The sequence below is a fragment of the Bacillus sp. MN7755 genome (assembly GCF_054771475.1).
Genome location: NZ_BTRL01000025.1, coordinates 173,014 through 219,422, shown reverse-complemented (window position 1 = coordinate 219,422; position 46,409 = coordinate 173,014). Strand labels below are relative to the sequence as shown.

General features: G+C 34.8%; 47 protein-coding genes, 2 pseudogenes, 1 riboswitch and 1 other annotated feature (1 of these 51 running past the window's edge). Of the genes and pseudogenes, 33 read left to right on the top strand and 16 right to left on the bottom strand.

The features are described from left to right. Nucleotides 1-894 (top strand): RNA-guided endonuclease InsQ/TnpB family protein (locus ACYVEC_RS25350; RefSeq protein ID WP_460508923.1); only part of this gene is annotated, 894 nt, incomplete at its 5' end. A gap of 255 nt (nt 895-1,149) precedes the next feature. Next, nucleotides 1,150-1,697: pseudogene (locus ACYVEC_RS25345) on the top strand (tetratricopeptide repeat protein). 40 nt (nt 1,698-1,737) lie between these two features. Here the strand turns inward: ACYVEC_RS25345 and ACYVEC_RS25340 are convergent. Continuing rightward, nucleotides 1,738-2,931, bottom strand: coding sequence for an MDR family MFS transporter (locus tag ACYVEC_RS25340; RefSeq protein WP_063220896.1), 1,194 nt, complete (start codon nt 2,929-2,931; stop codon nt 1,738-1,740). A 112-nt stretch (nt 2,932-3,043) separates the two neighbouring features. Between ACYVEC_RS25340 and ACYVEC_RS25335 the strand changes: the two genes are divergently transcribed. Beyond that, nucleotides 3,044-3,586 (top strand): CGNR zinc finger domain-containing protein, encoded by a 543-nt coding sequence (locus tag ACYVEC_RS25335; RefSeq protein ID WP_063220990.1) that lies wholly within the window; start codon nt 3,044-3,046, stop codon nt 3,584-3,586. Nucleotides 3,587-3,627: 41 nt separating this feature from the next. Next, nucleotides 3,628-4,382: pseudogene (locus tag ACYVEC_RS25330) on the top strand (class I SAM-dependent methyltransferase). Between the two features lie 55 nt (nt 4,383-4,437). Here the strand turns inward: ACYVEC_RS25330 and ACYVEC_RS25325 are convergent. Next, on the bottom strand, nt 4,438-4,581 hold the full coding sequence (locus ACYVEC_RS25325; RefSeq protein ID WP_000945244.1) for a hypothetical protein: 144 nt from the start codon (nt 4,579-4,581) through the stop codon (nt 4,438-4,440). Between the two features lie 97 nt (nt 4,582-4,678). Next, a riboswitch (cyclic di-AMP (ydaO/yuaA leader) is annotated at nt 4,679-4,820 on the bottom strand. 43 nt (nt 4,821-4,863) lie between these two features. Further along, a complete protein-coding gene (locus ACYVEC_RS25320; protein ID WP_063220898.1) occupies nt 4,864-5,319 on the bottom strand; it encodes a GNAT family N-acetyltransferase in 456 nt (151 codons plus the stop codon). 231 nt (nt 5,320-5,550) lie between these two features. On the opposite strand from ACYVEC_RS25320, the gene ACYVEC_RS25315 reads away from it, so the two are divergent. Then, nucleotides 5,551-5,799, top strand: a complete 249-nt coding sequence (locus ACYVEC_RS25315; RefSeq protein WP_063220899.1) for a GlsB/YeaQ/YmgE family stress response membrane protein — start codon at nt 5,551-5,553, stop codon at nt 5,797-5,799. A 61-nt stretch (nt 5,800-5,860) separates the two neighbouring features. After that, on the top strand, nt 5,861-6,982 hold the full coding sequence (locus ACYVEC_RS25310) for an AI-2E family transporter (protein ID WP_063220900.1): 1,122 nt from the start codon (nt 5,861-5,863) through the stop codon (nt 6,980-6,982). Nucleotides 6,983-7,010: 28 nt separating this feature from the next. Here the strand turns inward: ACYVEC_RS25310 and ACYVEC_RS25305 are convergent, their stop codons facing one another. Then, nucleotides 7,011-8,168, bottom strand: a complete 1,158-nt coding sequence (locus ACYVEC_RS25305; RefSeq protein WP_063220901.1) for a 1-deoxy-D-xylulose-5-phosphate reductoisomerase — start codon at nt 8,166-8,168, stop codon at nt 7,011-7,013. A 137-nt stretch (nt 8,169-8,305) separates the two neighbouring features. Beyond that, nucleotides 8,306-8,513 (top strand) — a binding site (T-box leader). A 5-nt stretch (nt 8,514-8,518) separates the two neighbouring features. Between ACYVEC_RS25305 and ACYVEC_RS25300 the strand changes: the two genes are divergently transcribed. From ACYVEC_RS25300 to ACYVEC_RS25275, 6 genes are all read left to right on the top strand, one after another. Next, nucleotides 8,519-9,556 (top strand): tryptophan--tRNA ligase, encoded by a 1,038-nt coding sequence (locus ACYVEC_RS25300; RefSeq protein ID WP_142332741.1) that lies wholly within the window; start codon nt 8,519-8,521, stop codon nt 9,554-9,556. Nucleotides 9,557-9,778: 222 nt separating this feature from the next. Next, the gene (locus ACYVEC_RS25295; protein ID WP_063220903.1) at nt 9,779-10,342 is read left to right on the top strand and encodes a maltose O-acetyltransferase; all 564 of its coding nucleotides are present in this window, start codon (nt 9,779-9,781) and stop codon (nt 10,340-10,342) included. A gap of 69 nt (nt 10,343-10,411) precedes the next feature. Next, the gene (locus ACYVEC_RS25290) at nt 10,412-11,605 is read left to right on the top strand and encodes an MFS transporter (RefSeq protein WP_063220904.1); all 1,194 of its coding nucleotides are present in this window, start codon (nt 10,412-10,414) and stop codon (nt 11,603-11,605) included. Between the two features lie 122 nt (nt 11,606-11,727). Further along, a complete protein-coding gene (locus tag ACYVEC_RS25285) occupies nt 11,728-12,768 on the top strand; it encodes an ROK family transcriptional regulator (RefSeq protein WP_063220905.1) in 1,041 nt (346 codons plus the stop codon). Nucleotides 12,769-12,829: 61 nt separating this feature from the next. Next, the gene (locus ACYVEC_RS25280) at nt 12,830-13,210 is read left to right on the top strand and encodes a VOC family protein (RefSeq protein WP_063220906.1); all 381 of its coding nucleotides are present in this window, start codon (nt 12,830-12,832) and stop codon (nt 13,208-13,210) included. Between the two features lie 98 nt (nt 13,211-13,308). Further along, complete coding sequence (locus tag ACYVEC_RS25275) at nt 13,309-13,563, top strand: YbeF family protein (RefSeq protein ID WP_063220907.1); 255 nt, start codon at nt 13,309-13,311, stop codon at nt 13,561-13,563. Nucleotides 13,564-13,672: 109 nt separating this feature from the next. Here ACYVEC_RS25275 and ACYVEC_RS25270 read toward each other — a convergent pair whose 3' ends face one another. Then, nucleotides 13,673-14,122, bottom strand: a complete 450-nt coding sequence (locus ACYVEC_RS25270) for an NUDIX hydrolase (RefSeq protein WP_199677925.1) — start codon at nt 14,120-14,122, stop codon at nt 13,673-13,675. 16 nt (nt 14,123-14,138) lie between these two features. Continuing rightward, entirely contained in the window at nt 14,139-14,978 is an 840-nt protein-coding gene (locus ACYVEC_RS25265) for a DUF2785 domain-containing protein (protein ID WP_063220908.1), read from the bottom strand. 123 nt (nt 14,979-15,101) lie between these two features. Between ACYVEC_RS25265 and ACYVEC_RS25260 the strand changes: the two genes are divergently transcribed. Then, a complete protein-coding gene (locus ACYVEC_RS25260) occupies nt 15,102-15,824 on the top strand; it encodes a GNAT family N-acetyltransferase (RefSeq protein WP_063220909.1) in 723 nt (240 codons plus the stop codon). Between the two features lie 179 nt (nt 15,825-16,003). Further along, on the top strand, nt 16,004-17,026 hold the full coding sequence (locus tag ACYVEC_RS25255; protein ID WP_199677924.1) for a tyrosine-protein phosphatase: 1,023 nt from the start codon (nt 16,004-16,006) through the stop codon (nt 17,024-17,026). A 95-nt stretch (nt 17,027-17,121) separates the two neighbouring features. On the opposite strand, the gene ACYVEC_RS25250 is transcribed toward ACYVEC_RS25255, so the two are convergent. Beyond that, the gene (locus tag ACYVEC_RS25250; RefSeq protein WP_063220991.1) at nt 17,122-17,547 is read right to left on the bottom strand and encodes a DUF1648 domain-containing protein; all 426 of its coding nucleotides are present in this window, start codon (nt 17,545-17,547) and stop codon (nt 17,122-17,124) included. A gap of 328 nt (nt 17,548-17,875) precedes the next feature. Between ACYVEC_RS25250 and ACYVEC_RS25245 the strand changes: the two genes are divergently transcribed. Then, nucleotides 17,876-18,583, top strand: coding sequence for a YjjG family noncanonical pyrimidine nucleotidase (locus ACYVEC_RS25245; protein ID WP_063220911.1), 708 nt, complete (start codon nt 17,876-17,878; stop codon nt 18,581-18,583). A gap of 176 nt (nt 18,584-18,759) precedes the next feature. Beyond that, complete coding sequence (locus ACYVEC_RS25240) at nt 18,760-19,722, top strand: tubby C-terminal domain-like protein (RefSeq protein WP_460508907.1); 963 nt, start codon at nt 18,760-18,762, stop codon at nt 19,720-19,722. A gap of 78 nt (nt 19,723-19,800) precedes the next feature. On the opposite strand, the gene ACYVEC_RS25235 is transcribed toward ACYVEC_RS25240, so the two are convergent. After that, on the bottom strand, nt 19,801-20,001 hold the full coding sequence (locus ACYVEC_RS25235) for a helix-turn-helix transcriptional regulator (RefSeq protein ID WP_000896323.1): 201 nt from the start codon (nt 19,999-20,001) through the stop codon (nt 19,801-19,803). Then, nucleotides 19,989-20,348, bottom strand: coding sequence for a DUF3796 domain-containing protein (locus ACYVEC_RS25230; RefSeq protein ID WP_063220913.1), 360 nt, complete (start codon nt 20,346-20,348; stop codon nt 19,989-19,991). Before ACYVEC_RS25230 ends, ACYVEC_RS25235 begins: the two co-directional genes overlap by 13 nt. Nucleotides 20,349-20,527: 179 nt before the next feature. Here ACYVEC_RS25230 and ACYVEC_RS25225 point away from each other — a divergent pair, with 179 nt between their 5' ends. The 6 genes from ACYVEC_RS25225 to ACYVEC_RS25200 all read left to right on the top strand — a co-directional run bounded on the left by ACYVEC_RS25225 (nt 20,528) and on the right by ACYVEC_RS25200 (nt 26,200). Next, the gene (locus ACYVEC_RS25225) at nt 20,528-20,722 is read left to right on the top strand and encodes a hypothetical protein (RefSeq protein ID WP_063220914.1); all 195 of its coding nucleotides are present in this window, start codon (nt 20,528-20,530) and stop codon (nt 20,720-20,722) included. Nucleotides 20,723-20,809: 87 nt separating this feature from the next. Beyond that, the gene (locus ACYVEC_RS25220) at nt 20,810-21,535 is read left to right on the top strand and encodes an ABC transporter ATP-binding protein (RefSeq protein WP_063220915.1); all 726 of its coding nucleotides are present in this window, start codon (nt 20,810-20,812) and stop codon (nt 21,533-21,535) included. Next, the gene (locus tag ACYVEC_RS25215) at nt 21,528-23,186 is read left to right on the top strand and encodes a putative ABC transporter permease subunit (RefSeq protein ID WP_460508901.1); all 1,659 of its coding nucleotides are present in this window, start codon (nt 21,528-21,530) and stop codon (nt 23,184-23,186) included. The genes ACYVEC_RS25220 and ACYVEC_RS25215 overlap by 8 nt, the downstream gene beginning before the upstream one ends. 56 nt (nt 23,187-23,242) lie before the next feature. Next, nucleotides 23,243-24,001, top strand: a complete 759-nt coding sequence (locus ACYVEC_RS25210) for an SDR family oxidoreductase (protein ID WP_063220917.1) — start codon at nt 23,243-23,245, stop codon at nt 23,999-24,001. A gap of 337 nt (nt 24,002-24,338) precedes the next feature. Then, nucleotides 24,339-25,049: a hypothetical protein gene (locus tag ACYVEC_RS25205; RefSeq protein WP_063220918.1), complete on the top strand. Its 711-nt coding sequence runs from the start codon at nt 24,339-24,341 to the stop codon at nt 25,047-25,049. Nucleotides 25,050-25,129: 80 nt separating this feature from the next. Further along, nucleotides 25,130-26,200: a pyruvate kinase gene (locus ACYVEC_RS25200; protein ID WP_080468242.1), complete on the top strand. Its 1,071-nt coding sequence runs from the start codon at nt 25,130-25,132 to the stop codon at nt 26,198-26,200. 50 nt (nt 26,201-26,250) lie between these two features. Here the strand turns inward: ACYVEC_RS25200 and ACYVEC_RS25195 are convergent, their stop codons facing one another. Together ACYVEC_RS25195 and ACYVEC_RS25190 are read right to left on the bottom strand one after the other, a co-directional pair. Then, a complete protein-coding gene (locus tag ACYVEC_RS25195; protein WP_110093246.1) occupies nt 26,251-26,532 on the bottom strand; it encodes a DUF1292 domain-containing protein in 282 nt (93 codons plus the stop codon). Between the two features lie 147 nt (nt 26,533-26,679). Beyond that, a complete protein-coding gene (locus ACYVEC_RS25190) occupies nt 26,680-27,363 on the bottom strand; it encodes an NAD(P)H-dependent oxidoreductase (RefSeq protein ID WP_063220920.1) in 684 nt (227 codons plus the stop codon). 128 nt (nt 27,364-27,491) lie between these two features. Between ACYVEC_RS25190 and ACYVEC_RS25185 the strand changes: the two genes are divergently transcribed. Then, nucleotides 27,492-27,872, top strand: coding sequence for a winged helix-turn-helix transcriptional regulator (locus ACYVEC_RS25185; RefSeq protein WP_063220921.1), 381 nt, complete (start codon nt 27,492-27,494; stop codon nt 27,870-27,872). 59 nt (nt 27,873-27,931) lie between these two features. On the opposite strand, the gene ACYVEC_RS25180 is transcribed toward ACYVEC_RS25185, so the two are convergent. The 4 genes from ACYVEC_RS25180 to ACYVEC_RS25165 form a co-directional block, all read right to left on the bottom strand. Beyond that, entirely contained in the window at nt 27,932-28,531 is a 600-nt protein-coding gene (locus tag ACYVEC_RS25180) for a hypothetical protein (RefSeq protein ID WP_063220922.1), read from the bottom strand. A 255-nt stretch (nt 28,532-28,786) separates the two neighbouring features. Further along, a complete protein-coding gene (locus ACYVEC_RS25175) occupies nt 28,787-29,098 on the bottom strand; it encodes a hypothetical protein (RefSeq protein ID WP_063220923.1) in 312 nt (103 codons plus the stop codon). A gap of 162 nt (nt 29,099-29,260) precedes the next feature. Beyond that, nucleotides 29,261-30,538, bottom strand: a complete 1,278-nt coding sequence (locus ACYVEC_RS25170; protein ID WP_063220924.1) for a histidine--tRNA ligase — start codon at nt 30,536-30,538, stop codon at nt 29,261-29,263. Between the two features lie 281 nt (nt 30,539-30,819). Continuing rightward, the gene (locus ACYVEC_RS25165) at nt 30,820-32,613 is read right to left on the bottom strand and encodes a hybrid sensor histidine kinase/response regulator transcription factor (protein ID WP_063220925.1); all 1,794 of its coding nucleotides are present in this window, start codon (nt 32,611-32,613) and stop codon (nt 30,820-30,822) included. Between the two features lie 268 nt (nt 32,614-32,881). Between ACYVEC_RS25165 and ACYVEC_RS25160 the strand changes: the two genes are divergently transcribed. From ACYVEC_RS25160 to ACYVEC_RS25135, 6 genes are all read left to right on the top strand, one after another. Next, nucleotides 32,882-35,044, top strand: a complete 2,163-nt coding sequence (locus tag ACYVEC_RS25160) for a serine hydrolase domain-containing protein (protein ID WP_063220926.1) — start codon at nt 32,882-32,884, stop codon at nt 35,042-35,044. Nucleotides 35,045-35,247: 203 nt separating this feature from the next. Continuing rightward, nucleotides 35,248-35,724: a Cys-tRNA(Pro) deacylase gene (gene ybaK, locus ACYVEC_RS25155; protein WP_063220927.1), complete on the top strand. Its 477-nt coding sequence runs from the start codon at nt 35,248-35,250 to the stop codon at nt 35,722-35,724. Between the two features lie 939 nt (nt 35,725-36,663). Continuing rightward, on the top strand, nt 36,664-36,906 hold the full coding sequence (locus ACYVEC_RS25150; RefSeq protein WP_460508892.1) for a hypothetical protein: 243 nt from the start codon (nt 36,664-36,666) through the stop codon (nt 36,904-36,906). A gap of 383 nt (nt 36,907-37,289) precedes the next feature. Beyond that, a complete protein-coding gene (locus ACYVEC_RS25145) occupies nt 37,290-38,414 on the top strand; it encodes a helix-turn-helix domain-containing protein (protein ID WP_460508889.1) in 1,125 nt (374 codons plus the stop codon). A 288-nt stretch (nt 38,415-38,702) separates the two neighbouring features. Beyond that, entirely contained in the window at nt 38,703-39,059 is a 357-nt protein-coding gene (locus ACYVEC_RS25140) for a hypothetical protein (RefSeq protein WP_063220930.1), read from the top strand. A 483-nt stretch (nt 39,060-39,542) separates the two neighbouring features. Next, complete coding sequence (locus ACYVEC_RS25135; protein ID WP_460508886.1) at nt 39,543-40,370, top strand: endonuclease I family protein; 828 nt, start codon at nt 39,543-39,545, stop codon at nt 40,368-40,370. Nucleotides 40,371-40,521: 151 nt separating this feature from the next. Here the strand turns inward: ACYVEC_RS25135 and ACYVEC_RS25130 are convergent, their stop codons facing one another. Continuing rightward, nucleotides 40,522-41,952 carry a YfcC family protein gene (locus ACYVEC_RS25130; protein WP_460508883.1) on the bottom strand — a complete coding sequence of 477 codons (1,431 nt, stop codon included), beginning with the start codon at nt 41,950-41,952 and terminating at the stop codon, nt 40,522-40,524. A 201-nt stretch (nt 41,953-42,153) separates the two neighbouring features. Between ACYVEC_RS25130 and rraA the strand changes: the two genes are divergently transcribed. The 4 genes from rraA to ACYVEC_RS25110 all read left to right on the top strand — a co-directional run. Then, the gene (gene rraA, locus ACYVEC_RS25125; protein WP_098557288.1) at nt 42,154-42,633 is read left to right on the top strand and encodes a ribonuclease E activity regulator RraA; all 480 of its coding nucleotides are present in this window, start codon (nt 42,154-42,156) and stop codon (nt 42,631-42,633) included. Nucleotides 42,634-42,971: 338 nt separating this feature from the next. Continuing rightward, nucleotides 42,972-44,798: a DUF4430 domain-containing protein gene (locus ACYVEC_RS25120; RefSeq protein ID WP_460508878.1), complete on the top strand. Its 1,827-nt coding sequence runs from the start codon at nt 42,972-42,974 to the stop codon at nt 44,796-44,798. A 56-nt stretch (nt 44,799-44,854) separates the two neighbouring features. Continuing rightward, a complete protein-coding gene (locus ACYVEC_RS25115; RefSeq protein ID WP_063220935.1) occupies nt 44,855-45,682 on the top strand; it encodes a DUF4430 domain-containing protein in 828 nt (275 codons plus the stop codon). Between the two features lie 27 nt (nt 45,683-45,709). Beyond that, a protein-coding gene (locus ACYVEC_RS25110; protein WP_063220936.1) for an energy-coupling factor transporter transmembrane component T crosses the window boundary here: on the top strand, nt 45,710-46,409 show its 5' portion. Its footprint extends 179 nt past the window's final position; 700 of the gene's 879 nt are visible here — the first part of the coding sequence; its start codon is at nt 45,710-45,712; its stop codon lies off the right edge, out of view.

The following is a 46,409-nucleotide window of genomic DNA, read 5'->3' as shown; positions in this document are numbered from 1 at the left end:
ATTCCGATGAATGTGGCATTCAGGAAAAAATTCGGTTCCATTCAAATACGTATGCCTAAAAACTTGAGAAATAAAAAAATCTCCTACATTGAGATTGTACCGAAGCAAAAAGGTCGGTTCTTTGAGGTGCATTATACATATGAAATGCACGTTTCTCAAATGAAGAAACAATTCACGACTACTAGTAACGCTTTGAGTTGCGATTTAGGTGTAGACAGATTAGTAAGTTGCGCAACCAATACAGGTGATGCATTTTTAATTGATGGGAAAAAACTAAAATCCATTAACCAATACTTCAACAAAATGATACGTAATCTACAACAGAAAAATATAGAAAATGGACTTTCAAAACGCGTTGTAACGAATAAAATGGCTGCACTTTGGCATAAACGAGAACAACAAATAAACGGTTACATTTCACAAACAGTAGGCCTGTTGTTTAAAAAAGTGAAAGAATTCGATATAGATACTATTGTTGTAGGGTATAACACAGGTTGGAAACAAAAATCTGATATGGGAAAAAAGAATAATCAAAAGTTTGTTCAAATCCCATTTCATAAACTGATTGCAGCAATTGAGAATAAATGTGTAAAAGAAGGCATCCGATTTTTAAAACAAGAAGAAAGCTATACTTCAAAAGCTAGTTTTCTTGATAAAGATCCGGTTCCAGTTTGGTCTAAGGATGGTAAAACTCATTATTGCTTTAGTGGAAAACGACTCACGCGTGGTCTGTACCAAAGTAAAGCAGGAACATGTATCCATGCTGATATTAATGGTGCATTGAATACATTGCAAAAATCAAGAGTTGTAGAATTGGATGACAATCTCACAGTGAAAACGCCAATTCTATTAGAAGTGCAAAAACGTAAGGCTGTTGCTTCGTGCATAGCTTAGTGGGTGTGTCAACCATCCATGTGTACTCGACTTGTCGGGGCTTGTAGCACACGCCGGATTCATCTGAGGGGTGGCTTCTTCTACAAGGAAGAATTGCTCTTTTTCGAAAGGGTGGTGCAAGTGGGAAAACGATAGTTCGTTGCCAGTACCAACCAAAAACATACTTGGGGTGTTACCATAAGGTGGCATGAATGCTAGAGCGTCAACCTGTCTAGCGATAGACGAAAAGACCTAGCGTTCAAACTCAAGCCCCCACTGAAATGTTTCATCTCAGTGGGGGTAGTTGACGGGGAAGAGAATGATGATAAAGCTCTTGAATTAATAAGAGAAGTTGTTAAGTTGAATCCTTCTTCATACTTTCCTTATAACATCTTAGGGGAAATTTACATGAAACAAAAAAAGTGGGAAGAAGCGAAAGAAGCATTAAAAAAATCTATTTCGATTCAACCATCCAATGAAGCATATCACAATGTTGCTGTATTGCTGTAGCTCATTATAATCTTGGAGAGCTGGAAGAAGCTTCGGAATTTTTCTTGCGTATAAATGAAGTTATACGGGAATCTATCGAAGCGAAAACATCAGAAATAGAAGATGTTCAGAATGAAGAAGTAGAAGAGAACTGGACAGAAAACGATAAGAAAGAGTTAATTGAGGAATATACAGAAGAGAATAATTGTTATAAAACAATGATAGAACGTATCAAATCTGGATATGTTCCAGGGTTAGAATTTGAAACTGATTATATAGGGGCTTGCTATTTATTTGGTTGTAAAAGACATAAGCATCTTGAATATGAAAAATAAAAAGATTCGACTGTCAAATATGATGGTCGAATCTTTTTCGTTATAGGTCGCTTGTATTACATAGGTATATATCCTCTTTAGAGGACCCTTTTTTAATATTTAAAATATGTAGTGAAATAAAACCAATAAGTCCTATTCCACCGAAAATAAGCCATGGTGTATACATTCCGTTTAGGTTGGATGTAAAAGATGTACCGGTATAATTACCGATGATAAAACCAAATGCGAGTGATAGTTGATAAAATCCGAAGTAAGTAGCTGTATATGATTCGTTACTGTAATTTGCAATAGCGATATCAGCGTTAGGCAATACGAGTGTTTCACCGATTGTAAATAAAATTACACAAATAAATAGCCAATATGGGTGTTGAAATAAAGGAATGAGTAAAAAGGAAATACTCATTAATAAAACGCCGTATTTAATAATGGAAAGTGTGTTGTATTTGTGAAATAGTTTTCGGAATAATACCATAAATACGACGCCTGTTATTGCATTTATCGTAATAACTAGTGTAGCAAGCTGATTGCTATTACTAATGTTTTTCATATGAAGTGGAAGTGCGACAGTAAGCTGAGTAAACATAATATAGAAGAAGATCATGATAAATGAAAACAGAATGAAAGACTTGTTTTGTAAGATAGCCTGTATTCCTAATGTAATAGACGTGTGTTCAGTAGTGACCTGGAAGTGATTTTTAAGTAAGTAAAAGATAAAAGCGAATAACAGCATAAGAGATCCTGTTAGAGAGAAAGCATAGATTGGATCAAGTAAAAGTAAGAACCCTCCTGCAATTGGTCCAATTATTGCACCGCAATTAAAACTAAGGTTTAAATATGTAAATAAATTTTTTCTCATATGAGCTGGTTGTGAGCCGAATATGGCGCGAGCAGCAGGTTCGTAAAATGCAGTTCCGAAGCCAATAAGTGCAGAGGAAATAGAAATTGTATAGAAATCAGAACATATTCCTAAAGCGATAAATCCGATTCCTCTTAAAAATAATCCGGCTATCATCATAATGATATAGCCTATTTTGTCAGCAATTAATCCTGAGAATAAAGGGATAACTCGTGATGTGATTGTCATAACCGTCAACACTGTTCCTACTTGAATAGCTGAAAAATGGAGAAAGGTTAATAGATAAATAGCTAAAAATGCGTATACTGCAAAATACCCAAAAGACATAAAAAATGAAGAAATAAGCATGAAACGTATCGGTATTGAGAAACTTTTCATAGAACTCCTCCTAATTTTGTAACCGGTAAAATTAATTGATGGTTAACGATTTTATATTATAATTATACATAAAGTCAGAAAAAAGTAAATTTTAAGAAGAAGGTGAATGGAATTGAATCAGAACGCACCACATGAATTAGAATATATTCGGGAATTTTTAAATACATGGAAAATACCAAACGATACGAGAGAGCCAATTGATTTGATACAAACAGAAGGGGATATAAAGAAATTTATGAAAAAATATTTTCATGAAGAGTTCCCTTTTCATACGATAGAGGAATTAAAAAGTTTTCGAGAAGATATTCGGATGACGATTGAAGGTGAAGGATCGTTGCAAAAATGGTTAGAGAAATACCCATTTCATGTACATATAAAGGAACATATGAAAGGTATTACATATGAACCAGTATACGAAGAGAATGTGTATACAAAAATATTAAGCATTGTGTTTATCTCGATTCAAGAAAATTGGTGGGGAAGGTTAAAAGCATGTCCAGATTGTCGCTGGGTATTTTATGATCATTCGCGTAATGGAAGTAAAAGATGGTGCGGTATGTATGCTGGAGAAGAAGGAGGAAGAGCGTGCGGTACAATTGCAAAAGTAAAAAACTACCGAGCGAAGAGAAAAGGGAGATCGGGTTATGATGTGTAATTAATATTAGGGGAAGAAAATAGGATGGGGGAATGAAGGGTATGGAAAGTACACAAATGTTAGCTTTAAATAAAAAGTGTTGGGATACAGTTGCACCTTATTTTTTCAAGTGGATTGTTTACCGAAATATGGTCCGTATACAGCGTCTGAAGATGAGATTCATTTGTTCGATTCAATCAGAAATAAAAAGGTTCTTGATATAGGGTGTGGAAGTGGTCATTCGTTGCAATATATGGCAGAACATGGGGCAGAGGAAGTATGGGGTCTTGATCTTTCAAGTGAACAAATTAAAACAGCGAATGAAACGTTAAAGTGTTGGAATCCAAAGTTAGTATGCGGAGCAATGGAAGAGGAAGGAGATATTCCGAAAGGGTATTTTGATATTGTATATTCCATTTATGCATTAGGTTGGACTTCGGATTTAAGAAAAACGTTGGAATTGATTTATTCGTATGTAAAGCCAGGAGGAAGTTTTATTTTTAGCTGGGAGCATCCCGTATATTCAAACTTACAGTATGGTACAGAAGAAGTTACTATAAAGTCTTCTTATCATGAGGAAACGCCTATTACGTTTGAAACATTTAAAGGGGAAAATGTACAAGCAACGTTATATAAAAGAAAAATGAGTACATACATAAATGAGTTACATAGAGTTGGTTTTACAATTGAGAGGATTGAAGAGCCTGAACCAGCTAGCTCATTTGCTGAAGAATTAGCGGAGCCTTCTACGAAGTATTATTCTTTATATAAAGCTAGAATGGTGCCGACTACTTTTATTGTGAAGGCAAGGAAATGAAAAATACAGCGTACGCTTTTTTCGGCGTACGCTGTATTTTGTTAAAGGTTAGTACTTATCTTTTCGGCTGAAAAATATGTTGAAAGAAGTATTTATGATGTAAGTTATCTACAATTTTATTTGCTTGATATGTGCGGTGTTGCTCGAGTCGAAGTCTTTGCTCCATCATTTTGATTGCGTGATCAGATAAACGTAACATAATACATATCTCCTTTTCTATAAATATAGGTGACTATTTGGTATCGTTCCCATATTTATAACTAAGGAGGCAAAATGTGTAGCATAGGCAAAAAGCACCTTCCTCTCCCATTACGCTTACGAGGTTAGCTGTCGGACTCGGGAAGTGAGAGTTCCCTACTTAAAAAAGATTCGCCCCAAGTAGCATAGCTACAAAAGTGGTTCCCCCGCTCCAAAATTTGGACTCAGCAAAAGGTATTATAAAGTAAAAGATAACATAAATAAATCAATGAGTCAAACTATTTCATGTTTTCTGTCTTTTTAATTGTGTAAGAATCATACGATCGGTAATTTTTATATCGGTTACTTCAAGGAAGCCGTGTTTTTTATATAATGCAATAGCAGGGGTATTTGCTTTACCTGTTTGTACAATATATGTCGTGGAAGAAGGAAACATGTTAAAAATATAAATTAGGAGTTTCGTTGCGATTCCTTTTTGAAAAAAATCGGGCGATACAACTAATCTGTGGATATCAATGAGCTGTTCTTCTTGCATAAAAGAAATAAAGCCGACAAGTTTGTTTTCAGAAAAATATCCATAGAATGTTTCACCGCAATTTTGAATATCGTTTACAGTATCATATAAACGGGGGATTGCAGTACTGTTTAAATAGTTTGCTTCAATTTTATAAGCCGGAATTTGAACTTGTAAAATAGATGCTGCTACTTCACAAGAAGTGGCATTTAACTTAAGAATCATAGATAATGAAGCCTCCTTTGAATATGGTATATTAATATAATTGATTTTTGGGTAAGTTTGACAATGATTTTCTTTTTTGCATATAATATATGTATCTCCTTACATATATTACTCTTCCGTTTCTTTCTATAGTAGAATATGGTTAGTGTAAATGAATTTGTAATCTTAAATAAGAGTTTTGCTACTCTTGTATTTGAGCATACAGACTATAATAGAAATGGAGGACTAAAGATGGGATGGATTATCACATTAATAGTTGGTGCTATTATAGGTGCAATTGCTAGTTCTATAACGGGTAAAAATTTTCCGGGTGGTATATTTGGAAATATTATCGCAGGTTTATTAGGTGCTTCGTTAGGCAGTAGATTATTTGGATCTTTTGGGCCATCATTTGGTGGGATTCATGTTGTGCCAGCATTATTAGGAGCAATCGTGTTAATTTTTATTGTATCATTTGTAGTGAAAGCTGCAAGGAAATAAATATAGATTATGATGAAAAGCCCTGAATAAGGGCTTTTCATCATTCGAAGAGGTGGTTTAGTTGGAGAAAATAAATATAAGAAAAAGGGACAAGCTGAAACAGTTTTTTAGAGAACACAATTATTTAGCAGTGCTACTTGGATTTGCATTATTGTTCATTAATATTTTATTGCTAACAAAAATTTCTTTTGTGTTTACTCCGTTTATCGTCTTTTTAAAAACAATTTTCTTCCCGGTATTATTAGCGGGCGTACTATTTTATATTTTGCATCCATTCGTTTCACTCCTTGAAAAGAAAGGTGTTTCAAGAATCGTATCGATAGCCTCGATATACTTAATCGTAATTGGATTATTTGTGTTCTTAGTTTTAACGGTTATTCCTATTATTAAAGATCAAATTGATGCATTAATAGATAACTTACCGTATTTCGGTCATGAAATCGAACGAGCAGCACGTAGATTTGGAGAAAGTAATTTACTGAGCAAAATTCAGGAGAATTTAAATATTGATGTAGCGAGTATGGTAAAAGACTACACAGTTGATTTTACGAAGTCATTATCATCAGTAACAGGAAATGTAACTGGATTTTTAAGCACTGTTACAGAAGTGGTTTTAACGTTTGTAATGGTTCCGTTTATATTGTTCTATCTTTTAAAAGATGGTGAGCAATTGCCGAATCATTTCTTAAAGTTCATTTCAGAGCAAAGACAACCGGCAGCAATGAGAATACTAGATGATATGCATTATGCGATTAGTTCGTATATTAGAGGACAAATTATCGTTAGTTTGTTTATCGGTATTATGTTATTAATTGGTTACCTTATTATCGGTATTAAATATGCAGTACTGCTTGCTATTTTAGCGATGATTGTAAATATCGTTCCGTATGTAGGACCAATCATTGCAATTACACCAGCGTTAATTATCGCATTTATTGATTCGCCAGGGATGGTTTTAAAGGTAATTATTGTAATGATGGTTGTACAATTAGCAGAAGGTAAATTTATTTCTCCGCAAGTCATGGGGAAAAAGCTAGATATTCATCCGATTACAATCATATTTATTATTTTAACTGCCGGAAATTTATTTGGAATTATGGGGATTATTTTAGCGATCCCAGGATATGCGATATTAAAAGTGTTAGTTACGCATGGTTATAGATTTGTTAAGTTGAATACGTGAAAAAAGAGCTAAAACAGTATTATCTGTTTTAGCTCTTTTTTATTAACAATTGATGTGCATATTGGCGTGCCCATTGATCCGCTTCTAATATAGCATCTAGAGAAGGGTCGTTTACGTTATGATGAGCTTCAACTGTATTGTAAATTGTTTTTTCGATATCGAAAAATGCAATTTCATTTTTAAGAAATAGTGCATTTGCAATTTCGTTCGCTGCATTTAATACGGCTGGAGTTGTACCGCCAATTTTGCCACATTCAAATGCGTATTGTAGACAGGGGAACTTCTCTAAATTTGGTTTTTCAAAATGCAAACTACCAATTTCTAATAAATTTAATTTTTCATAAGAAGAAGGTAGCCGATTAGGGTAGTGAAACGCATATTGAATCGGCATCCTCATATCAGGAGCACCGAGCTGTGCCATAACTGATCCATCAATAAACTCTACTAAAGAATGAATAATACTTTCTTTATGAATCATTACATCAATTTTTTCATAAGGAATATCAAATAGCCATCTTGCTTCCATTACTTCGAATCCTTTATTCATTAATGTGGCAGAATCAATCGTTAGTTTTGCCCCCATTAACCAGTTTGGATGTTTTAAAGCATCTTTTGCTTGTAAAGTTTTCATTTCTTCACGTGTTTTATCACGGAATGCACCGCCAGAAGCTGTAACAATTAATTTGTCTATTTCTTTATTATTTTCTCCGTTTAAACATTGGAAAATAGCTGAATGCTCACTATCGACTGGAATTAAACGACATCCGTTTTGTTTCGCCAGTTCAGTTACGATATGTCCAGCTGCAACTAACGTTTCTTTATTAGCGATGGCAATATCTTTCTTCGCCTTTAATGCTTCAATCGTTGGAAGTAGTCCGGAAACACCGACAACAGAACTTAATACAAGATTTGAATCAGGATGAGTAGCTACCGCAATTAAGCCGTCCGTTCCATATGTGATTTTTGTGTTGGTTGAAATACGCGTACGAAGCATGTCTGCTAATTCTTTTGTCGCGACGCTTACAATACGAGGTTGAAACGTTTTGATTTGTTGCTCAAGAAGATCGATATTATAATTTGCGGTTAAACCGATGATTTTAAAATGTTCAGGATGAGTTGAAACAACATCTAATGCAGATGTGCCGATGGATCCTGTTGAACCTAAAATGGATATATATTTTACCATGAAAAAACCTCCAAAGTTGTTTCGAGTATTTCTGCAAACCTATATATTATTAGACAATTGAAGTGGAAATTCCTGCTATATAAAATAGAAAATTCGGGTTTGTTTGGAAGTGAAATGTGATAAACTGTAAAAAATAAGCAAAAGCAATGAAAGAGAAGAGTACATATTCGAAACTTTTCAGAGAGCTGATGTGTGGTGGAAATCAGTAAGGGATGAATATGGAATGGGCTCTGGAGCTTCTAACTGAAATGAGTAGGTAAAGACGGTTGCTTCACGTTAAGAAGTTGAAGTGAGCTATAATGATAGCTAATTAAGGTGGTACCGCGGGAGTCTCTCGTCCTTTTTTAAGGATGAGGGGCTCCTTTTATTTTGAGAAAGGAGGAGTTAGAATGAGTGAAAAAATAATGTTAACAGGGATTAAGCCGACAGGTTATCCGCATTTAGGAAATTATATTGGTGCGATTAAACCGGCATTGCAAATGTCAAAAAATAATAAAGGAAAAGCATTGTACTTTATAGCTGATTATCATGCGTTAAATGCTGTGCATGATCCAAGTCAGTTTAGTAGTTATACGAAAGAGGTAGCTGCTACTTGGTTATCGCTTGGACTTGGAGAAGATGTTATTTTTTACCGACAAACAGAAGTGCCGGAGATTTTAGAATTGGCTTGGATATTAGCGTGCCTAACTCCGAAAGGGCTTATGAACCGTGCTCATGCGTATAAAGCGAAAGTAGAGCAAAATAAAGAGGCAGGGTTAGAGGTCGATGCTGGAGTGAATATGGGGTTATATACGTATCCGATTCTAATGGCGGCTGACATATTACTATTTCAAGCTACTCATGTGCCAGTCGGGAAAGACCAAATTCAGCATATTGAAATTGCGCGTGATATTGCCACGTATTTTAACCATACATTCGGCATGACATTTACACTTCCAGAGTATGTCATACAAGAAGAAGGAGCAATATTACCTGGTCTTGATGGAAGAAAGATGAGTAAAAGTTATGGGAATGTGATCCCATTATTTGCAGAGCAAGAAAAACTACGGAAATTAATATTTAAAATCAAAACAGATTCATCACTTCCAAATGAACCGAAAGAACTAGAAACGTTATTTACGATATATAAAGAATTTGCAACAGAAGATGAAATTCAGTCATTACGTGAAAAATATGAGACTGGAATCGGATGGGGCGATGTGAAAAAAGAGTTATTCCGCGTTGTAGATCGTGAGTTAGCAGCACCTCGGGAGAAATATGCAATGTATATACAGGAGCCAAATTTATTATATGAAGCGCTAGAAAAAGGTGCTGAACGAGCAAGAGAAATCGCGAAGGTAAATTTAGCGGAAATTAAAAAACGGATTGGATTTGAGAGGGGACGTTAAGTGTTCCCTTGTTTTTTCTATATGAATTTTAATTATTTTATTCGTTATATCCACTTGTAAAATGAGGAATTCGCATCTTTTTTCGAAGTTTATTAATTGCACATTTTAAAAAGTATGTTAATATAGGGATACTTATTAAACGTGTTTAATAAGTATAATTAATTCCACTTATTAAAGTCGTTTAATAAGTGGAATCCATTCGATAACGAAGGAGATGAATGTATGAGAACAGAGAAAGAAAAGATGTTGGTAGGAGAAATGTATATTGCGGATGACGAAGAATTAGTGGCTGATAGGGTGGAGGCAAAACGTTTAACACGCCTTTATAACGATGCGATGGAGACAGGGGATGAACAACGTTTTACGTTATTAAATCAGCTTTTAGGTTCTTCAGCTGATGGGAAAGCCCAAATTAATCCTGATTTTCGTTGTGATTACGGCTACAATATCCATGTTGGAAAGAGCTTTTTCGCAAATTTCAATTGTGTGATTTTAGACGTTTGTGAAGTGCGAATCGGTGATAATTGTATGTTTGCACCTGGTGTTCACATTTACACTGCTACGCATCCGTTACATCCGGTAGAGAGGAATTCTGGCAAAGAATATGGAAAGCCGGTAAAGATAGGTAACAACGTTTGGGTTGGCGGGGGAGCTATTATTAACCCTGGTATTTCAATTGGAGACAACGCTGTAATTGCTTCAGGGGCAGTTGTGACAAAAGATGTACCTAATAATGTAGTAGTTGGTGGTAATCCAGCTAAAGTTATTAAAACGATAGACTTATAGAAATCGCTTTTTACGGATACATGAATAAACTGGTGTCGTATCGTATAGACAATATGAAAGGTGTTTCATATGGAGAAAAATAGTGCGGATAATCATACAAAGACATTACTGGCCTCTCGAAACGCTCTGTTTCTCTTATTTGCTTTGCCAGGTGTGGCATTTGCTACATGGATTTCAAGAACAGCAGCTACTCGAGATATTTTAGCAGTGTCAAATGCAGAAATGGGCTGGATTTTGTTCGGATTATCTGTCGGTTCAATAATTGGTTTACTGAGTGCAAGTCATTTTATTGACGGTAAGGGAGCTAGAGACGTTATTATAGGTAGTATGTTTTTTATGATCGTTGGATTACTTTGTTTAGGTATTAATATTTATTTTGCTTCTAGTATGGGGGCTTTTGGTAGCTTACTAGTATTTGGAGTAGGATATGGATTAGCAGAAGTTGCATTGAATGTAGAGGGTTCTTCTATTGAGCAAAAATTAGGAACAACTCTTCTTCCGAAGTTCCATGGCTTTTTTAGTGTAGGAACTTTAGTAGGTGCGCTCAGTGGCTCTGTCGCCGCCACGCTTCACATTCCAATTTTGTATCAGTTTCTTGCGATTTCGGTCGTGTTTGTATTACTTGTATGTATGGTATATCGTTTTCTTCCGCATGGAACAGGAAAGAAAGAGAAATCACGGAACAAAAAACGAGCGAAACTTACGTCCTTACGTATGGAAAAAAAGGTGCTTTTACTTGGTCTTTTCGTGCTTGGAATGGCATTTGCAGAAGGAAGTGCGAATGATTGGCTACCTATCGTGATAGTAGATGGACATCAGCAAAGTGTTGTGACAGGTTCTATTATGTACACCATTTTTGTATTGGCAATGACGTTAGCACGTATGTGTAGTAGTTATTTCCTTGATCGATTTGGTCGTGTCGCTGTTGTACGTGCTACTATTATGATGGCTATTATAGGAATGACAATTGTCATATTTTGGAGTAACTCATATTTTCTAGCACTTGGTGTAGTACTGTGGGGGATTGGTGCCGCGCTAGGTTTCCCAATTGGTCTTTCTGCTGCTGGAGATGGCGGCGAAAATGCGACTTCTAATGTTGCGACAGTTTCTATAATCGGTTTTACAGCGTTTTTAGTCGGACCACCATTTTTAGGGATACTTGGAGAAGCATTCGGAATACGTAATGCTTTGCTAGCTGTTTTATTATTTGTTATCTTGTCTGGAATTGTATCGCCTGTTACGAGAGAGAATACATCGAGTTAAATACGGAGTGCCGCTAGTAGAAATATATCATCTCTATTGCTTTAGAAAATGATGTATGATATATTGTCAACGCAACTTATTAAAAGTGTTTAATAAGTATGTTGACTAAGGTGGTGAGCGATTTGAGTGAACAATTTGTTACTCAAAAATCGATTAAAGAGACAATCCTTCGCGGCATTCGTACAGTTCTTCTGGAGCGAGGTAGTGCAACGAAAGTTGAACTTAGTAATACATTAGAAATCAGTTTTCCAACGATAAGTAAATTTATAGAAAAAATGAAACAAGATGGTGAAGTCACTTTAGCTGGTTTAGATGATTCAAGTGGTGGAAGAAGAGCGAAACGATATGAATATAATCCAGAATATATGTTAGGTTTAGCGATATTTTTAGAAAAGAATGAGACAAACTATACAATTTTTAACTGTTTAGGGGAAGTAAAAGAACAAGGAAGTACTTCAAGTATGTTAATTGATACGGGAGTAAATCTATTATCTAAACATATTGAAGGTCTTATCGCTACATTCCCGAAAATAAGTTCTATATCAATTGGTGTGCCTGGTTCGGTCGATAATGGTCGTATTTTTTATATTCCTGGATATGAAAAGTTCCAAAATTTTAATTTGAAAAGTCACTTGGAGGAACTGTTTTCTATACCAGTAGTAATAGAAAACGATATGAATGCTGCAGTACTCGGCTATCATAAAAATACTGGAAACAATGAAAATTCCTCACTTGTATATTTGTATTCAGGTCAAAATGGCCCAGGTGCGGGGATTATGGTAAATGGAGATGTTGTACGCGGAAGTACGTTTTTCTCAGGAGAGATATCTTTTGTTCCGCAATATGATAATAAAAATTTCTTGCAAGCTTTGAGAAGTGGAGACGAAGTTGAAAATTCTAATAATCCAGAGGAATATAATATAGATGCTATTACTCGTTTAATAGCTACATGTATAGCGATTATTAACCCTCATGGATTCATCTTCTGTGATGATGAAGTGAACCAATTTGTAATAGATCAAATTGTAAAAAGTTGTCCGAAGTACATTCCGGCAGAACATATTCCGAAAATAACAGCGAGTAATTGGAAAGAAGATTATTTATACGGATTAAAAAGTCTTGGACTTGATCTTATGATTACGACAACAAATAAAGAAAATTAAATGTGCTGGCAATGAAGCATCCAATTGTCAGTTGAATAACATAAAAGAAAAGGTGTCGATTATGAAAATTGAACATGTAGCAATTTGGGTGAATGATTTAGAAGGAATGCGTGATTTCTATAAACAGTACTTTAATGGTGAAGAAAATAGCTTATATCACAATCCGAAAAAGCAGTTTGAATCTTATTTTATAACTTTTGAAGGCGGTGCGCGTCTAGAACTTATGAAGCAGGTAGGGATAGACGAGAAAGTACAAATACAAACAATAGGATATGCGCATATTGCTTTTTCTGTAGGTAGTAAAGAAAAAGTGAACGAATTAACTAATACATTAAGAGAAGCAGGATACCCCCTGTTAAACGGCCCGCGTACTACAGGGGATGGTTACTATGAAAGTGTAGTAAGTGATCCTGAAGGAAATCAGATTGAGATAACGATCTAACATTTTATTTACTAATAACGAATAAAACTATAAAACTTTGTTGTTCCCCAAAACGATTATAAGAAATCTATTATTTCTTCAGAAAGGGGGACATACCATTGAGTGAGTCAATTTTGATTTTCTGTATATATCCATTGCTTATTTGTATTTTTTCAATAGCTGTGACATATAAAGTAGGTACATTTTACGTGATGCCAATGGTAACATTTCTTATTTTTCTTATGTTAAGTGTTACATTGTACGATCCATCATTTTTCTTTTGGGTGGGCATGTATACTATTTTTTCATTCATTATTTCTTATATAACTATACTTTTTATAAAGGGATATAAAGTTGTAGAAAGAGAACGTTAATATCAATTTGGGGAAATAGGGATTTACGGTGAACGATAACAACCTCATTTCGCGTTATCATGACGGGAAATGAGGTTGTTTTATTTCTATATAAAATATGTAACATTTGTTAATTGGATTGCTGAAACTCCTTAATAATACGCTTAATAACTGGATGAAGAGTAATAGGCAATTTATCAAGCGGGAAGAAGCGCAATTCTTTTGACTCAGCTTGATCACATTTAAGTTCACCATGAAATTCACGGCAAATATAAATAACGAGTACACCATGTACTTGATCGCCGTTTGGATAGATTTGAAAGTAATCTGGTCCTGAGTATGTGCGGAATAGTTCTGGATTTTTAATAATAAGTCCAGTTTCTTCATATACTTCTCGCTGTAACGCGTCTTCTAACGTTTCGTTATATTCTAAGGCGCCGCCAATAATACCCCAGCGGTTAAAGTCTGTGCGGAGCTGCAGTAATATTTCATTTTTCTCATTTAATATAATGGCGTGTGAACCTATTAAAATAAGTGGATGATTTCCTACTAAATTTCTCATGTCTTCGATATAACCCATATTTTTCTCCTTACATTTAATAATAATTGGGGAGTTCCTTTAACATTCTTTCTGTTTTACGTGCTGCATAAGCTAAGTTATGATCATCTTTCGTCCTAAAAAATAATGTGCGTAAAAAGGTTTTAATGTTGGCGCATAAAATACAATATTCATTTAACGAAAGGCGTTTTCTAATTTGAGGAAGCCTTTTTATTTTTTTATAAATAATAGAAATTAACTCATCTTGCGGGAAGTCATGATACAGCATTGCTAGTAATGGCGTAACAATTCGTTCATCTTCGTTATTATGAAAAAGGTCAGATGGAATGAAGATTTTATTTAATAAGCAATGAATTAATTCTTCATACCATTCAAAGGTCGTATAAGAATTATGAACAATTTCAGTAAATGCATCAGATACGTGGGCAAGACAATGAGCCCATCCTTTATTTTCAATATAGCCTCGAAAATCTGTTTCTAAGTTTGTGTATGTAATGAGTTTGTTTTTTATTTCTTCGATATCCTCCTCTGTAAAAAAGTAGTGCGAATTAGCGAATTGGAGTATTAACGCAATTAACGAAATAGTGTAAGAACGTGTGAAAACCCCATCTGTATGTGGGGAGTAAATGTCACAATATAAATACTCATCACTTAAACAAGTTTGCAACAGTAATTTTAGTTGATCATCCATAAGGAATTCATGATGAATGAAATGTGCAAAACATTTATATATAAGTTGGTAACGAACGTAACTATCAGTCGTTCCGATAAACTGAAGCATATGGAGCGTTAACTCATTTATATCTATATGTTGCAGTTGCGTATAGTCATTTTGTTGTATAAGCTCTAACTGTTGTTGCAGCGCTGTAATATCCAATGGAGAACCTCCTCCGCACTTTAAAGATGCGATGTTTTCTAGTATTCTATATATTCAAGGACAATCCTGCTCATGCAAGGAGAACAAGTAGAAATTCGAGTAAGACATAGATGAGGGAAGTATATGATGACTATAGAACAGTTAGAAAAACATTTTAAAATTAGAAGAAATGCTTCTTCTATCATGATAAAAGAAAATAATGCAGAGATTTTTACAGAAGAGCAATTAAAGGAAATGGTGCAATATTGCGTTGCTGAGGCTGAAAAAGAGGGGATAGAAAACTTGCATTTTGAGATTTCTTCAAAAAGCCCAAATTATGATATGTATAAAAAATGCTTCGAAACGTATTCTTTTGAATATGTTACTGAAAACATAATCGTATTTAAGGATATATACGAAGTAGAAGATGTAGAAAGTGATATTGATTTTAAACTGATTGAAGAAGTAGGAGAAGATACTTTTTATTCTCTTTGGAGTGAAATGACGGAAGAACAAGTCACTTACGATCAATTTGTAAATATGATGCTACAAGAAATTGGTGAGCAATGGAAAGAACATTGTTTAACAGCGAGTATCGATGAAGAGCCGATAGGAATTGTAATCCCGCATATTGAAAAGGGGACGTTAGAAGAAGGAAAACTAATGTATTTCGCAGTCGCTCCAAATATGCGAAATAAAGGGTATGAAACAGCATTCTTTACAGGTGCAATGTTTGTCTTAAAGGAAATAGGTGCCTCTTATTATATCGGTGAGGCAAATGTACAAAATGAGTGGATGAAGGATGTTTTTGATAAGAATGGATGTAAGTTGCTTAGTTCAACTGAGCGGTATGTAAGAAAGTTTTAAAGGATGAATAAGGTACTCTCTTGAACTCATTTCGAGGAAATCCGTGTACAAATTTTGAACAAGTAAAAGAACTTTTTGCTTGTTTGTAAGATAAAAAGAAAAATCGAAACGACAAAGTATGCTTTCCTATAATACAATAGAGAAGGATTAGACTATACGAAGAAAGCGTTGGTGAAAGAATGGAGCAGCAAAGACATTGGCTACAAGCAACTGTAGAAAGAAATGAAAATAATACGTTACATATAAAGTGGGAAAATAATATAGAAGAAGTTCGCATTTATTGGAGTACTTCACCAGATCATATTGAAGAAAATGGAGAATTACTTGCAACAGTAGATGGAGAATCATCATATACAATTGAAAATTTAAGTGAAACTGAGCGTCCATATTTTAGACTAGTAGGTAGTAATGGACAAGCAGTGACAGTAGCTGAGCGTAGATTGCCATTACAAGGTGCGTTTAACTTCCGTGATATGGGAGGGTATGAAACGACAGAAGGCCGTAAAGTGAAATGGGGAAAATTGTATCGTTCAGAAGAGCTAGCAGGATTAACAGAGTGGGATATTGAGTATTTACAAAAGTCTGGCTTAAAGTTAATTTGCGACTATCGTACAGACTTTGAAGTGAAACATAAGCCGAACCCGGAGATTACAGGTGCTCGTCAAGTCTGTTTACCAGTTATGCAAGAATTAGCGAAAGACTTGAACATAAATGAGTTTTTCCAAGTTGGTGACCTTTCTATGTTAGGGAAACCAGGCGAATACCTTGTGAAAATGAATCAAGATTTCGTAAGTGGTAATGAAGCATTCGTGAGCTTCTTAAAACTGGCGCAAAACCCGGAAAACTTACCGTTAGTAAACCACTGTACAGCTGGAAAAGACCGTACTGGATTTGGGTCAGCATTATTATTACTTTTACTAGGTGTACCAGAGAAAACAGTAATGGAAGATTATTTACTAAGTAACGGTTTCCGTGAAAAGTTAAATGAGAAAATGATGGCCTTTTTAGGTGCAAAACTACAAAACGATGAGAGCAGAGCAATATTAGGTGCAATGTTTGAAGCACGCGCTGAATATTTGCAAGCTGCGATTGATGAAGTTAAAAAGCAATACGGTTCAGTTGAAGCGTATGCTGAAAAAGCTTTAGGCTTTACGAAAGAGTCGTTAGAGGAAATGAAAGAGTTATTGTTAGAGGATAAATAATGGGGAGGGAGGCTGATGTGGATTAGCCTCCTTTTCTTATTGTTGATATCATGTTATTCCATAAAATGATGGATAACCGAATATCGTTGTCCGCATTATGAAATTTTTCGTTGCATTATTATGCCTATAATAATGGGAATAGCTGTCCCAATTAATAATATCGGTAAAAATAATTTTCCAAAACCGCCGCTCCAATCTAAAGCTATTGAAACTGTTTCGAATTGGATGAAAGCAAATATAAGTAAACAGACATTTTTTAATTGATTAAGCATTTTTCTGCTATTTAAATAAAACTGCTTCGCATTCGATTCGTTAAATCTTTTTGGGTAGTTATGAACTTCTGGAAACTTTTCTAAAGTTTGCATGAGAAGGAGTATGAATGCCCCAATTCCTGGTAGAAGTAAAAGTTCCCACTTTGATCCCCAGCGATCTACAGCTCCATATGCGTTATAATGTGCGGGCACTTCCTCAGGTAATCTTCCCCAAATGATAATCAAAAAAATGATTGATCCAAAGAACAATGAATATCCAATAATATCTCCAACCCATTCGCTTTTAGTTTTTGGGATTTTTATTTTAGGTCTTTCCCATGAATTTACTATATTTTTCAGCCTCCTTCTAAAGTAACTGTAGTAATACAATTCCTGTATTGCCTGTTTAAAGTTTGAACCCATTATCCAAATTATCTCAAATTTATAGTATTTTCACAATTAATTATTTTTGAATAACATGACTCGTGCGTCTTAAACAAATATAAGATTGCTGTTCGTAAAAACAAAACGTTCGACTTGAGGGACAATTAATGAGAAACTAAAAGTTGTAAATAACGTACTAGTTGAGGAGAGCATAATGAAATATAAAGTTATATTATTTGACGTAGATGATACATTATTAGATTTTCCTGAAACGGAAAGAAACGCATTACATAACGCGTTTGTACAGTTTGGTATGCCGACAGGGTATAATGATTATCTTGCAAGTTATAAAAAGATTAGTAATGGCCTATGGAGAGATTTAGAAAATAAAATGATTACGCTAAGTGAATTAGCGGTAGATAGATTTAGACAATTATTTGCACTTCATAATATAGAAGTAGATGCGCAGCAATTTAGTGATGTATACCTTGAAAACTTAGGGAAAGAAGTACATCTTATTGAAGGTGCAGTGCAATTATGTGAGAATCTACAAGATTGCAAGCTAGGTATTATTACGAATGGATATACGAAGGTGCAACAATCTAGAATCGGAAATTCACCTTTAAGCAACTTCTTTGATCATATTATTATTTCAGAAGAAGTCGGCCACCAAAAACCAGCGCGAGAGATTTTTGAGTATGCATTTGAAAAGTTTGGGATTACGGATAAATCAAGTGTACTAATGGTTGGAGATTCGCTAACTTCTGATATGAAAGGCGGAGAAGATTACGGTATTGATACGTGTTGGTATAATCCGAGTTTGAAAGAGAACATGACGAGTGTTAAGCCGACTTATGAAGTGGAGAGTCTGCTTCGTATTATGGAGATTGTGGAAGAAGCACGAGAAAAGGTGACCGTATAGTAGTGTTGTCGAGATTTGTTGATAAGTCGATATTCTTTGTCGAATCGTCGATATATCGAAAAAATCGTTGATATAATTTGAGTTACGATAGATATATTTGAAAAATCGTTGATATATTTTAAATTGCTCCGGTCAATATAGGAAAGAGCTGTGTAACAACTAGAGGTGAATAAAGGATGTTAACATTTTTATTTGAGTTAGACAAAAGTCTCCCGAAGAAGGATGAGCCACGGTATGATGCTTATTCAAAGGGCTTTATCGAAGGAGATGTAACGATTTGTGTGGGTGACAGAGTACTTTTACAGAAATCATGCATGAAGGTCGCAGAACTCGGCATTTATTTAGGACAGTGGATGGAACAAGTTCAACATGGACAGAACGTACAGCTGAATTATGAAACGACTGACCGTGATGAGGTAATTCTTGGTTTCTTTTATGAAGAAGACGATCAGTGGAAGATTTATTCCAGTTGGAAACAATTTGAACTTCAGGAGAGTATCTCTACTACAACATTAGTAGAGAGCGTTCAACGCCATTTATATGAGCTAAATAAGGAACTGCGTGCGATAGAATATCCTGTGACGTTTGATCAGTACTTAAGAGGAGAGCGGATGATGCAGCTTTCTTATAAACGACTGTGTGATAGTAAAGCGGATACGACATCGATAGAGGTTTATAATGAAAGCAAACAAGTAGGCGCAGTACGGGGCTATTATAAAAATACGTTGATGAGAGTGCTAGATTTCATTCCAAAAGTTGGTAGTAATATTATTTATGAAATAAAGGATAGTAAGGACAATATTCGCGTCATTGCAAAGGATGTAAGTAGGCAGCGTCAAAGAAGGATTTTAGTAACGTACAAAGATAATAATGATGCAGAGCATGAAATACTTGTATGTGACGGAAAGTTATTGGATGCAAATTTCTTATTTACCTTTACATATAAGAGAGAAGAATATGTTGTTCACAAAACTTCTTTTGGAATGGGAAAGTTATTACGAAAAGGCTATGTAATTGCAGATTGGAATATTCGTCTTGAGGAAGATATGTATGATATCGAGATGAATGTGTATGATGAGGATTATATAGAGGATCAATACTTACTGTTAAGCGTATTTCATGCGGTTTTGTATGGGTGATAAATGAAAAATACCGGTATTCTTCACGGGAAGAGTGCCGGTATTTTTTATGTGGTTCTGGTGATTTTGTGTCCTCAATTAATCCTCAAAAATAAAAATCTCATCAATCGTACTATGAAGTGCTTTCGCTATATCGTGAGCGAGTTGTAAGGAAGGGTTATATTTTCCTTTTTCGAGGTGGCTAATTGTTTCACGACGTACACCAACGCTCTTTGCTAAATCTTCTTGGGTCATGTTCAATTTGGCGCGGTATTCTTTTATTCTCGTTACGAACGCCATGGCGCATCTTCCATTTCATCAACAGGTTTATCGTAAAAGAACATAGAGAAGCCGAACGTAAGAATGAGTGTGCCGAAAATAAGAGCGATATCAATCTCTTGTAGCGTCAGGTTTGGAATTAACATTTCAATAAACATAATAATAGCGGTAGTTAGTAATGTAACGATAAAGGCATTACGGCACGATTTATTGACGATTTGTTCAAATAGTTCATCGTGTTGAACCGTTCTATACGTTGTGAAAAAGGAGAAGAAACAGAACAGAGTAAACAATCCTTTTTCATAAAAAAATCCGAGGAAACCGAAGAAACCGAGAAATCCTAAATATTTTATCCAAGTTGTTTTCACGATAGATTCTCCTTTCGATGTTAGAAATAAATCACGTTATGTTATAAATATATCACATGTGGAAATGTATAGTAATAATAGTTTTCCAATTCTTTTCATAATAATAGTAAAAAGAGGAAATATGCTGCGAAATAAAGAGGATAATATTGTAAAATGGTTGTAAGGAGGGGGAGGAAGAGATGCTAACTTGGATCATGATTGTTGTATTACTTGTAGTGATTACTGTAGTTGCGACGGTATTAATTGGAAGAAATGGTGATGCAAATTATAGTAAAGCGACAAAGGGAAATATTAAACGCCTTACAATGATTTATATTCTACTAGCTGTCGTTTTAATCGTTGGGTTAGGCTTGTATATTTATTTTAAAGGTTAAAAAACTGAAAAATACAAAAATCTAAAAATAGAAGTATGCTATAATATCAATATAGTTATTTGGTAATTAAGGAAAGGATTGGATGGAATGATTGAAATTACGAATGTGTCAAAAAGTTATAATGGGTCTACCTATGCAGTAAAAGATTTAAGTTTATCTGTGCCCAGCGGAGAAATCTTTGGATTTTTAGGACCGAATGGTGCCGGTAAATCAACGACAATTAAGATGATTACTGGTATTCATGGGGTGGATAAAGGGACGATTACAATTAACGGTAAAGATATTATGAAAAATCCGATGGAAGCGAAGAAGACGTTTGGTTATGTTCCAGATAGCCCAGATATGTTTTTACGATTAAAGGGAATTGAATATTTAAACTTTATGGCAGATATGTATGAAGTGCCGAAAGAAGTACGCCAAGAACGAATCGAGTCTTTAGCAAAGAAATTTGATCTTTATAATGCGTTATCTGATCAAATTCAAAGTTATTCACACGGTATGAGACAAAAGATTGTTATTATTGGTGTGCTAGTGCATGAGCCAGATGTATGGATTTTAGATGAACCGTTAACAGGGCTTGATCCGAAATCGGCATATATTTTAAAAGAAATGATGAGAGAACATGCAGATAAAGGGAAGATTGTATTTTTCTCTACACACGTATTAGAAGTGGCGGAAAAAATATGTGACCGCGTTGCAATCATTAATAGGGGGAATCTTCAGTTTAAAGGGAATTTAGATGAAATGAGAGATCATTTTAAATCCAATGAATCACTTGAAAAAATGTTCTTGGAGATGACGGGCAATGAGTAAAATTTGGACGTTAACGAAAGTATTATTGAAATTAAATTATGCAGATTTCATAACAGATAAGAAGAAGCGATGGGCGTATGTATTTTCATTTGCAGCTATTTTATTTGTTGGCTTTTTAATGTTTGGTTCTATAACGCACGCAATGTATGAGGGAACGAAACAATTAGGGCAAGACCCAGGAATGATTATCGCAATGGGACTTGCGATTGCGAGTATATGGGTGTTTTTAATGAGTATTACGAACATTTTAACTGTATTTTATTACAGTAATGACATTGAAATGTTACTACCATTACCATTAAAACCAGCGCAAATTATTTCGGCAAAATTTTTAACAGTATTAATTACACAATACGTAATGAGTTCATTCATTTTATTACCAATCTTTATTACGTACGGGTTAAAAAGTGGCGCATTTATTACATATTACATATACATGATTTTGATTTACTTACTCTTCCCGATTGTGCCGTTAGTATTAGCTTCGTTACTTATGACAGTAATCATGAGATATACAAATATAGCGAAAAATAAAGATCGAGGCAATATATTTATCGGAATCGTAAGTATACTATTTATTGTAGGAATTAACGTATTTATGCAGTGGAAAAATAAAAGTGCGTTTTCTGAAGATGCAATTGCGAGTTATCTTGCGAATAATCAATCCTCTCTTTTAGTACAAATGACGAATTATTTTCCAACTACATATTTTGGAGCAGTGGCGTTAGTAGAAAGTGCAAATTGGAAGGGACCTTTATACGTAATAATCTTTGCACTTATTTCATTTGTATTTTTTGTGTTGTTTTATTACATTGCAGAGCGTACATATTTAAAAGGGGTTATTGGACTTTCAACGAGTACAGCAAAAAAAGAGGTCATTTCAGCAGAAGGCTTACAGAAATCTACGGTACAAAGTTCACATTTAAAAGCGTATGTGAAAAAAGAATTTAAAACGTTATTCCGTACACCACAATTTTTCTTAAATTGCATTGTACAAACTTTTGTTATGCCGATTATGTTGTTCTTTGTTTTATTCGTGCAAGATGGGAATTTAAAATGGATCACGGGATATATTGATAACCCAAAATCAGCAGGGCTTGCAATTGGTGTAGGCTTTTGTGCATCTCTATTTTTAATGGGAAGTAACGTTATTGCAACAACGTCATTTTCACGTGATGGAAGTTCATGGTTTGTGAATCGTTATTTACCAGTAAAAGCTTCAGATATCTTTTTTGCGAAAGCGATAACTGCTTGGTTAATTAATGTGATCATTTTAGCAGTATTCGGTATTACGATGGCAGTTGTAGCGGGGATTTCTCCAGTATTTATGGTTCTTTGGTTCTTATTAAGTGCGAACGGTTTATTGCTAATTAATTTAATTGGCACACGCTGGGATGCACAAACTGCAGATATTCATTGGGATACAGAGCAGAAATTATTTAAGAGCCGTTATACAACTTTGTGGAATTTTTTAGCTAATATTTTAATAGCTTTAATTATTGTAGCGGGAGTAAGTCTATTATACTTCTTCCTTCAAGTAGGACTGTGGGTTATGTTTATCGTTTTATTTGTAATGTTTACGATTGTAAATTATATCTTTATTAAAATTTTAAAATTAGGTGCAGAACGTATATTGTCAAATATTGAATAAAAAGATAGATCCTCTGTATTCGTGCAGAGGATTTATCCATAGATGGAGGAGAAAAGGTGAAGAAAATAGCAATTGTAACAGGGGCAACTCGTCTGAATGGAATTGGTGCAGCTGTATGCAAGGTGCTTGCTCAAAAAGGGATAGACATTTTTTTCACGTACTGGTCTCAGTATGATAAAGCGATGCCGTGGGGAATGCATGACAAAGAGCCCTTTTTGTTGAAAGAGGAGATTGAAAGTTACGGTGTTCGATGTGAAATGGCAGAAATCAACTTATCGCAGTCGTATTCGCCAAATCGTTTGTTTTATATGGTATCAGAACGGTTAGGTGATCCATCTATTTTAATTAATAATGCAGCGTATGCTACTCATACGAGAATTGAGGAATTAAATATAGAACAGTTAGATAAACATTATACAGTAAATGTACGCGCTACTATGTTATTAAGTTCATTATTTATAAAACATTATGCAAGCAAGATGAATGGAAGTATTATTAACCTTACTTCAGGACAGTCACTAGGGCCAATGCCTGATGAACTAGCATACGCAGCAACGAAAGGAGCAATTGAAGCATTTACAAAATCAGTAGCACCAGTTGCGATGGAGAAGGGGATTACAGTGAATGCTGTTGATCCAGGACCGACGAATACAGGATGGATTACAGAGGAGATGAAGCATCACTTAGTATGGAAGTTCCCGCAAGGTAAAGTAGGAGAACCAGTGGATGCAGCGCGCTTAATATCTTTTTTAGTAAGTGAAGAGGCAAAATGGATTACTGGGCAAGTCATTCATTCGAATGGTGGTTACTCATAAATATATTATGTTAACAAATGTTGAGAAACAAAAAATGAAAGAAAATTTTATTTTTTTGTATAAATAAAATGTCAAGAAAGATAAAAATTTGATAGGAGAGTATATCGTCATATGAAGATCGTAATTCTTCATGTGACAATATACTCTTTTTCTTTTACTACAGAGAAGAAAAATGAAGTAGAAGAAACTCGAATATTCAAATTGGTTTATCAGTTTTTGTACGTATTATTATGAAGATTACTGTCGGAAAGATGGTAATTCGTATGAAAAGGGATTTTTTAAGGGGAAATCGAATCGTAAAGGGGAGGATAAATTATATAAACATAGGGGGATTTATATGAAAATGAAAAAGGTCGCTATCGCTTCGATAACAATTGGTACAATGCTTACTATGGCAGCTTGTAGTCCTTCAGCAGATAAAGAGACAGAAAAGAAGGAGCAAGTAACAGTGCAAAATGAAGGAGAATCAAAAACGACAAGTGCAGATGAAGCGTCAAAAACAACGAAAGATAATGACAAAGAAACAAATACTTCTTCAAACGAAAAAACAGATAAAGATGCAAAAAGTACGAAAGAATCATCAGGAACAGAAAGTAACGGTAAAACGTCAACTCAAAACGAGAATGTAAAAACAAAAGAAAAAGAGACGACAGGAAAAACAAATGATCAAACGACTAGCGGGAAAACAACAGATCAAAGTACAAGTACAAACTCAGACGGAAAAACAACGAAAGATCCGAAGAAAAGTGTAGCTGTGAAAACGAGTGTTAAAGAAGTTGCTGCATTAGTTGATAGCTTAGATAAGCAGTTAGCTGCTAATCCGAAATTAGAAACAGTAAATAAACTTGGAAAACAAATTAATGCAAAGTGGGATGTAATCGAGAAAGAGTTAGAAACATCACACCCAGCTGAATATAAAACAATTGGACAAAGTATGTATCCATTAATTGTAGGAGCGGAGAAAGAAAAGATAGATATTACTAAAATGAAGTCATTAACGACGAAAACGAAAAAAGATTTAAATCAGTTATTAACGAAACTTTCGTAGTTTCAAAAGCCTACTTGTGGGAGTAGGCTTTTTTATGTTGAGAGTGTAATTAAAGTTTATGGGAATCCTAATGAAAAAGGATGGTGATAAAAATGACAATCGATCGAGTTTGTACAATTGGGCCAGCAAGTAATAAGAAAGAAACGTTAGCGCAGTTAATAAATAATGGTATGAAAATAGTGCGGTTGAATTTATCACATGGCACGCATGAAAGTCATAAAGACATCATTCGTTTAGTCAAATCGATAGATGATTCTATTAAAATTTTAGGGGATGTACAAGGTCCTAAAATAAGGTTAGGTGAAATAAAAGGAGAACAAATTACACTTCAGGCGGGAGATTCTTTTATTTTGCATACGCAACCAGTTACAGGGAGTAATAAGGAAGCAAGTGTTGATTATGCAGGAATCACGAATGATGTGAAAGTTGGTAGTAGAATTTTAATGAATGATGGAGAAGTTGAGTTAATCGTTGAAAAGGTAAGTACGGATAAAATAGAAACAAAGGTGAAAACAGGTGGTAATATCTCATCTCATAAAGGGGTGAACTTACCAGGGGCAATCGTTAGTTTACCAGCTATTACAGAGAAAGATAAAAAAGATATTCAGTTTCTTTTAGAAGAGGATGTTGATTTTATTGCATGTTCTTTCGTAAGAAAACCTAGCCATATAAAAGAAATACGAGATTATATACAACAGTATAAAGAAACTTCCCCTAATGTAATTGCAAAAATAGAAACGATGGAAGCAATCGAGAATTTTCAAGATATATGTAAAGAAGTAGATGGAATTATGATTGCAAGAGGGGATTTAGGAGTAGAGTTGCCGTTTCAATTTATTCCGCTCTTGCAGAAAATGATGATTCAGGAATGTAATCGAACGAATACATATGTAATTACTGCGACACAAATGCTGCAATCTATGGTAGATCATTCTATTCCAACAAGGGCTGAGGTGACGGATGTGTTTCAAGCTGTACTAGACGGGACAAATGCTGTTATGCTTTCTGCTGAAAGTGCGTCAGGAGAGCATCCGATTGAAAGTGTAAGAACATTACGTCTCGTTGCTGAATTTGCTGAGCATGTGAAAAAAGACGGTCCTTTTGCGATGAAAGATGTACTGCAATTACTGCATGAATCTCTGGATGAGTAATGAATAAAAAGAGGGCGGATATGCATCCGCCCTCGTGTTTTTCATTCATATTATTCTTGCTCTTGCTCATCTAAAATTTTATCAAAAGCAGCAGATACTTTATCAAATTCTTCATCGTTTTCAATGTATGAAAACTCATTATCTTCTTCTACTTTTAAAAAGAAAATATCAATGTCATCCTCAGATTCTGTTTGAATGTCTTCTACAAAGGCAACCGCAATATATTCAGCGCCTTCGACATCCATCGCTCCAAGTACTTCTACTTCCTGATCCTCATTATTCTCATCGCTAAGAGTAAACACTTCGCCAACTTCAATATCAGACATATTCATTCTCCTCCTGTTCGACTCTAATAAATAGAGTATTTAAACTGCATACATACTAATATATCTTTCCATGAAAAATCAATTTCATACATAAGAAAAATCAAATTCTACTTCTTTCGTATGAGTATACAGGTATAAGGAGCGCGTGTTATCTTAATAAATCCATTCAACAATTGTATCCATAGTCTGTCTTGTTTTATCACGCTTTGGATCTTCTTTACGGTAACCAAAGGCAACCATAACAGACACTTCAAGATTATCGTCTTTTATAATGCCTTCTTGACGAAGTAAAGAATCTACTTTCTCTTTATCGAATCCTTCTATTGGACAAGAATCAATGCCAATTTGAGCTGCACTCGTCATCATATTACCTAAAGCAATATAGGTTTGCTTTGATGCCCAATCAAATACAGCACGATCGGATTGTAACAAGTTGAAATCTGATTCCTGAAACTTTTTGAAGAATTCATATCTAATTTTTTGCGTGTCTTCAGGTAATCCAACAATATCGTTCATCATATATTTAATATACTCTGCATCATAATGCATATCTTTAATGTTTCTTGAAAGAACAATGACAAAGTGACTTGCTGTTGCCAGTTGCCCACCAGCGCCCCATGAATACGGTTGTAGTTTTTCTCTTACTTCTTTATTTTGTACGACAATAAATTTCCAAGGTTCATATCCAAAAGAAGAAGGAGATAATCTGCCTGTTTCTAAAATGAATGTAAAATCCTTTTCTGAAATTTTGTGCATAGGATCGAATTCTTTACATGCGTGTCTGAAATGAAAAGCCTCCATAATGTTTTCTTTTGTAATTTGTTTTGTATTTGTCATAAAAGTTCCTCTTTTCATTAATTTATTTTGTAACCAAATTATATTTTTAAAGTAACATAGAAACAAGTACGCACATTTATGTGGTATAGTATCAAAAAAGATACTAATGTTAAGGGAAGGGATTTACTATGGATTGTTCAAACGAAAATAATGTAAATTACCCATTTTTAAATAAATATTCTTGTCCAGTTGAAGCTATGGTCGAGGTCATTGGTGGGAAATGGAAAGGGGTAATTTTATATCATTTATTAGATGGTACAAAGCGGTTTAATGAATTAAAAAGGTTAAAACCAAATATCACACAAAGAATGTTAACATTGCAGCTGAGAGAACTTGAAGCAGATGGCATCATACATCGTGAAGTATATCGTGAAGTGCCCCCGAAAGTAGAATATTCGTTAACGGAGCTTGGTGAATCACTTCGTCCAATGATTTTATTAATGATGGAATGGGCATCTCATAATATGGAGAAAGTTTTGGAGAGTAGGAATACGAAAAATAATAGTTAAGAGTTGTAGAAATAAAAGGTGTTTTCCATATGTGAAGACACCTTTTATTTCCATGTTTTTTACTTTTTAATATCAACTGCTGAAATTGCGAAGTCATTCAAGTTTACAGTTTTACCATACCAATCAGCGTGTTTAAAAACAACACCTTTTCCATATCCTTCAGTTGAAGTACGTTCCCATAGCGTTGTCGAATAGCTAGCAGTAGGGGATGCTGTACTTACGGAAGAAATTCTATTTTGCCAACTAGGAGGCAAATTTTTAAAACCGCTGCTATGAGAAAAATACTCGCCACCTTTATTTGCATGTTCATAGAAGTCTGTACTATTAGGTCCGCTCCCGCCAACCCCAAGGGGAGTGATTGTATGATTCAATCTTTGTTTATCTTTTTCAATAAAAGACTCTAAACTTTCTTTGCTCGAAAATCCATAAGATAACCAGTTTCCATTTTGATTTTGTTTCGGTAGAACTAAAGTTATTTTTATGTTTTCCTTAGATGGAGTACCCAATTTGTTAAACGAATCTACAGTCTTTTCATCTACAGTTACATATTCAAAAGAGGTAATCGAATAATCCTTTTCGGTACTAGCTGATACTGATCCCAATCCTCCAGTTAATGATGAAATGGCTACCACTGCACCTACTATCAATTTTTTAAGCATGAAATCATCTCCTTTAAACTTAGTTTTTTACATAACTAAAATGTATGATAATTAAGTTGTATTGTAAATATTTAGAATTTTATAAAAATAAAACAGAATATTCTTTTATTAGTCTGGAGTAGGGAAAGTAATTTAAAAAAGGATTTACTTAAAAAGTAAATCCTTTTTGGGTGTTAACAATAAAGTTAGTGTGTGAATTTTGCAATTTGCTAACCGACTTCAAAACTCTACTGATTAAAGTTTTATTTTATCCTGTTATGAATCATACACTTCTTTTGCATTCATAGAAGCCGCATCTAATAAAAGGAAAACGGCTGCTATCATATGTAGAACGATAACTATATAAGGGAAAAAGGCAACTAGCGTAACGATAATACCTATATAATGAGGGGACGTATTCATGCCTGCTTTTTTAGCTAATAAAATAGTAATGATATGTAAAGCAATCAATAGTAGTAAAGGTATCCCATATAGGTTAACAAGAATTGGAAATACATAATAACAAGGAAGTAATAAAAGATGATAGATCCCTGTAGTCCACTTTAGTGCTTGTATGTAGGTTTTCAAAGTTAATCCTCCTAAAATCATTCATATCTATATATTACCAAAAATAATAGATAATTGGATATTAAACACTTGTGATTTTTAGTAGAATATAATTATTTTATGTTAACTAATTGTTTCGTTATCTATAAAATAGAAAAACCACCCAAACGAGGGTGGTTCGTATTATAAATAACTACTTAAAGAAGAAAGGGGAACCTTCACTTCACTACCTTCCTTCATACTTCGTAGCACAACTGTTTCTGTACGTAGTTCCTCTTCACCAATAATAAGCACATAAGGGATATTTTCTTTATTGGCATAATTAAGAGCACGTTTTAATTTGCGTCCTGCTAGTTCAAGTTCAACTTTTAAGGAAGAGGTAGAACGTAATTGCTGGGCAATTTGTAAGCATTGTAATTCGGTCCCGAGTGGGATGATAAATATATCCGCTGTAGATGATATAGTTTCTTTCTGTGAGAGTGCTGTATAAATAACGTCTAAACCGAATGAAATACCGACTGTTGGATAGTTCATATTATCACCACGGAATGCTCCGATAATGTTATCGTATCGACCACCGCTACCGATGCTAGATGTAATCGAGCCATCTTTTAAAAAGATTTCATATACAGTACCTGTATACATTGTAAGTCCGCGCGCTAAAAATGGATTGAATATAGCATTTTCATTTATTCCAAGGGCGATTAAATATTGCTGTAATTGTTGTAATTCATTTACTCCGTCGACAACGAGTTGGTTATTGAAAGCTTCTTTAAAGTCAGCAATTGTAAGCTTTAGACAAGATAATACGGTATTACATATCGTATCAGCCATTTCTTCAGAAATACCGCGCTCTAATACATCTTTTCGTACACCGTCAATCCCAATCTTTTCGATTTTGTCTAATGATAAAATTACGTCACTCGTTAACTCAGTAGGGATGTTAATATACTGGAGAATACCGTTTAATAATTTTCGGTTATTATATTGGATCGTTACTTCTAAGTTTAACGTTCGGAACAGTTCGAACGCCATACTCATAAGTTCCGCTTCTGCCATGACCGACTCAACACCGACTATATCAACGTCGCATTGAATAAACTCACGAAATCTCCCTTGTTTAATAGGGCCATCTCGAAATACTTTCCCGATTTCATAACGTTTAAAAGGGAGGCGAATATTCGGATTCATCGCCACGACTTTTGCGAATGGGATGGTTAAATCATATCGTAACGCAAGCTCACGTTTTCCTTGATCTTGAAGCGTATATATTTCTTTTAAAATTTCATCACCGCCGCCGTACTTGTAAGACATAAGTTCATACATATTTAACGTTGGTGTTTCTAACGGTTTACATCCGTATCGTTCAAATGTGTCTTCACAAGCTCTTTTAATTTTATTTCGCAGCATTTGTTCCTCTGGTAAATAATCTTTCGTTCCTTTTACATTTTTCATTTCCATTGTAATCACTCCTTTTTAAATTAAAAAAAGCTATGCGGGTATAAAAATACCCACATAGCTTTATGAACGCTTCGTGGGTCAACAGGAAAAGCCCTGTACCCACGAAGAAAAATTTTTCTTCGGATACACGGCGTTACGTATGATGATGAAGTTGGAAAGAAGTATTAAAATTTTGCATTAGAAATCTCTCCTTAACAATAAGTTTTTCCAAATTATATCAGATGATTTTTGAATTATCAATATTTTTAGTTTTGAAGCGGAATGTATTCATTTCACATTGCCTACAAGATGTTTTCTGTTCGTGCTTTTTTTATCGCTTCTTCACGATTGTTAACACCTAGCTTTGAATAGAGATTTGAGCAGTAATTACGGATTGTTCCTTCAGATAAAAATAGCTTAGCAGCAATGGATTTATAGCGTAATCCGTTTGATAGATGTTCTAAAATTTCCATTTCCCGTTTTGTAAGTCCATATGGAGAAGTTTGTTTAGTTGATTTGATTTTCGCTAATTGCTCACGTTGAAGTTTCATTTCTTCAAAAATACGTGTAGCAACCGATTGGTCAATCCAAGTTCCACCGTTATAAATAAGTTTCAAGGCTTCCTTCATTTCTTGTGGATGAATAGACTTCAACATGTAACCTTCAGCTCCATGTTCGAGTGCAGTTGCTGCTTGTAAGGAATCTTCAAATGTTGTCATAAGAACAATCTTTATATTAGGCCAACGTCGCTTCATTTCTAGTAAAGCCTCAATACCATTCATTTCTGGCATCTGAATGTCCATTAGTACAATGTCAGGTTGTAATTGTTCACATAATTTTAATGCCTCAGATCCATCATACGCCTTACCAGCAACAATAAAATCAGTTTGGTGTTCTAAAATTTGCTCTAAACTATTTGTAATAAGAGCCTGATCATCAACGACCAATAAGCGAATTATGTCATGTATGAGTTTTGTTTGCAATGGAATATTACAAGCAATGAATGTTCCTTGTTCAACATTAGAATGAAGCGATAATGTCCCCTGAACTTGTTCAAGTCGCTCTTTCATTCCATTGAGTCCAAAGCCAAATTGAATTTCTTTCATTCCAATACCGTTATCTTCAATTTGCAATCGAAGTTGTTGTTCGTCGAAATGTAGTTGAACGGATATGTTGATAGCTTTACCGTGCCGAACAGCATTTGTTAACGACTCTTGAAGACAACGATATAGGCAAAAATTCACTTTTTGCATTACAAGAGTCTCGTTTCCAATCACACGAAATGTAACGGTTGTACCTGTAGATTTCATAAATTCTTCTGTTAATTGTTGTAGTGATTCACTTAATGAATTACTAAGTGGATTATGAGATAGTTCGTGTAGATGCTTTCGAATGTCATTTAGACTGTGCTGAGCAATGCTGATAAGCGAATCAATTCGTTCAAACTGTGAATCAGGTACTGATGATCTTAGTGATGTGACACCAGCGATGAGAGAAGTAAGTGTATGACCAATTGTGTCATGTAGTTCATGTGACAGTCGATTACGCTCTTCTATTAAAGTAAGCTCTTCAATCCTTTTAATATGTTGTTCTAATAGTAGTTTTTGCTCTTCAATGATTCGAGATTGCTTATGATACTGAATTAATATATTAAAAGAAATGCCAATGGCAAAACCGAGACTACAACTAACGATTAGTTCATATGGCGGTCGGTTGGCAATCCAAGCATTCAAGATTGGAAAAACAAATCCACAAAAAATACCGCTCCATATATAATTTTTTTGATTACTACATAGTCCAATAATGATTACGAGTAAAATGAAAGACCAAAGTAAATTTGGAGCTACGGATGCTAAGTAAAGATAAAAACAACCTGCAGTGAGAATATCGAATGCAGGGTACCATTGTGTTTTCTTATATCGAATAATTAATGGTACAAGGTAAACGACAAAAGTGAGAGAAAGTACAATCATACTTGATGTATGGATGGATGTTGGAAACATAAAATTAGCGCTGATGATAACAGTTAGCCAAAATGTTCGTATGAGCACAAATATCCAGTCATACCAAATCCATTTTTTTGTGAATGAGAACATAAATTAAGCACCTACTTGTATTTTAAGATTAATTATCAATGATTCAGATTCATCATGTAACATATCTCTGAAATCGTCAATAGAAAGACAGTCAACAAAGTATGTCATATGAAGCAGTTGACAGTTTGTCACATGTTTTATATGACATAGTTGCATAAAGCGTAATAAGTAAATTAAAGCGTTTTGTCACTATGTTATTTAACGATATTGAAGTTAAGGTGAGGGAGTGAGGCAACAGAAAAATATAAAATAATAGGAGCGATGCATAATGAAGTCATTTATCTTAAAAAAAGGAACAGCCCTTACTTTAACAGGGGCAATATTGGTTGGAGCGTTAGCGATACCTTCTTACGAAAACGTACATGCGGTAAACAAAAGGATATCAATTGAACAAGTTATCGATAAAGCTGCCGATGCAAAGAATGTTCCGGGAGTTATTGTTACTGTGAAAAATGGAGAGGCAAGTTGGGCGTATGCTTCTGGTGAAGGTAATATTGAGAGAAATCATAAAGTAGATGCTGATTCTGCTTTTAGAATTGGGAGCACAACGAAGACCTTTGTAGCTACAGTAGTATTGCAGCTTGCGGGTGAAAAGAAGTTAAGTCTTGATGATACGGTAGAGAAATGGTTGCCGGGACTTATAAAAGGGAAAGGCTATGATGGCAGCAAAATTACGATTCGCCAACTATTAAATCATACAAGCGGAATTGCTGATTACTTGACTCCAGATCTTAAAGAGAATTTAATAGAGAATCCAAGCGAGAATTATACAGCGGAACAATTAATTTCTCGTGCCCTACAATTAGAACCAGTAAAAGGCTGGTCATACTCGAATACAAACATGGTTATTATAGGATTAATTATTCAGAAGGTAACCGGAGAATCGTATGCTGAGCAAATAAAGAAACGAATTATGGAACCTCTTAGTTTAAAAGAAACAGTTCTTCCTGGAAGCTCAATGGATATTCCGAAAAAAAATGCACGTGGCTATTTAAATACGGGAGATAAATTAGTAGATATTACTTTGTTTAATCCCTCGTTTGCTAATGCTAGTGGTGAAATGATTTCGACAGGAGAAGATATGACAACGTTTTTCCGTGCCTTATTAGGTGGGAAATTACTGACACCGGAAATGCAGAAGGAGATGGTGACTAACACAGTAGATACCCCATTAGGAAAGTACGGGCTTGGTATTCACGCAACAAAATTACCAGATGGCACTGAAGTATGGGGACATGGTGGTGGTATTCCTGGTTTTACTAACTTTGCTGGTGGAACGAAAGATGGTCAACATGTTATTTCGATAAATATTAATGTATTAGGGGCAGAGAAACAGATTAATAATATTTTAGCTTCAGAATTTGCGGCAAAATCAAAAAAGGAACCCACTGATAAGGAAAAGAAAAGTAAACATCGAGAAGAAGTGCAAAGTGTAATGGATCAAGTAGTAACGAATAAAAAAATTCCAAGTGTTATAGCTGGTGGATTAAAGGATGGAAAGCGTTGGTCGTACGCTACCGGAACAGCTAGTTACGAGATGCCACGCCCTGTAGAACCGAATTTTTCGTTCCGTATAGGAAGCATAACGAAGACATTCACTGCTTCTGTTGTACTGCAATTGGCTGAAGAAAAACAATTAAACCTTGATGATACAGTTGAGAAATGGTTGCCGGGAGTTGTGCAGGGTAACGGATATGATGGGAGTAAAATTACAATTCGTCAGTTATTAAACCATACAAGTGGGATTGCAGCGTATACAGATTTAGATATGAGAGATATTACATTGCCTCAAAACCCATTTCGTTATTATAGTACCGATGAGCTTATAAGTTTAGCACTTGCAAAGCCGCCTGTATTTGCACCGGGCGAGGGCTGGGACTATTCGAACACAAATACTGTTATAGCCGGGGAAATTATTCGGAAGGTAACAGGAGATACGTATGCGGAGCAAATTAGAAAAAGATTCATTGAACCGCTCGGATTAAAAGAGACATTTGTAATGGAAGCAAGTTCGCACATACCGGGTAAGCATGCTAATGGATATAATATGGATAGATCAGGTCGTTTATATGATTTGACAGAAATTAATCAGTCATGGGCAAATGCAGCTGGAGATATGGTTTCAACAGTGAAAGATTTGACTACATTCTTCAGTGCACTGTTGGGTGGGAAGCTCTTAAATCAAGAGCTAATGAATCAGATGTTCACAACAGTAGATTCACCTATAGGTAAGGTTGGACTGGGAGTTTATGAAGAGAAAACACCAGACGGGCAATCGTATTGGGGGCATGCTGGTGGGACTTTTGGATTTGAAACGAGGATCGGTGGACCTATTGGAGGAGAACATATTTTAGTAACAGCTATTAATGCAGTAGGTCCAGAGGTCATTACAGGTAGGGATAAAATATTTAATAAAGAGTTTGGACGTTAAATAGAAAACCGAAATGGAGCCTTTCATTTGAAGGCTCCATTTCGGTTTTCTTTATGTGAGTTTGAATTTAATGAGAAATAAAATCTTAGTAGGATGATGCATACATATATCTACAAAAATGTGAAGTTATGCAGGAGAAACAGAAAAGGGTGTATAATAAAAGAAAACTTAATGTTATGAAATAACTTTTTAAGGAGAAGCTCATGAAAAAAGATAAAACAAATGCGATGCGAATATTAGATAAAGAAAAAATTGAATATTCGATGATGTCATATGATCCAGACGATGGGAAAATTGATGGCGTATCAGTAGCCGAGAAAATTGGACGAGAAGTGAGAGAAGTATATAAAACGTTAATTGCTCAAGGGAATAGTAAAAATTATCATGTTTTTATCATCCCGGTAGATGAAGAACTGAATTTAAAAGCAGCGGCAAAAGTAGTCGGTGAAAAGAAAATTGAACTGATTGCTGTAAAAGATATTACGAAAGTGTCAGGGTATATTCGCGGTGGTTGTTCACCAGTCGGAATGAAGAAATTATTTTCTACATGTATTGATGAAAGTGCTCAATCACTTGAAACGATGATAGTAAGCGGCGGGAAAATTGGTATACAAATTGAGCTTAAAGTAGATGACTTAGCGAAAGTGACGAGAGCGCAGTTTGGTGAGGTAACGAAATAATGATAAATAGAAAAAGAAACTCTAGTTTTATTAAATTTAGATAAAGATTTATAGGATAATTAGTCCATTATGAGGGCGGATTATCCTTTTTATTTACATAATGAATGAAACGTAAAGAGATTTAATTTTTAGGTTAATCAGTATAATGTGATGTGTAATTTGAATCATTTGTTTGTCTTTAGGAGGAGTACAATGCCTCGTTACAAGGACTTTAAATAAACAAGCAGATTTATCCTAAAAGATAGACAAAGGACTGGAGAGTGTTTTAATGAGGGTTCAAGAAATATCCATAAGAAAGCATATATTGGGGGATGCTAGTATTTTTGCCCCCCGCTAAGAGTATGCAAGATTTTATACAGTTTTTTTGCTAATCCAGTAACAAACAAGAACCCTAAAACGGTACCAGGATAGGAATGTATACAACATGTATAGAGTCATAGAACTAAAAAAGAAGGTTCCCTTGTAAGAGCAAGGTTCTCCTTTTTCATTGCTACTGATAATGAGACGTTATGTTAATTAGATTTGTATAGAGTATTCATGGTTAGAGTTCATATTCAACTAGAGTTAGTAATTTACTTTAAAACAAGAAAGCAAGATTAGATTTTGAGCAAATTATCCTTATTTTTGACTAATCTTTCTAAATATTAATGTCCCATATTGCGATATCTTGATACAATTAGCAAAAGGCACTAAGGGGGATTTGATGCTAAAAAGAAACAAAATACTTATTACTCTATTATTAATTTCAACTGTTATTGGTTTATTGCTGTATTATATATTTGGTCAAGAATATATAATACAGCAAAAAAATATGCAAATCAACTTTTTGATTATCCATTACCTGAAAAAACAGAAGTAATCGAAAAGGATTTTGAATATGGAGTTCTATACGGTGGAGGACCTTCGGGAAGTGGAGGTTATCCAACTGTTGCAGCATACGTGAAATTTTCATCTGAACTAAGCGAGGAAGAAATATTCAAACATTATAATAACAATGAATTTGAGATATATTTTGAAGGTGATGAAACAATCGAAAAGAATAGTGAAGGTAAAATCTGGTATGAAGGAAAAAAATCAACGAGAGAAAATTTGAGTGATAAAAGCAATAAAGAACATCCAATCCAATTCATCATTCAAAGTAGAACAGAGTTTAGCTATCCATTCTTTATAGATTTTTATTAAGAAGTCAGGGTAAAGGATCTTCCATCGAAGATCCTTTTTTCAGTACCGATAACGAAAATTATGTAAATAAGCTGTTCACTAGATTCTCGTAGAAAACTGTGGTGAGATGGAAAAATTTGATTTTGAAGTACTTCAAAATCTTAGCTAGATGGCTATGTAGCAGTACCCAAATTAAAAAGGCAGGAACATTTTGTATATATCAAATATGTTCCTGTCTTTGATTTTATTAAGTTTAATATCTATGACCTAAATATAATAAAATTTGGAGCTTCTTTTTATTTTAGATGAATGTTTCCTAACAGTTGATTTTGTTAATGAAAGTCGACTTCAAATCCATATTTTGTGTGAAATAAAAGCATATAATAAAAGTATGAGGTGATGATGTGAAGGAGATAAACATTCATAAAATAATTGCGGATAAGAGAAAAGAAAAGGGAATTACGCAGGAAGAGTTAGCGGCGTATATCGGTATTACGAAGGCATCTGTTTCCAAATGGGAGACGGGGCAAAGTTATCCGGATATTACATTTTTACCACTGTTAGCATCGTATTTTAACATAAGTATAGATGAACTAATTAGTTACACACCACAAATGGAACAGGAAGATATTAAAAATTTATATCATAGACTAGCAGAAGCTTTTAGTGAAAAGCCGTTTAATGAAGTAATGATGGAGTGCAGGGGAATAATCAAAAAATATTATTCTTGTTTTCCATTATTAATTCAAATGGGACTACTCTTTATTAACCACCACATGTTAGCAGAGGATATGGATAGAAGAATTGAGATTTTAGAAGAGGCAATTCATCTCTTTAGCAGAGTGCAGGAAGAAAGTGATGATGTATCGCTTGCGAAAGAGGCCGTATCGTTTAAATCGACGTGCTATCTTCTACTCAGTAAACCGAATGAAGTGTTGCAATTGCTTGGCGAAACGATACGTCCTAACTTTCCAGAGGAAGATCTAATCGCACAGGCGTATCAAATGCTTGGAAATACTGAAAAGGCGAATGAAATGATGCAAATTAGTATGTACCAACATTTAATACAATTCGTTGCGACAATACCGAATTATGTATTAGTAAATGCTTCAAATACAGAAAAGGTAAAGATAATTTTAAACAGAGCCTTTAAGTTAGTCGACATTTATGAAATAGAAAAATTACATCCAAATATGACTTTAAAAGTATACTATTCTGCTGCGCAAGTATATTGCATACAAGAAAATTTTGAAGGTGCATTAGAAATGCTACGGAAATATGTAGCGGTTTGTGCGGTTAGCTTCACTGTAAGTAGTCTACATTTACACGGTGATTCATATTTTGATGTGATTGATGGATGGTTTGCAGAATTTCCGCTCGGTGCTAAAACGGTTAGAAGTGAAGATATTATAAAGCAAAGTATGTTACAAAATATTGCAGAGAACCCAGTTTTCGTTCCGATGAAGGATGTAAGAGAGTACAAAAATATAATAGCGAGTTTGAAGTTTAAATTGGATATAACAGATTAGAGGGAGGATAAATATAATGACCTTTGATGAATATGAAGTAGTTAAAAAATATATAGATGCAATGCAAAGTAAATAGTAGTAGTTCTGTCCCAGCATAAACGTCAAGTAACTGTAAATCTTTTCGAGACGGATAAACTTGTCTTAGGAATGGTAGTTGAAAAAGAAAAGCTTGTTTCTTATAAAAAATATAAGAAACAAGCTTTTTTATTTTAAAAAAATTGGGTAATTAAACTATAACTTCAATGTGTATCGTTGAATATAATAATAATATAATGGAGGTGATGTTATATGGCTCTTACTACAGGACCAATTGAAAACGTAGGAAATCAACCTGCTAATGCAAATAAAGTTAGGGTGAAGATCCTTAACCGTACTGCGGGCCCACTTACTGGAGTAGCTAGAGTTTTTAGACTTGACGGTTCATTAGTATTAATTGAACAGGTAAACTTCAATGTGAATTCTAATGCTTCTACTTTTGCAACTCTAAGTTTAGTTCATCCTGCTTTTGGACAAGCATTTGAATATGAAGTTCAAATTGTTCCTAATCAACCTGGTGGACTATATAGTGTTTATGGACTAACAGCTGAAAATGTTATTATTACTGCACAACGTGTTGTGAACTCAGAATTGACACAGTTTCTTTAATTAAAATAGATTGGTGCCTACATGGCATCCAATCTATTTTTGTACGTATTATTCAGACAAAGAAAGGTTTTACACAAAAATAAAGACAGTTATGGAAAAAGGAAAAGTCGAGCTATCATCTTAATTTTTATTATTTCTGTCTTATACTCTATCTGTTTTATTGCATGGTTTTCTTTGAATGCTTTTTATTCAAAATGTTTTTCGAAGTATTTATCAAATATGCATTATTGCATAAAAAAATTGAAATTTATAAGTTAACATTAAACTACTTTTTAATTGTAAAGAATATTTCCATAATCTTTACTAGAGAGGAATACTCCTTGTGAAAAGTAGATAAACCAAAAGTGTGAAAATAATACAGACTCAATAGAGTTTTGTATTAAATAAAAAGAAAAGGGGTATGGGCTTTTAAAAGTTTTCGGGGGTTAGAAAGCATTTTTTAGTTAATGACTTCAAATTATATTTTAAAGGGGAAATGGGTATATGAAGTTTCGAAATACAAAGATTGCTATGGTTACACTATCTTCATTTTTTATTTTAGGTTCTGCATCTCTATCATTCACAAATATCATACACAGTGAAGTAGCTTCTGCATCACCACAAGAGATTACTGTAAAAAGCTATGACGATACATATTATAATAATGCAATAGGAAAGACGGGTTTAGAATTAAAGAAGGAACTTCATAATATTATTGATGATCATGCAAAGTTATCATACAGTGCGGTTTGGGAAGCGCTAAGAGATACTGATGAAGATCCAAATAATAAAAACAATGTGATACTCTTATATACTGGTCGTTCGCAAGGGAAACTTACGAATGGATCAGGAGTAAATAACTGGAATCGAGAGCATGTTTGGGCAAAATCTCACGGTGATTTTGGAACGACTGCAGGACCTGGAACAGATTTGCATCATTTAAGAGCGACGGATGTATCTGTAAATAGCTCACGTGGAAATTTGGATTTTGATAATGGTGGAGTAAATCATTCTGAAGCGACAGAATGTAAATACGATAGTGATTCTTGGGAACCTCGTGATAGTGTAAAAGGAGATATCGCTAGAATGCTATTTTACATCGCTGTTCGTTACGAAGGAGAAAACGGCGAAATAGATTTAGAACTAAATGAAAAGGTGAATAACAATAAAGACCCATACATGGGCAAACTATCCGTTTTACTAAAATGGAATGAGCAAGACCCGGTAGATGATTTAGAGCGAAAGCGTAATGAAGTGATTTTTACGAAATATCAACATAATCGTAATCCTTTTATTGATCATCCGGAATGGGTAAATAAAATTTGGAACTAGATTTTTAAAGGCATTCTATTTGGATAGAAGGGATTGATCGTTATGATCAATCCCTTTTTATATCTATACTGGAATAAGTGATTTTTATAGGATTGAAGAAGAGAACAGGATAGGATAGATATTTTATCAAGTTAAGTATAATATGAGTCTTTTAATACGGTCCCCACTCAATATTCACGCCAACAATAAGAAAAATAAGTCCAATGATAAACCAGACGAATGCAAGAGGAGCCATAAATCGAATCCATTTTCCGTAAGAAATGCCGCTCGCTGCGAGAACGCCCATTAAAACACCGGAAGTTGGATTTAAGCAGTTCACTACACCTTCGCCGAGCATAACAGCCTGTACTGTAACTTGGCGTGTAATGTGCATGAAATCAGCTAATGGAGCTAATATCGGAATGAAAATAACAGATTCACCTGTTCCGGATGAAATAAGGAAATGTAATGCGGCACTACTTACATACATACCGATAACTCCAAATACTGGGCTTTGTCCTTCGAGAGACTGTGCGAGTTGGTTAACGATTGTATCAAGTAATTTGCCTTGTTCTAAAATGACTGAAATACAACGAGCCATTCCGACGATCAAAGCACCGTATATGAGATTTTGGCAGCCTGCTAGAAAAGTAGAAGCGATATCGTTTGCGTTCATGCCACCTATTATTCCCGCTGTAATTGCTATGAAAATAAAAGTAGCGGTCATTTCTGCGTCTGTCCAATGTAGACGAAATGCGCCTATTAAAAATGCAATTAAAGATAAAGCTGAAACGAGTAAAATTAGTTTATGACGTATTGTCCAAGGAACTTCTGTTTTCTCTGTTTCTTTCCCGCTTGAAAGAGCATTACTTGGAAACCAATTATCTCCGAGAATGCTTCCTTTATTCGATTTTTTTAAGCGTTTTATATACCAATTAATATATAGAATGGTAGCAAGTACAAAAGAGATATAGATTGCCATGCGTAAACCAATCCCCGAAAACATCGGAAGTTCTGCGATTTTTTGTGAAATACCTAAAGGTGAAGGAGATAAAATAGTAGCATTAAAACCAGCATAAGTGCCTAAATAAATAATTGCTACACCAACGATAGCGTCCCATTTTAATGTGCGTGCAACGATGATGCCAATCGGGATAAAGCCGATAACTGAGTTAACGATAATGCCAGTCGTTCCGAGAATAGAAAAGAGGGCTGCGACTATACAAATGAAAAGTAATTGCTGATTCCGAAATTTGTTAATAACATGATAGATTAGACCGTCAAGGGCACCTGTTTTTTCAAGAATTGCAATGGCACCGCCTGTAAATAAAATTAAGAAGATGATAGGAGCAGCAAGTGTCATTCCTTTTTCAATAGCGGTAAAAAAAGAAACAAACCCTACCGGTGATTGCGGAACAGAATGGTAACTTCCTGGTATTGTCGTTGTAACAGTCCCGTTTGTCACTCTTTTAAATTCTCCAGCAGGAACGAAATATGTAGCTATTGCACAAAGTAAGGCAATAAAAAATAGTAGTACGTACGCGTCAGGCATTTTAAATTTTCGTTTACTAGGCTGTTTTTTTGCCTCGGTTTGTAATTGCATAAAACTCCTCCTTTTTCACTCGGTTAATTTTTAATATTCTGAAATTTATCTGTGGAATAGATTATAATAAAGGTGGCTCCCTATGGCAATAGTTTTTCTGTCCTATTCCCGCACATACAAATTATTGCAACATTAGACAGGGAAACGAAAATAATCCAAGAATATGTTAAATAGAAAGTAAAAGGAAAAGAGGGAAAAAAGATGTGGAAAACTACGGATCTATGTGATGAGTTTGAGAATGAATTACAAATATGTCGCCAGTCTTTTCGGTCTTTTGGGAAGAAAGAACAATTCCACGGGAAAATTGCAACGGTAAAAGTGAAGGATGATAATGTACTAGTGAAGGAAGGATTGCAAACATTACCAGAAGGAACGGTATTAGTTGTTGATGGCGGAGCATCTACGAATTGTGCGTTACTTGGTGATAATTTGGCAGCTATTGCGGAGGAAAGAAAGCTAGCAGGTATTATTGTAAATGGGTATGTTCGTGACTCTAGTGAACTAAAAAACATTAATATTGGTATTTTAGCGTTAGGGACGATGCCAAATAGAAGTGTAAAAGAAGGAAAAGGAGAGCGTGATATTTCATTGCAATTTGGAGGAGTAGAATGGAAGCCGAATGAATATGTGTATGTGGATGAAGATGGCATCATTATTAGTGAAAAGGGTTTGCATAGTTAAAGGTTAGCAAGTTACTATTCTTAGAAAATAAATCCGATAAAGCATGGACAAAATTCTTTGTCAATAGTAAAATAATACAGAAATTTAAAATTAACAGAATGTATAGGTTTATCGTTTTACGATAACTTAAATGGAAGTAAGTTGTGCCTAGAAAAGTGAATGTTATCACAATGATACGTTCATGAACAAAATTATTTTTCTTATACAAATATAGCCGCGAGTGATGCGGGTAGGAGGTGTTGCACAGTTTGTTCGGCACTTACAAAAAAAGAGTGTCAATTGCACGCCCTTGAAGGGCCTTTTTTTGTGTGAATAGTAGTAAGGGAGGAAATTTTGGGATGGCAATCTTTAAAAAATGGCTGCTTACGTCGTTAATGGTAGTTACACTTGTATTTGTTTCTTTTGCGAATACAGTACATATTACGTTTGCTGAAGGAAATACAGCAAAACTTGCAATTATTGGTGAATCACCAAAAGGCATTATGTTATGTCCGAAAGAAGAGCAAATTAAAGATGGGGAAACAGCTTTAAGTTTGCTGCAAAAAGTCATGGGGGACAAAGTAGAAGCTGAAACGATGTCGTTTGGAACGTATGTAAAAGGCATTGATGGGCTAATGGCCGGGGCTACAAGTGGCTGGCTGTATGATGTAAATGATAAATCTGCAGAAGTTGGAGCGGATAGTTATAAATTAAAATCTGGAGATGTTGTTGTTTTCCGCTTTGTTTCAGACTGGAGCAATATGAGTCAAGAAACATTACAACAAACATTAGATAAATTTGGTACTTGTAAAACGGTAGAAGAACCAAAGACAGATGATCCAAAACAAGAAAAACCAGAAGAACCAAAAACAGATGATCCAAAACAAGAAAAGCCAGAAGAACCAAAAACAGATGATCCAAAACAAGAAAAGCCAGAAGAACCAAAAACAGATGATCCAAAACAAGAAAAGCCAGAAGAACCAAAGACGGATGATCCAAAACAAGAAAAACCAGAACCACCAAAACAAGAGAACATTCAAGTGCCAGCAGCACAAGTAAATGAAGCAATCTCTAAGACATCTGAAAAGATGTTACAAGATGGAATTGAAAGTGATTGGGTAGCATTAGGCCTTTCTCGTTCTGGAAAGAATGTGCCAATTGAGGCGAAATTAAATTATGTTAAGGCAGTAACTGAAAAAGTAGAAAAGCGCATTAATCGTTTTTCAGCGACAGATTTAGCTAGAACGATTATTATGATGAATGCAATGAATGCAGACCCAAAAATGGTAGGCGAACATAATTTAGTTCAAAAATTGTACGAATCAGATAAAGTAAATTCTGTTACAGGTTATACATTTGCTTTACTTGCATTTGATACGAAGAAATATGAAGTTCCAGTAAATTCAAAATGGAATCGAGTTGCTTTAGTAGAGGCACTTATAAACGCGCAACATACGGATGGCGGCTGGACTTACGATAGTGCAAGCAGTAAAGATAGTGCTAGTAGTGTTGATGTAACAGGTATGGTTTTATCAGCGTTAGCTCCTTATCAAGACCGAGCAGATGTGAAACCAGCTGTGCAAAAAGCTGTTGCATACTTATATAATGAACAACTAGAAAATGGTGGTTTCTCTGCGGATGGACAAGAAAATTCTAATAGTGCTGCACAAGCAATTATTGGATTATCACTTGTGAAAGATGTAGATCAAAACCGTCTACATAAGGCAGTGCAAAATCTATTATCATATCAACTTCCAAATGGTGAATTTAAATGGTTACCAGGTGATCAAAATGGTAGCGGAATGGCGACAGAGCAAGCATTATTAGCTTTAATTCAGTTTAAAGAACTTGGGAAATCTATTTATGATTGGTCGAATGTAGTCATTGATGAAGTAATTAAACCGAAACCAATTGAACAGCCAGAAAAGATTGTTGAACCGGAGAATAATGTAGTAGATAAAGAAGTTACAGAAGAACCGGAAGAACAAAAACAAGTACAACAAGAAACAAAAGATGACAATTTAAAAGTTGTTGTCGATAATGAACCGGTTAAAAATAAAAAGTCTGGAAACGGTAGCATGCTACCGAAAACAGGAGCATCTTCTCATAGTGCAGCTACAGAAGTAGGTATGGGTGTATTATGTATTGCTTCTGCATATGTATTATGGAGACGTAAAGCAGCTTAACAAAAATTAGGAGCAATCATTTGCTCCTAATTTTATTATGAAAGGTGAGAGGCGACATGAGTAAGATGAAGTGGTTTATTTCTTTAATGCTTTCACTTGGGCTACTTGCCGGATGTGAAGAGGTAGCTGTAAAGCCTGAGAAGAAAGTAGAACCAAAGCAAGAAGAAGTAGCAAAACAAGAAGAAAAAAAAGATGAAGCGAAACCGGAAGAAAAACAAGCTGAACAAGAGCAAAATAAGCAAGAAGAGCAGAAAGAGAAACAAGAACAAAAAGTAGAAGAAAAGCCGCAGGCGCAGCCAGAAGTAAAGAAAGAAGAGAAACAACAGGAACAACCGAAAGAACAACCAGCTGTAAATAAGCAACCAGAACAGCAAAAAGCACAAGAAGAGAAGCAACAGGAACAACCGAAAGCGCAAGAAGTAAAAGAAGAAGCGAAGGTTGTGAATCAGCCGAAAGAAACACCGAAGCAGGAGCAAAAAGTTGATCCAAATAAAGAGGAGAAAACGATACCGACTCCGGCTGTTCCAAAGCCAGAACCACCAAAACCAAAACCAGATCCAGTACCAGTACCAGTACCAGTACCTAAAGCAAAACAAGTTACGATCTCAGTAAAAGGTAATAAAGGATACTTATTAGGTGCGAAAAAGATGGATGTACAAGAAGGCGATACAGTGTATAAAGTATTGCAACGTACAGGATTAGATGTGGATGCGAGTGGCTCTAAAGGTGATATTTATGTAAAAGGGATTAATGATTTATATGAAATGGATGTAAATGATAAGAGTGGCTGGAAATATCGTGTGAACGGTTCGTTTCCAAACTATAGTGCGGGTGTAGTTACAGTGAAGCCAGGAGATACAATCGAATGGGTGTATGTATACTAAATTAAGAAAGGCATTCGGTAAAGGACTATGAAAATAAGTTTTTCTTCTTTACATCCTTTTGTGAATTTTTTCTATTATATCGGGGTGATGATACTATGTATGATGTGTCTTCATCCTCTTTTTTTAATTGGGGCAATACTATTAATTGTTATTTTAAATGTGATGCAAGGGAATAGCGAAAAGATAAGAAAGATGTTACCGAGTACAATCGTTTTCTTTTTTATGGTCATTTTATTTAATTCGTTATTCACGCATAGAGGCCGAACTACATTATTTTGGTTAGGTGATAGCCGTATTAAACTTGAGGCAATTATGTTTGGACTAGTAATGGGGTTATTACTAGTTGCGATTATGTTTACGTTTGCTTCGTATAATGATATTATTTCAAGTCATAAATTTTTATATTTGTTTTCTAGAATTTCACCGAAAGTAGCATTGTTAACGATGATTACAGTGAGATTTGTTCCTTTGTTTATGAGACGATTACAGAAAATAACACTCGTCCAAAAAACGAAAGGTGTACAAGTAGATGCAGGTTCCATTGTTGAACGCGTGAAAAGTGGTATGCAATTATTGCAAGTATTATTAATTTGTTCATTAGAGGATGCACTGCAAACGGCAGATTCTATGCAAGCTCGTGGATTTGGTGTAACGAAGCGTACGACATATATTCGTTATAGAATGGAAAGACGCGATTGGTACACGCTCAGCTATTTAAGTATTCTAT

Excerpts from the sequence above, each read along its gene's own strand:
- ACYVEC_RS25340 (WP_063220896.1), bottom strand. The coding sequence starts at position 2,931 with ATGAAAAGTTTCTCAATACCGATACGTTTCATGCTTATTTCTTCATTT.
- ACYVEC_RS25325 (WP_000945244.1), bottom strand. The coding sequence starts at position 4,581 with ATGTTACGTTTATCTGATCACGCAATCAAAATGATGGAGCAAAGACTT.
- ACYVEC_RS25320 (WP_063220898.1), bottom strand. The coding sequence starts at position 5,319 with ATGATTCTTAAGTTAAATGCCACTTCTTGTGAAGTAGCAGCATCTATT.
- ACYVEC_RS25315 (WP_063220899.1), top strand. The coding sequence starts at position 5,551 with ATGGGATGGATTATCACATTAATAGTTGGTGCTATTATAGGTGCAATT.
- ACYVEC_RS25305 (WP_063220901.1), bottom strand. The coding sequence starts at position 8,168 with ATGGTAAAATATATATCCATTTTAGGTTCAACAGGATCCATCGGCACA.
- ACYVEC_RS25300 (WP_142332741.1), top strand. The coding sequence starts at position 8,519 with ATGAGGGGCTCCTTTTATTTTGAGAAAGGAGGAGTTAGAATGAGTGAA.
- ACYVEC_RS25295 (WP_063220903.1), top strand. The coding sequence starts at position 9,779 with ATGAGAACAGAGAAAGAAAAGATGTTGGTAGGAGAAATGTATATTGCG.
- ACYVEC_RS25290 (WP_063220904.1), top strand. The coding sequence starts at position 10,412 with ATGGAGAAAAATAGTGCGGATAATCATACAAAGACATTACTGGCCTCT.
- ACYVEC_RS25280 (WP_063220906.1), top strand. The coding sequence starts at position 12,830 with ATGAAAATTGAACATGTAGCAATTTGGGTGAATGATTTAGAAGGAATG.
- ACYVEC_RS25270 (WP_199677925.1), bottom strand. The coding sequence starts at position 14,122 with ATGGGTTATATCGAAGACATGAGAAATTTAGTAGGAAATCATCCACTT.
- ACYVEC_RS25260 (WP_063220909.1), top strand. The coding sequence starts at position 15,102 with ATGATGACTATAGAACAGTTAGAAAAACATTTTAAAATTAGAAGAAAT.
- ACYVEC_RS25255 (WP_199677924.1), top strand. The coding sequence starts at position 16,004 with ATGGAGCAGCAAAGACATTGGCTACAAGCAACTGTAGAAAGAAATGAA.
- ACYVEC_RS25245 (WP_063220911.1), top strand. The coding sequence starts at position 17,876 with ATGAAATATAAAGTTATATTATTTGACGTAGATGATACATTATTAGAT.
- ACYVEC_RS25240 (WP_460508907.1), top strand. The coding sequence starts at position 18,760 with ATGTTAACATTTTTATTTGAGTTAGACAAAAGTCTCCCGAAGAAGGAT.
- ACYVEC_RS25235 (WP_000896323.1), bottom strand. The coding sequence starts at position 20,001 with ATGGCGTTCGTAACGAGAATAAAAGAATACCGCGCCAAATTGAACATG.
- ACYVEC_RS25225 (WP_063220914.1), top strand. The coding sequence starts at position 20,528 with ATGCTAACTTGGATCATGATTGTTGTATTACTTGTAGTGATTACTGTA.
- ACYVEC_RS25220 (WP_063220915.1), top strand. The coding sequence starts at position 20,810 with ATGATTGAAATTACGAATGTGTCAAAAAGTTATAATGGGTCTACCTAT.
- ACYVEC_RS25215 (WP_460508901.1), top strand. The coding sequence starts at position 21,528 with ATGAGTAAAATTTGGACGTTAACGAAAGTATTATTGAAATTAAATTAT.
- ACYVEC_RS25205 (WP_063220918.1), top strand. The coding sequence starts at position 24,339 with ATGAAAATGAAAAAGGTCGCTATCGCTTCGATAACAATTGGTACAATG.
- ACYVEC_RS25200 (WP_080468242.1), top strand. The coding sequence starts at position 25,130 with ATGGTGATAAAAATGACAATCGATCGAGTTTGTACAATTGGGCCAGCA.
- ACYVEC_RS25195 (WP_110093246.1), bottom strand. The coding sequence starts at position 26,532 with ATGAATATGTCTGATATTGAAGTTGGCGAAGTGTTTACTCTTAGCGAT.
- ACYVEC_RS25190 (WP_063220920.1), bottom strand. The coding sequence starts at position 27,363 with ATGACAAATACAAAACAAATTACAAAAGAAAACATTATGGAGGCTTTT.
- ACYVEC_RS25185 (WP_063220921.1), top strand. The coding sequence starts at position 27,492 with ATGGATTGTTCAAACGAAAATAATGTAAATTACCCATTTTTAAATAAA.
- ACYVEC_RS25180 (WP_063220922.1), bottom strand. The coding sequence starts at position 28,531 with ATGCTTAAAAAATTGATAGTAGGTGCAGTGGTAGCCATTTCATCATTA.
- ACYVEC_RS25170 (WP_063220924.1), bottom strand. The coding sequence starts at position 30,538 with ATGGAAATGAAAAATGTAAAAGGAACGAAAGATTATTTACCAGAGGAA.
- ACYVEC_RS25165 (WP_063220925.1), bottom strand. The coding sequence starts at position 32,613 with ATGTTCTCATTCACAAAAAAATGGATTTGGTATGACTGGATATTTGTG.
- ACYVEC_RS25160 (WP_063220926.1), top strand. The coding sequence starts at position 32,882 with ATGAAGTCATTTATCTTAAAAAAAGGAACAGCCCTTACTTTAACAGGG.
- ybaK (WP_063220927.1), top strand. The coding sequence starts at position 35,248 with ATGAAAAAAGATAAAACAAATGCGATGCGAATATTAGATAAAGAAAAA.
- ACYVEC_RS25140 (WP_063220930.1), top strand. The coding sequence starts at position 38,703 with ATGGCTCTTACTACAGGACCAATTGAAAACGTAGGAAATCAACCTGCT.
- ACYVEC_RS25135 (WP_460508886.1), top strand. The coding sequence starts at position 39,543 with ATGAAGTTTCGAAATACAAAGATTGCTATGGTTACACTATCTTCATTT.
- ACYVEC_RS25130 (WP_460508883.1), bottom strand. The coding sequence starts at position 41,952 with ATGCAATTACAAACCGAGGCAAAAAAACAGCCTAGTAAACGAAAATTT.
- rraA (WP_098557288.1), top strand. The coding sequence starts at position 42,154 with ATGTGGAAAACTACGGATCTATGTGATGAGTTTGAGAATGAATTACAA.
- ACYVEC_RS25120 (WP_460508878.1), top strand. The coding sequence starts at position 42,972 with ATGGCAATCTTTAAAAAATGGCTGCTTACGTCGTTAATGGTAGTTACA.
- ACYVEC_RS25115 (WP_063220935.1), top strand. The coding sequence starts at position 44,855 with ATGAGTAAGATGAAGTGGTTTATTTCTTTAATGCTTTCACTTGGGCTA.